General features: G+C 41.7%; 41 protein-coding genes, 1 tRNA gene, 1 pseudogene and 1 other annotated feature. Of the genes and pseudogenes, 31 read left to right on the plus strand and 12 right to left on the minus strand.

Annotated elements, in window-relative coordinates:
- The 4 genes from DP73_RS05345 to DP73_RS05360 form a co-directional block, all read left to right on the plus strand.
- Window positions 1-1,393, plus strand: a 1,393-nt coding sequence (locus DP73_RS05345; RefSeq protein WP_034598042.1) for a Wadjet anti-phage system protein JetA family protein, incomplete at its 5' end; no start/stop codon positions are given.
- Window positions 1,374-1,982, plus strand: a complete 609-nt coding sequence (locus tag DP73_RS05350; protein WP_034598043.1) for a DUF4194 domain-containing protein — start codon at window positions 1,374-1,376, stop codon at window positions 1,980-1,982. The genes DP73_RS05345 and DP73_RS05350, both read left to right, overlap by 20 nt.
- Window positions 1,951-5,415: an SbcC/MukB-like Walker B domain-containing protein gene (locus DP73_RS05355; protein ID WP_052090414.1), complete on the plus strand. Its 3,465-nt coding sequence runs from the start codon at window positions 1,951-1,953 to the stop codon at window positions 5,413-5,415. The genes DP73_RS05350 and DP73_RS05355 overlap by 32 nt, the downstream gene beginning before the upstream one ends.
- Window positions 5,416-5,459: 44 nt before the next feature.
- Window positions 5,460-6,761: a Wadjet anti-phage system protein JetD domain-containing protein gene (locus DP73_RS05360; RefSeq protein ID WP_034598044.1), complete on the plus strand. Its 1,302-nt coding sequence runs from the start codon at window positions 5,460-5,462 to the stop codon at window positions 6,759-6,761.
- Window positions 6,762-6,860: 99 nt separating this feature from the next.
- On the opposite strand, the gene DP73_RS05365 is transcribed toward DP73_RS05360, so the two are convergent.
- Window positions 6,861-6,933 (minus strand) — tRNA-Thr (locus DP73_RS05365).
- Window positions 6,934-7,493: 560 nt separating this feature from the next.
- Between DP73_RS05365 and DP73_RS05375 the strand changes: the two genes are divergently transcribed.
- Window positions 7,494-7,808 (plus strand): hypothetical protein, encoded by a 315-nt coding sequence (locus tag DP73_RS05375; protein WP_052090416.1) that lies wholly within the window; start codon window positions 7,494-7,496, stop codon window positions 7,806-7,808.
- Window positions 7,809-8,052: 244 nt separating this feature from the next.
- On the opposite strand, the pseudogene DP73_RS05380 reads toward DP73_RS05375, so the two are convergent.
- From DP73_RS05380 to ilvB, 3 genes and pseudogenes are all read right to left on the minus strand, one after another.
- Window positions 8,053-8,571, minus strand: a pseudogene (locus DP73_RS05380) (DUF3102 domain-containing protein).
- 180 nt (window positions 8,572-8,751) lie between these two features.
- Window positions 8,752-9,249: an acetolactate synthase small subunit gene (gene ilvN / locus DP73_RS05385; RefSeq protein WP_034598047.1), complete on the minus strand. Its 498-nt coding sequence runs from the start codon at window positions 9,247-9,249 to the stop codon at window positions 8,752-8,754.
- A 14-nt stretch (window positions 9,250-9,263) separates the two neighbouring features.
- Window positions 9,264-10,991, minus strand: a complete 1,728-nt coding sequence (gene ilvB / locus DP73_RS05390) for a biosynthetic-type acetolactate synthase large subunit (RefSeq protein WP_034598049.1) — start codon at window positions 10,989-10,991, stop codon at window positions 9,264-9,266.
- 64 nt (window positions 10,992-11,055) lie between these two features.
- Window positions 11,056-11,341, minus strand: a binding site (T-box leader).
- Between the two features lie 346 nt (window positions 11,342-11,687).
- Between ilvB and DP73_RS05395 the strand changes: the two genes are divergently transcribed.
- The 8 genes from DP73_RS05395 (at window position 11,688) to DP73_RS05430 (ending at window position 20,215) form a co-directional block, all read left to right on the plus strand.
- Window positions 11,688-12,278: a hypothetical protein gene (locus DP73_RS05395; RefSeq protein WP_034598050.1), complete on the plus strand. Its 591-nt coding sequence runs from the start codon at window positions 11,688-11,690 to the stop codon at window positions 12,276-12,278.
- A 182-nt stretch (window positions 12,279-12,460) separates the two neighbouring features.
- Complete coding sequence (locus tag DP73_RS05400; RefSeq protein WP_034598051.1) at window positions 12,461-12,718, plus strand: acyl carrier protein; 258 nt, start codon at window positions 12,461-12,463, stop codon at window positions 12,716-12,718.
- Window positions 12,719-13,006: 288 nt separating this feature from the next.
- A complete protein-coding gene (locus DP73_RS05405; RefSeq protein WP_034598052.1) occupies window positions 13,007-13,780 on the plus strand; it encodes an acyl-CoA dehydratase activase in 774 nt (257 codons plus the stop codon).
- Between the two features lie 177 nt (window positions 13,781-13,957).
- A complete protein-coding gene (locus tag DP73_RS05410) occupies window positions 13,958-15,199 on the plus strand; it encodes a 2-hydroxyacyl-CoA dehydratase family protein (protein ID WP_034598053.1) in 1,242 nt (413 codons plus the stop codon).
- Window positions 15,186-16,322, plus strand: a complete 1,137-nt coding sequence (locus DP73_RS05415; protein ID WP_034598054.1) for a 2-hydroxyacyl-CoA dehydratase family protein — start codon at window positions 15,186-15,188, stop codon at window positions 16,320-16,322. Before DP73_RS05410 ends, DP73_RS05415 begins: the two co-directional genes overlap by 14 nt.
- A 409-nt stretch (window positions 16,323-16,731) precedes the next feature.
- The gene (locus DP73_RS05420; RefSeq protein ID WP_034598055.1) at window positions 16,732-18,177 is read left to right on the plus strand and encodes a DEAD/DEAH box helicase; all 1,446 of its coding nucleotides are present in this window, start codon (window positions 16,732-16,734) and stop codon (window positions 18,175-18,177) included.
- Window positions 18,178-18,359: 182 nt separating this feature from the next.
- Window positions 18,360-19,352, plus strand: a complete 993-nt coding sequence (locus tag DP73_RS05425) for an NADH:flavin oxidoreductase (protein WP_034598056.1) — start codon at window positions 18,360-18,362, stop codon at window positions 19,350-19,352.
- Between the two features lie 14 nt (window positions 19,353-19,366).
- Window positions 19,367-20,215, plus strand: coding sequence for an amidohydrolase family protein (locus DP73_RS05430; RefSeq protein WP_034598060.1), 849 nt, complete (start codon window positions 19,367-19,369; stop codon window positions 20,213-20,215).
- Window positions 20,216-20,705: 490 nt separating this feature from the next.
- Here DP73_RS05430 and DP73_RS05435 read toward each other — a convergent pair whose 3' ends face one another.
- From DP73_RS05435 to DP73_RS05445, 3 genes are all read right to left on the minus strand, one after another.
- Window positions 20,706-22,148: an MATE family efflux transporter gene (locus tag DP73_RS05435; protein ID WP_052090417.1), complete on the minus strand. Its 1,443-nt coding sequence runs from the start codon at window positions 22,146-22,148 to the stop codon at window positions 20,706-20,708.
- A 14-nt stretch (window positions 22,149-22,162) separates the two neighbouring features.
- Window positions 22,163-22,609, minus strand: a complete 447-nt coding sequence (locus DP73_RS05440; protein ID WP_034598063.1) for a MarR family transcriptional regulator — start codon at window positions 22,607-22,609, stop codon at window positions 22,163-22,165.
- A gap of 432 nt (window positions 22,610-23,041) precedes the next feature.
- The gene (locus DP73_RS05445; protein ID WP_034598065.1) at window positions 23,042-23,323 is read right to left on the minus strand and encodes a DUF5316 family protein; all 282 of its coding nucleotides are present in this window, start codon (window positions 23,321-23,323) and stop codon (window positions 23,042-23,044) included.
- 322 nt (window positions 23,324-23,645) lie between these two features.
- On the opposite strand from DP73_RS05445, the gene DP73_RS23360 reads away from it, so the two are divergent.
- On the plus strand, window positions 23,646-23,786 hold the full coding sequence (locus DP73_RS23360; RefSeq protein ID WP_165574388.1) for a hypothetical protein: 141 nt from the start codon (window positions 23,646-23,648) through the stop codon (window positions 23,784-23,786).
- Window positions 23,787-23,831: 45 nt separating this feature from the next.
- Here DP73_RS23360 and DP73_RS05450 read toward each other — a convergent pair whose 3' ends face one another.
- On the minus strand, window positions 23,832-24,284 hold the full coding sequence (locus DP73_RS05450; RefSeq protein WP_034598067.1) for a GyrI-like domain-containing protein: 453 nt from the start codon (window positions 24,282-24,284) through the stop codon (window positions 23,832-23,834).
- A gap of 290 nt (window positions 24,285-24,574) precedes the next feature.
- On the opposite strand from DP73_RS05450, the gene DP73_RS05455 reads away from it, so the two are divergent.
- The 6 genes from DP73_RS05455 (at window position 24,575) to DP73_RS05475 (ending at window position 30,866) form a co-directional block, all read left to right on the plus strand.
- A complete protein-coding gene (locus DP73_RS05455) occupies window positions 24,575-26,182 on the plus strand; it encodes a hypothetical protein (protein WP_034598096.1) in 1,608 nt (535 codons plus the stop codon).
- 318 nt (window positions 26,183-26,500) lie between these two features.
- A complete protein-coding gene (locus DP73_RS23365) occupies window positions 26,501-26,743 on the plus strand; it encodes a hypothetical protein (protein WP_034598068.1) in 243 nt (80 codons plus the stop codon).
- A 62-nt stretch (window positions 26,744-26,805) separates the two neighbouring features.
- Complete coding sequence (locus DP73_RS23370; protein WP_165574389.1) at window positions 26,806-26,967, plus strand: DUF5316 family protein; 162 nt, start codon at window positions 26,806-26,808, stop codon at window positions 26,965-26,967.
- Window positions 26,968-27,132: 165 nt separating this feature from the next.
- Window positions 27,133-28,629, plus strand: a complete 1,497-nt coding sequence (locus DP73_RS05465; protein ID WP_034598070.1) for a hypothetical protein — start codon at window positions 27,133-27,135, stop codon at window positions 28,627-28,629.
- A gap of 151 nt (window positions 28,630-28,780) precedes the next feature.
- On the plus strand, window positions 28,781-29,329 hold the full coding sequence (locus DP73_RS05470; RefSeq protein WP_034598072.1) for a sigma-70 family RNA polymerase sigma factor: 549 nt from the start codon (window positions 28,781-28,783) through the stop codon (window positions 29,327-29,329).
- Entirely contained in the window at window positions 29,322-30,866 is a 1,545-nt protein-coding gene (locus tag DP73_RS05475) for a DUF4179 domain-containing protein (protein ID WP_034598074.1), read from the plus strand. The genes DP73_RS05470 and DP73_RS05475 overlap by 8 nt, the downstream gene beginning before the upstream one ends.
- Window positions 30,867-31,260: 394 nt before the next feature.
- Here DP73_RS05475 and DP73_RS21980 read toward each other — a convergent pair whose 3' ends face one another.
- From DP73_RS21980 to DP73_RS05495, 3 genes are all read right to left on the minus strand, one after another.
- Window positions 31,261-34,671 (minus strand): cell wall-binding repeat-containing protein, encoded by a 3,411-nt coding sequence (locus tag DP73_RS21980; RefSeq protein WP_052090418.1) that lies wholly within the window; start codon window positions 34,669-34,671, stop codon window positions 31,261-31,263.
- Between the two features lie 283 nt (window positions 34,672-34,954).
- Complete coding sequence (locus tag DP73_RS05490) at window positions 34,955-35,842, minus strand: phosphatase PAP2 family protein (protein ID WP_052090420.1); 888 nt, start codon at window positions 35,840-35,842, stop codon at window positions 34,955-34,957.
- A 213-nt stretch (window positions 35,843-36,055) separates the two neighbouring features.
- Window positions 36,056-36,838: a ferritin-like domain-containing protein gene (locus tag DP73_RS05495; RefSeq protein WP_242865706.1), complete on the minus strand. Its 783-nt coding sequence runs from the start codon at window positions 36,836-36,838 to the stop codon at window positions 36,056-36,058.
- A gap of 464 nt (window positions 36,839-37,302) precedes the next feature.
- On the opposite strand from DP73_RS05495, the gene DP73_RS05500 reads away from it, so the two are divergent.
- Together DP73_RS05500 and DP73_RS05505 are read left to right on the plus strand one after the other, a co-directional pair.
- Entirely contained in the window at window positions 37,303-37,995 is a 693-nt protein-coding gene (locus DP73_RS05500; protein ID WP_034598078.1) for a DNA alkylation repair protein, read from the plus strand.
- 669 nt (window positions 37,996-38,664) lie between these two features.
- Entirely contained in the window at window positions 38,665-40,407 is a 1,743-nt protein-coding gene (locus tag DP73_RS05505; protein WP_034598080.1) for a sigma-70 family RNA polymerase sigma factor, read from the plus strand.
- Window positions 40,408-40,411: 4 nt separating this feature from the next.
- Here DP73_RS05505 and DP73_RS05510 read toward each other — a convergent pair whose 3' ends face one another.
- Entirely contained in the window at window positions 40,412-41,662 is a 1,251-nt protein-coding gene (locus DP73_RS05510; RefSeq protein WP_034598100.1) for a hypothetical protein, read from the minus strand.
- 82 nt (window positions 41,663-41,744) lie between these two features.
- Between DP73_RS05510 and DP73_RS05515 the strand changes: the two genes are divergently transcribed.
- The 9 genes from DP73_RS05515 to DP73_RS05555 all read left to right on the plus strand — a co-directional run bounded on the left by DP73_RS05515 (window position 41,745) and on the right by DP73_RS05555 (window position 50,052).
- Window positions 41,745-42,554, plus strand: a complete 810-nt coding sequence (locus DP73_RS05515; protein WP_081962966.1) for a hypothetical protein — start codon at window positions 41,745-41,747, stop codon at window positions 42,552-42,554.
- A gap of 227 nt (window positions 42,555-42,781) precedes the next feature.
- A complete protein-coding gene (locus DP73_RS05520) occupies window positions 42,782-43,075 on the plus strand; it encodes a hypothetical protein (protein ID WP_034598082.1) in 294 nt (97 codons plus the stop codon).
- A gap of 186 nt (window positions 43,076-43,261) precedes the next feature.
- Complete coding sequence (gene sppA / locus DP73_RS05525) at window positions 43,262-44,257, plus strand: signal peptide peptidase SppA (RefSeq protein ID WP_034598084.1); 996 nt, start codon at window positions 43,262-43,264, stop codon at window positions 44,255-44,257.
- Between the two features lie 17 nt (window positions 44,258-44,274).
- Entirely contained in the window at window positions 44,275-44,805 is a 531-nt protein-coding gene (locus DP73_RS05530) for an RDD family protein (protein WP_034598085.1), read from the plus strand.
- Window positions 44,806-45,167: 362 nt separating this feature from the next.
- Window positions 45,168-45,320: a DUF2284 domain-containing protein gene (locus DP73_RS24305; RefSeq protein WP_348982387.1), complete on the plus strand. Its 153-nt coding sequence runs from the start codon at window positions 45,168-45,170 to the stop codon at window positions 45,318-45,320.
- Between the two features lie 198 nt (window positions 45,321-45,518).
- Window positions 45,519-46,040, plus strand: a complete 522-nt coding sequence (locus DP73_RS05540) for a class I SAM-dependent methyltransferase (protein ID WP_242865707.1) — start codon at window positions 45,519-45,521, stop codon at window positions 46,038-46,040.
- 289 nt (window positions 46,041-46,329) lie between these two features.
- Complete coding sequence (locus DP73_RS05545) at window positions 46,330-48,048, plus strand: sensor histidine kinase (protein ID WP_034598090.1); 1,719 nt, start codon at window positions 46,330-46,332, stop codon at window positions 48,046-48,048.
- A gap of 8 nt (window positions 48,049-48,056) precedes the next feature.
- Window positions 48,057-48,854, plus strand: coding sequence for a response regulator (locus tag DP73_RS05550; protein ID WP_034598091.1), 798 nt, complete (start codon window positions 48,057-48,059; stop codon window positions 48,852-48,854).
- 172 nt (window positions 48,855-49,026) lie between these two features.
- Window positions 49,027-50,052 (plus strand): BMP family protein, encoded by a 1,026-nt coding sequence (locus DP73_RS05555; RefSeq protein ID WP_034598092.1) that lies wholly within the window; start codon window positions 49,027-49,029, stop codon window positions 50,050-50,052.
- Window positions 50,053-50,294: the final 242 nt, after the last annotated feature.

Genomic DNA, 50,294 nt, shown 5'->3' on the forward strand with positions numbered 1-50,294 from the left:
GCTCCTTTATGAACAACATAAAAGCAACCGTTTCGGAATCGAATATGACCTGATGCGTGACCTTTTTCAGGAATTGATTGAGACTCAGCAGGAGTTGGGTTACGCCTTCGATTCTGAGGAAGATCAAATTGACACGGGTGCGTCCGCCTTGGTTGAGCCTGATTTGAGCGAAATGGACCTTTTCCGTGCCCAGGCGAATACGATCTTGCGACGCTTGAAGAACCTCGGCTGGTTGGAAGTGGAAACCAGAGATAACTTCAAGCAGTATATCGTTCTGCCCCATTATTCAAGCCGGATTCTCCAAGTGCTGAAGGAACTTTGTGAAGAGCGGACTGTTGAGTTCCAGCGATTCGCCTTTGTGACCTACCAGCTCTTAACCAGTGAGGAAGCCAAGCGGCGTCCTGCATTCGCGATGATCGAAGCGGAAAAAATGACGGAACAGTTTATTGGGGAGCTGACGATTCTGGTCAATAACATGAAGCATCATGCCGAGCAAGTGGCGGCTAAAGCCAGCCTCCAGGAAGTCTTGGATCATCATTTTGACGAGTATAAAACCAAAATTGTCGACCGCAGTTATCATCGCTTGAAAACTTCCGACCACGTCTCCCGTTACCGTCATCAGATCTTGGACTGCGTTCAAACCTGGTTAATGGACTCTGCTTTTTTTCAGGAAGCTATTGAAGATGGGCTGCGCAGTGAATTTTTTACAACCCGTGCCGACGCGGAATTCAAGCTTCGCGCCGCACTTTTAACCATAGAAGAAGTTTATCGGGAATTGGATGAGGTATTTAACCGGATTGACCTGCGTCATAATCAATATTTGCGTGCCTCCTATGACCGGGCTCGGTACTTAAGCCAACATTCCCAAGGGGTGGATCAACGGCTGGCCGGGATCTTAGATTGGCTGTCCGCACGAGGCCGTCAGGGGGATCGGGAAGCGGATAAAATTCTCGGGTCGGAGGGACTGCATTTTCTGACCATTTCTCAACTTTCTGATACTTCCCTGCTTCCTGCCCGTAAAAAACGTGCCCCTTTGCAGCCCGCTGATTATGAAGTCCTGGAAATTCCGGAAGGTCTTAAAAATGAGCTTCGGGAAAAGTCCCTGGCTAAAATGCGCCACAGCATCTCCCGGGATAAGGTTAGATCCTATGTTCTAGAGCGCTTGGGACAAAGGGAAGAGATGGGGATCTCGGAATTGGCCCCCCAGACACTTGAAGAGTTCCTCTATTTAACCTATGTTTACTTATACGGTTATGATGGGGAGACGGGCTATATTCTGGATCGAAGAAATAAGCGCATCTTAGACATCGGAGGCTACCGCTTCTATGATCGTCAGATTCGCCGCGTACAAGTAAGGAAGGGAGGCACGCGCCGTGTTCGAAACTCTCAGTGAACAAGAACGGGAAAAGTTACGTGATCTGATCAATCGTTTGCTTAAGGTGAACTTTTTAATCAAGGAATTGGAACGGGAGCGCTATCAGGCAGCCCGAAAACTCCGTCCTCAGCTTGAAGAATTCTTTAAGTTCTTAAATTGGGATTTCCAACTGGATGACCGGCATGAGTGCGTTTTCGCTTTCTCCAAGGATGGTGCTCACCGGCTGAGATTGACCAGGGATGAAAGCATTGCCCTCTTAGTGCTGCGCCTAATTTATCAGGAAAAACGTCAAGGGGTTATTCTAACCGAGTTTCCTCTCACCACGAAGTATGAAATCCGGGCTAAATATGAAACCTTCCGACTTCCTTTCCCGGGAAAGACCCGTTTCCTGGAACTGATCAGACTCTTTACCCAATATAAGCTTCTCCAGCCCTTGGATGAAGAGGTTAACCTGGATGATTGTCGTTTCAGGCTTTTTCACACCATGCTCTATGCTTTAGATGCGGATTCCATCGAGAGAATCCATGAGCGAATCAAGGCCTATGACCTAGAACTCGATGAAGAGGAGTTATTCGATGAAGTGGATGAAACAGCTGCGGCTCGTTAACTGGCACTATTTCCAGGATGAAATCCTGGAATTTGGCAAGCAAACCCTTATTTCCGGGCGCAACAGTGCCGGGAAATCAACCATCATTGACGCTATGCAGGTGCTTTTTATTGCCGACCTGCGTCAGATTCGCTTTAATCCTGCGGCTCATGAGGAAGCTAAACGCTCCATTATCAACTATCTGAGAGGGAAAATCGGCAGCGACGAAAAATCCTATGTTCGGGAACGGGATTTTACGACTTATATTCTCGCCGAGTTTTATGATGATAAAACCCGGGAGTCCTTTGTTGTGGGAACGGTCTTGGATGTCTATAGCGATAACAAAATAGATGACGAACACTTTATTCTTCCCGACCTGAAATTCTCCCAACTTGAGTTAAAGAACGAAAAAGGGAGATTTCGGAACCGGGAAGAATTCCACAGCTATGCCCTGCGCCTGCGGCCGAAAGGCCAGTTTTACCGGGTCAAGCTGGAATATCAGAAAGCCTTCCGCAGCCGGATGGGACAGCTGGAACCGCGCTTTTACCGCACTTTTTTGCGGGCTTTGTCCTTTAAGCCCATTCAAGATATCCGTGAGTTTGTCTATATGTATATTCTCGATGCTAAAGAGCTTCAACTCCAGGTGATGAAAGAGAACTTTGATCTTCATGAACGCTATCAAAGAGAACTTGAAGCGCTCCTGGAGCGGCAGACCGTTCTCGACCAGATTGCCCGACAGCATGAACAGGGGATCAGGTTGCGGGATATCGTCGTGACTCAGGAGTACGCTATACGCGGTCTTAAACATCTCGTGCTTACGGAAGACCTGGCTTTAGTTAATCAGACTTTGGTGTCAGAAGAACGCCAGTTGGAGGACTTGCAGGCGCAAATTACTCTCTCCGAGGAGCAGCACCGTGAAGCCCGGAGTCGTGCCGAAGAATATCTGCAGAAGTATTCCACCCATGAGCACAAGAAAGAACAGGAACAATTGACAAAGACACTCCGGGAACTTAATCAGGACCTCCAGGAGAAACAGCGTTACCTGCAGATCTTTGAGTCCAAAGTCAAGCGGGAAATTACTTTGCTTGAAAACCTCAAATCTACCATGGATTTGACCACTGATTTCTGGAAAAAAGATGATCAGGATGAATTGCAGAAAGGGATCGATGCCCTGCAGGGAGCGCTTTTAAATTGTCAGACCGCAGAAACTCAAAGCTTATCCTTTGAAGTGGAAAGGATTGAGGAAAGCTTCCGAATAACAGGACAGTTTTTGGCTGGACTCCAAATGCGATTTCATCAGGCTCAGACCCGGCTGGAGGACAAAATAAGGGAGCAGGAAACCCTCCAAACCGGCTTAATTCAAGATATCCGCGGACTGGAGCAAAAGAAGAGACCCTATAAGGAGGAGATCCTGCGCTTAAAAGCCTTGCTCGAAGAGCGTCTGGCCGGACGATCCCCCGTCTGGATCTTCTGTGAAGAGCTGGAGGTCCTCGATGAAGCCTGGCGCAATGCCATCGAAGGCTATCTCCACACCCAAAAGTTTGACCTGCTGGTTGAACCGGAGGTCTTTGCTGAAGCCCTTCACCTCTATGAGCAAGAAAAATGGGCCCATCGCCTAGAGGGTGTCGGGCTAGTGGATACGGACAAGGAAAAACGATACAGGGGGAATCAAGACCGAGGGTCTCTGGCAACCCTGCTTCAAACCGAGAATCCCGTGATCCAAGCTCGGATTGATCATTTATTGGGCAGGGTCATAAAGGCCCAAGATGAACAGGAGCTGCGTCAGTATCCGACGGCCATTACTCAGACCTGTATGTCCTACCATAACTTAGTAGCCCGTCAAATCCCGAAAGCTCGTTATGAGGTGCCCTATATTGGTTCACAGGCCATTGTCCGGCAGCTCGAAATTAAACGGAGTGAGCTGGAAAAGACGGAAGCATTGCTGAGAGAATTGCAGCGGCAACGCGATGTTACTCGCCATTGGGTTGTCAATTTAGCCGACCGTGGAAGCCTCTATGACAACTTTGCCGATGGTCTCGAACTCCCGGCAGAGGTTCGGAATTTAGAATCTACGCTTAAAGAGCTGCAAATTAAGTTGGAAAACCTGGATCTCAGTGAAGTAGACCGGCTTAAAGCAGAATATGATGCCTGGCGCAAGCGAGAAGATGGGCTTTTTGAAGGATTGAAAAAACTCAGTGGCCAGGTTGCCGAACTGAAGGTAAGCATTTCCGAAAACAAAACGAAACACTACCTTATATCCCGGCGCACAGAAGAAGCCCAAGCTCATTGGGATTCCTGGAAAACCAGCTATGGGCCGGAATATTGGGACAAAGCAGAGGAACGCTGGCAAGAGGCCTCTAAACAAGAGCTGGCAGCTGCGACGAAGCTCACCAATTGGGAAAACAGCCAAAAGGGCAATGGAACCCGTCGGGACCAAGAGTTCAAGAAACTCCACGAACTGCGTCAGACCTATAATATTCGCTACACTTACAGTGGAGATTTGGACGCTGAAGATAACACTTCCTATCAAAGCCTTCTCGATGAAGTGGCAGGTGTGAACATCCCGGAATACCAGGAAAAACTAACTGCAGCCATGCAGCAATCGGAAGAAGAATTTAAATCTGACTTCATTGCCAAGATGCGCGAAGCCATAGAAATGGCCCGTTATGAATTTAACCAGCTGAACCTGGCCCTCAAATCATTCCCCTTTCACGAGGATAAATACCACTTTGAAGTCCGGCCCAGCGATAAATATAAACGGTTCTATGAAGTGATTATGGACCCCAATATTATTGAGCGCGGTTCTTTGTTTGATGCTCTGGTCGATGAGAAAGCAGATGCTCTTCATGAACTCTTTGAACGGCTCGTGCGCGGTGAAGCCGGGGATCAAGAAGAATTTACGGATTATCGGCGCTATCTTGATTTTGACATTGCCGTCACCAGCAAAACCGGGCGTTACCTCTTCTCGCAGGTTCTCAAAGAGAAATCCGGCGGAGAAACCCAAACCCCTTTCTATATTGCGGTATTAGCTTCCTTCTATCACCTCTATAACTCCGGGAAAACCCTGCGCTTGGTGGTCTTCGATGAAGCTTTCAATAAAATGGACGAAGAGCGGATTCAAACAAGTTTGCGCTTGATCAAGCAAATGAATCTGCAACTCATAGCCGCGGTACCCGATGAAAAGATGCAGCATATGGCCCCGGAAGTATCGACGACGCTGATCGTCCATCGGGAAGGGCATCACTGCTTCGTAGATATGATCAGTCGTGCCGAGATCTTGGATAATCTCAAGGAAACAGAGGAAAGGGGAGAGACCGGAGAGACCGAAGAAAACATAGAGGATAAAGAACACCTTGGAAACAAGGAAAAAAACGTGGACGAGGATAAGCATGATCAGACCTCTCCCCAAAGCGGTGGTCTTTTCGCTGATGAACCAAGTTTGTTTGACAATTAATCTTGAAATTTCCATGTGTATGTTGGAGAAGAGAGGAGGGCAAAATGGCACAGAAATCCGTTGATCAGTACAAACGAAGGATTCTCTCACTACTGTTAAAGAAATATGAACGCAGTCAGTCCTTCCAGGCCGGAATTCCCGGTAAACAGCGCCCCCAAATGACCATCAAAGGTTCAGAACTGGCCAAGGATTATGACGATGAGATGGATTATCGAAAACGAGAATTGATCCACAATGCTCTCCAAGAACTCTGTCATGAGGGAATCACAGAAGTTACTTGGCCTAAACATAAGGAGAATATTGAGGTAGGAAAAGTCTACCTTAACTTTGAAGGAGTGGAGAGAGCCTATCTGCATACCGGTGAAAAACCTAAAGGTGACAAAATTCGTCAACTTGCAGAGCTCTTAATTCCTCTAGTCCATCATCCCTGGGACTGGGTTCGAACTTGGGGAGAAGAGACTTACAGGAGGCTGGAGGAAAGAAGACCTTCCGGGCTGGACTTAGACGATCATCAGGGATATGGGGACCTGGTTCAGGTTCTTTTGGCACTCCCCGGGCTGGAGGAGAATACTCCCAAACGAGTTCTCAGCCAAAAACTTTTTCAAGACAGCAAGCGCTTTGAACAAGGTGTCGAACGGCGTTTGTTGAGCCTGTTGCGCAAAATTTATCCCGAAGAATTAGAGAAAGATGAGGATTATCTGGATCAAGTGGGGATTGTCGAAAATCCAAAAATGACACTGGTTTTTGGCCCCCTTGAAATAGAAATGCCGACTGAGTTAGTTGGTAACTCAGCAACTGAAGAGGACAGGGCAAAGAGCCTTGGATTTAACTTTAGGGCCTTTCAAGGCGGACTTGGACTATCCGCAGAATCCATCAAAGAGCTCTCCATCCGGGACATTCCTGCCAGAGCAATTCTCCTTGTCGAAAATCTCACGACTTACCATGAAGTGATTCGACATCCAGTCCAGCTTTCTGCGCCGTTGCTTGTCATCTATACAGGAGGTTTCCCCCATAAGTCGACCCAGAGACTCCTTAAGAAAATTTCCACCTTTATCGAGACTCAGAACCCTCTGTCGCTGGAAGGAATTTATCACTGGGGGGATATCGATTACGGGGGGATTCGAATCTTTGAGTATTTGAAAGAGCACTTCTTTCCTTCCTTACGGCCTTACCGAATGGATGTCGTGACTTATTTGGACTATGTAACTACCGGACTCTCCTTTGGGGAAGAACAGTGTCTGAAACTTGAACAGTTGTTGACGTTACCCGGTTATGAGACATGGCATCCTGTAATTACGGAACTTTTGCGGCATAGGAAACGGGTAGAGCAGGAAAGTATCCGTTAGATATTACCTAGGTTAAATTAATCCTTCCTATTATTTATGGCATAAAATGAAGCAGGTCTAGGCCTGCTTTACGTTTTTGGTGGAGTGAATAACGTTAAATGGAGCTGGTGATGGGAATCGAACCCTCAAGCTGATAACGAATCAACTACTCTTCCAATCGAGCTGCACCAGCGTGTATTTTATCAAGAGTATTAAAAAAGTCCTTCCTAATTATAAACAAGGCAATTTAGACGTTCGAAAGCTGCCCCAGTTTTTGACGAGTGGTGTTTTACCGTATTTAGGATCTTTGCTAATACTAGCTATATTTGCTAAAAGCATCCCCGCTATTGCAGCTGTTTTTTATACATCTGCTGGACGGTAGTGGCAAAGTTTATGGGTTGATATCAAGGATAAATTGACTAAACTGATCAATGGCGTGGAATCCAGTAGCTTACATAAAGAATACTTCGTTATATACTATGTAAAATCCTCTAAAAATTCAGATAACTTGTGCAAGTATTCTGAATACATGTTGACGTTCTTAATCATGGCAAACTATTACATTGATATTCTCTTAATATGCGCATATAATAAGAACACTAGTTCGGTATAATGCCAAATACATGTACTGTGAGGCGAGTTATATGAATGATGTATGTGCAGATTGTCATCGAATGTTGCATTGTATGGAGCCTTGTGAAGCCTGGTTAATTGCCCAGAACCAATGTCCAGTGTGTGGAAATAAACTTATTCATGTTGGAGGATGCACCGAATGCATCACTGGAGATTGGGCGAAGTGTGGTTAGTATGAGAATTGTTATGAAGCCGATTGAAGCCATTACAACCCACTCCAAAGAGGGAGTCATACGCCCTGAGAAATATAAGATTATTGAGGGGGAGGAAACTATCGTCGTTCGTATTGATAAAATACTTACCCGCAGTGAGGAAAAGTCTGTAGGCTGTCGGGAGCTCATCTTTAATTGTCAGGGAGTGATAAATGGTTACATTAAAAACTTTGAATTAAAATACAGAGTCCCTGAATGCAAGTGGTTTCTGTATCGGATATAATTTGGATGTCCACCCAGGACGTACAGCAATCGATAAAACAGTTTTTTGAAGGCTTGAGTACATAGATAATTGAAGCAATAGTGAGTATTCGGGAGATCAGTGCGATTCTTTGAAACACGAAATAACACAACAATGAAAACGCCAAAATCAGCCGTTGAGCCTGATTTTGGCGTTTTTTGATCTAGGTGTTCTAGTTACTTGACATAGTCGTAGTTATCGGCCTCAAGTGCGAAGCAAAGGAAAATTATTCCTTGATAATGGGGATGGAGAATTGGGCTAAGGAAAAAGCTAGAAATGTCAAAGAGACTAAGATCTTAATTATTAATCCGCATATTTGTCTTTCTTTCTCCTCAATGGCCTGAGCTTTTTCTGCTTGGGCCTGATCTCTGTCCTCAATCGCCTGATTCTTTTCGTTGACTGTTTGCTGCAGCTCTCGGGTGGACATATTATCAATGGCATTGTCTTCAACGAATTTCTCCCGCTCTTCTTCCGGGACACCTAAGAGGATAAGGGCTTGGGTGTAAGTCAAATTGTGCAGCGCTGCATAATTTGAACTGTTGTTTCCTTCGGAAACGTCGAGGGGTTTGGGGCCGTACTCCTTATAGATTTGCATGAGTCTGGTGGCGGTGCTTTGGGAGTAACTGACCGATTATTTCAGCCACTGGCCCCATTCCCCATGCTTGAGTAAAGCCTTGGCTTCTATCAGACGCCGACCTAAGAGGGGCTGCCATGTGAGGTTCTGACCAACAAAGATGATATCCAAAATTGCTATGGTTTTCTGTTAATCGATTAACTCAAAGGCAATCGTCTTATCATCTATCCGGTCAGCAACAAGCCATCGAATTTAGGTAGATTACCTGCTATTGTCATCAAGTGAATAGAATAGTAAAAAGGCACCGCAACGGATTGCGGTGCCTTTTTACGAGAATGAACTACCCTATAATCACCGCTCAGTGATACTGATAGATTCTATGGCCACACTTCCGCCTCTAACCACTTCAATGGTTTGGAAATCACTGCTCAAGAGAGTAATCAGAGCGTTGTTCTTGCTTTCTGTTTGAACGCATTCCATCAAGACACTTTCTTTATCATAATCGATGATTGAAACACCAAAGACCTCAGCAATTCTGAACAATTCGTCCAGATCCCCTTTAGAGCATTTTCTGACTTTAACAAAGAGCAGTTCTTTCATATGAATGGGACTATCAGTAAAATCGACGACCTTGATGACTTCTACGCAGCGATTTAATTGCTTCTTAATCTGTTCAAAGGTCTCATCGTCACTGATTAATCTTATGGTCATTCTGGAAACAGTTTCATCCTCTGTCATGCCCACCGTCAGACTTTCTAAATTATAGGCTTTGCCTGAAAACAGGCCTGAGATCTTGGCCAGAACCCCGATATCATTTTCTACAAAAAGTGAAAGCCAGCGTTTTTCCATGTTTTTTGCCCTCCTTAATATTCTAAAATCATCTCATACAATGGTTTGCCGCCTTGGACCATAGGCAGAACAAGATCGTCTTTGTCGATGATAAATTCGATGATCGTAGGACCATCCGTGTTTTTTAAGGCCTGATCGAAGGCGGCCCCAATTTCCCCTTCTGTGGTCACCCGGATACCTTCCGCTCCGTAAGCTTTAGCCAAGGCCACAAAATCCGGTGAATAGGGAGGACATTGATCACTTGTACCGCTGCATTTTCTGGGGCATGATTTCCTGCGTCTGGTACAGATACTTGAATAATTCTTTTCGAAAAAGAGGGTTTGAACTTGTCTTACCATGCCTAAAGAACTGTTGTTAAACAGGCAGATAATCACAGGAAGCTCTTCCGCCACAGCAGTAGCCAGCTCTTGAATGTTCATCTGCATTCCCCCGTCACCGGAAATGCAAATCACCGTTTTATGCTCATTACCCAGTTTGGCACCTAGGGCAGCAGGGAAACCATAGCCCATTGTTCCCATACCCCCTGAAGTTAGGAGCTGCATATTCCTATTTAACTCTAAAAACTGAATGGTCCACATTTGGTGTTGTCCCACGTCCGTCACGACGATGGCGTCTTGGCAGGTTTCATTGATATGGTCAATGACCTTTTTAGCTGTCAGCCCGTTGTTACTCTGCATAGTAAGGGGGTGTGCCCCTTGCCAGCTTAAAAGCTGCTTCAGCCATTCCCCTGTCTCATGCTCGTTTACATAGTTAAGCATAGCTGTAATGGCTTCTTTGGCGTCTGCGACAATGGGTATATCCACCTTAATATTCTTGGAGATGGCGGCTGAATCAATATCTATATGCACGATTTTAGCATTGCGGGCAAATTCACTGATTTTACTCGTAACCCTATCACTGAATCTTGTTCCGATGGAAAAGAGCAGATCACATTCCGTAACGGCCATATTGGCGGCATAACTGCCATGCATGCCTACGTTGCCGAGATAGTAGGGATGTTTCGTATCAATACTGCCTTTGCCCATCATGGTGGTGACCACAGGAATCTTGGTCAGTTCCACCAGCTTGGTCAGTTCAGCCTGGGCTCCGGCGATATTGACGCCTCCGCCAATCAGGAAAATTGGTTTTTGGGAAGTATTTAATAAATCTACCGCCTTTTTAAGCTGTCCGATGTGGACTTTTGTACTTGGCTTGTACCCCCGGATATTCACCTTGTCCGGATATTCATCACTGCCTAACTCCACCATAACATTCTTAGGCAAATCAACTAAGACCGGACCGGGTTTCCCGGTTCTGGCAATATAGAAAGCTTCTTTGAGTATTCTGCCTAGATTCTTGCGATCGTTAACAATAACTCCATGTTTACAAATATTTCTGGTGATCCCGACGATATCGGCCTCCTGAAAGGCATCGTCGCCAATCAGACTGGAGGCAACCTGCCCGGACAAGCAAACCAGCGGCACACTGTCATAGTAAGCCGTTGCAATTCCGGTGACCATGTTTGCTGCGCCGGGACCGCCGGTCACCAGGCAGACTCCCACTTTACCTGTCGAACGTGCATAACCGTCTGCCTCATGAACCAGGGCCTGCTCATGGCGCGGCAAGACAACTTTAATGTCATCTTGGTGATAGAGTTCGTCGAAAATATCCGTTACCAGCCCGCCCGGATAGCCAAAGAGTGTATCTACTCCTTCTTCCTGTAACGCTTTTACCAATAAACTGGTGCCTCTGATTTGTTGCATAGTCTTGTCTCCTCCTTAAAATTTATAAAAGGAAATAAAAAACCCTAAGCTAAATTTTACTTTAGCTTAGGGCGAATCTACTTCCGTGTTACCACCTAAATTCAGAGGAAAAACCTCTGCACTCTGTCAGTACGGAAAACATGTATGGTCCTGAATAAAATCAGCACGACTACTGTGATCGATACCGCTTTCCTTGTAACGGTGGAAACTCCGTTGAAGTCTACTGAAGATTTCTCTCGTTCGGTTCACTGCTCAAAGGCTACTTCCATACTTCCTCCATGAAGATTCGCACCAACCATCTTCTCTCTTAAATATCGGGAGTATGTACTTCTCCTTATCATCGCATTGCAATTTGCTTTTGTTTGGTCAGTATATCAAGGATCTTAGCCGGTGTCAATATCAGGATAATGATTTGCAAAACAGTTATATAACACAATTTTACGCTATTTATTCATAACCCGGTTCATAAGGCGCATAGAACACATTTCCCCGCACATTGTGCAGCTGTCCTGATGATATTATCACTAAGCTAGGGGAGAAGTGGCGGCCATGCGGCCGCTGTTTGGCATTTTAGATGACTTTCAATGGGGTGAGGAATTATGCCCCCCTCGGTATTAAAAATAATATATAAGAAGGAAATAGGAGGTAAGATGTGGAATGGAAGTTGATATATTAATCTGGTAAGAGGTAAATTAAATGAATATGCTTTTAAGGGAATTTAAATTATTCATAGGTTCATCAATCTTTGTTTGGGTTTATCTAATAATCCTTTTACTTGGGGGAGTAACAAGAATTGCTGAGGCAGCATGTGGAATTTTGCTTGTGAGTATTTTTTTATTCCCATTAATAATTATCTGGGGAATAATAGTACCGGTAGGGAATATTTACTTTCACTTAAAGAAAAAGAAGGCCGTACATAAAGGCAGAATTGTAGTTTTCTTTACTTTATCTTGGGTATTATTTAATTTTGCCTATAATGGTATCATAACTGGCTACCAAACTTATGAAGAAATATATGTTTTTGGAGGAGTCGAGGGGCATAAAAGTCTTGAAGATAAACTCAAAACTTATATTAATAAGAATTATGAGAATGTAGATAACATATATTATTCAACTAAATCTGCTCTATTTGTTCCACAGAATGAGAGCCAAATGACTGGAGATAATGTACCCATGGTTATTGCGAATTTCCGGATAGGAGACCAGGGTACTGGATATGTAACTGTTGAATATGTAAATTATAAATGGCAAGAACCTGATGAAAAATATTATTCATTTAATAAATAGGTAGGAAGGTCAGATCATTCGAGGTCTGGCTTGAATTGTTGGAGTATTACACCATCGCCTGAAATTTGTCTGATTAACTTTGCGCTATACAATAAACCAGGCGTCCATGTGATATAATTCTTGGTGCATGAATTCAGCCAACACAACATTAATAAGCGTTGAGGGAAGGTGTGTGACGAAAAATGGAAGACCGAGTACTATTCATTTTAAATCATATTTTGCAAAAGAAAAAAAGAAAGATAACTCTGGAGAGCCGTTTGCGGGAAGACTTATTTGTGGATTCTATAGATATGTCGATGATTATTGGAGATCTGGAGGATGATTTCGAGATAACCATTACGGATGAAGAGTTTGCAAATTTGGTTACCGTCAATGATATTGTGGAACACCTGAAAGCTAGAGGTTTATCTGATTACGAATTGATTATAGATTCGGTATAATTGGAGAAATCTTTCTGAGACAAGTTCAAGCGTCCACCTTTCACATTAAATAGTGAAAGGTGGACGTTTTTTTAAATTCCTCCCTTCCCGTTCGTTGGAGTTCCATGCTATTTGGTAAAAGAAGGATTTAAGCGGCTTTATGGAGAAGACGGTTATATAGAAATTCAATGTAGCTCTTTATGAAAATTTAGGTGGTTAAGTCTGGCCCTGGACTGAGATGGATTGGATCATTTGCATAGTCCATAGTAATTGCTATTATACATTACTAAGAAGGAAGGGGGGCTGTAATTGATAACTGCAGGTGTGGACATTGGATCTACCTCATCTAAAGTTGTAGTTTTGGAAGATGGCAAAAAGATTTTAAGTAAAGTTATAATACCTGTCGGTGCAGGAAGCAGCGGGCCGGCGAGAGCCTTTGAACAGTCTATTCGGGAGGTGAATTTGAGTCGGGAGGATATAAAAAGGGTGATTGCAACGGGATATGGCAGAACTCATTTCCCGGGTGCGGACCAACAGATTACGGAAATAACCTGTCACGCCCGTGGAGTTTATGAACTTCTTCCGGGTGTAAGGACGATTATTGACATCGGTGGTCAGGACGCTAAAGCAATCAGGGTTGGACAAGGGGGAATTGTCTCTAACTTTATTATGAATGATAAATGTGCAGCGGGTACCGGAAGGTTTTTGGAGGTCATGTCACGGATTTTAGAAATTAATATTGAGGATTTAGCAGATTTAGCTGCCTTAGCAGAAAACCCAGCCTCAATCAGTAACACTTGTACAGTGTTTGCAGAGTCTGAGGTTATTTCTCAGCTTTCCGGCGGTACCTCTCGTGAGGATGTTGCAGCGGGTATTGTCAATTCTGTGGTAGGCCGTGTTGCCGGACTTGTAAAACGTTTAGGCGTGCAAAGTGAGGTTGTTATGACCGGCGGAGTGTGCCTGAACTGGATGATTATTAGGATGATGGAGAAAGAGCTTGCTATACCCGTCATGGCTTCTCCCATGGCACAATTGACCGGTGCCCTTGGGGCTGCTCTGTTCGCTTTCGAAAGTGCCAGATAACCCCTCAGGAATAGGATAGGGCTTTACAGTACTAAAATATTGCCAATATTCAATATATTATAACAAAAATGGGCCGGTAGTGGAGGGGGCTTAAACAGTTGATCCAGATGACCAACAGGGTGGAACTAATACTTGCCTGGGAATTGAATGATTCAGATGAAAAAGGGGTGACTTTAAGTGCCTGAAAAACTTACGTCAAGAAATTTACTAAATCAATTGCAAACTCGTCATTATACAAACGCCTACACAGCCAAAATGAAGGGACAATTAGTTGGCTGGGCAACGTCAATTTTTCCTCAGGAATTCTGTGAGACTATGGATTTAACGGTAGTTTATCCCGAGAATCATGCCGCTGCCGTTGCTGCTAAGAGAGGAGCCTTACCACTGTTAGAGCAGGCTGAAAGCGAAGGGTACAGCGTGGATTTGTGTTCCTACGCCCGGATTAATCTGGCCTATATGAAATCTCAAGCAGCAGAAGTCCCTATCCCACTGCCTGACTTCATTTTATGCTGCAATAATATTTGCAACACCCTTATAAAGTGGTATGAAAACATCGCCACAGAACTTAATATTCCTATGATTCTTATTGATGTTCCATTCAACCATGGATATGAACCAACCCCGGCAGCCATCGATTACATTAAGTCAGAGTTTGAGGAGTGTATCCGGCAGCTTGAAACAATCACCGGCCGCCAATTTAATTTCGAACGTTTTCAGGAGGTTATGAAATTATCCAACGAGAACTCACGGGCCTGGAAACGGGCCCTGGATTTAAATCAAGCAGTTCCGGCCCCCTTGAATGGTTTTGAACTATTTAACTATATGTCCCAAATGGTCTGTGCCAGGGGTCGCAAAGAAACCGGGGAATTGTTCAAGCTCTTGATTGAGGAATTAGAGGAAAAAATCAGCTTGGGCAAGTCTTGCTATGAGGATGGAGAAAAATGCAGGGTGATGTGGGACGGCATCGCTTGCTGGCCTCATATTAAGCATAACTATAAGGCTTTGGCAAAGAGCGGGATCAATATTGTTTGCAGCAGCTATCCGGAGGCCTGGGTTTTGCTCTATGAGCCGGGAAACATGGATGAATTAGCCCGGGTCTATTCCATGATCGGCAACAACACTTGCATGGAATACCAAGCCGATCGAAGAGAGGGAGAGGTTAGGAACTTTAAGCTTGACGGCATATTGTTCCATGTGAATCGAAGCTGCAAGGTAATGGCCTTTATGCAATATGAGCAGCAACGCTTGGTTGCAGCTCGAACCGGTGTTTCCATCATGAATTTTGACGGAGACCAGGCCGATCCTCGTAATTTCGCTGCGGCTCAGTTTGAAACCCGTCTTGAAGCTTTAATGGAAATTGTATCTCAAAATAAGTCAGCTAAGAAAAGCAAAGAGGTGATGAATAATGACCCAGCTTAAGGAGCTATTGTCAACCCTGGAACATGTGGCTAAACATCCGGCTCAAGTTATTAATAAATGTCTTGAAGATAAGCGGCTGATGATCGGCTGTACCCCGGAATATTGTCCGGAGGAAATTGTCTACGCTGCTGGAATGCTGCCGGTGGGTCTATGGGGTGGGGCAACGAGCATCAGAAACGCCAATCAATATTTTCCCGCCTTTGCTTGTTCTTTAGTTCAGACCACCTTAGAGCTTGGGATGCGCGGAGTATACGACCAACTTGCAGGAGTGATTATCCCCGCCCACTGCGATCATCTAAAGTGTTTCGGACAGGATTGGAAGGTTGCTGTACCCCAAGTCAGGTTTATACCCCTTGCTCATCCAATTAACCGCAAATTGGAGGCAGCTGTTGAATACTTAAAAAGTGAGTATTCCCGAATTAAGAGTGTCCTTGAAGAAATTGGCGGCAAGCCAATTTCTCATCAGGATTTAAGTGAGGCAATCGAGGTCTATAACCTTCATCGGAAAACTTTAAGGGAATTTACGTTGATTGCTCGGGATTATTGCACTACAATTACCCCTAGCGTCCGACACAATGTTATCAAGAGTGGTTACTTCATGGATAAGCTGGAACATACTCAACTTGTCAATTCTCTGATTGGAGAGTTAAAAAAAGCTCCTCCCGAAGAGTGGAAAGGGCAGAAGGTTGTTTTAACAGGGATTATGGCCGAACCTAAGGAGATCCTGGACATGTTCGAAGAATATGGCTTGGCCGTCGCAGCAGATGATCTGGCTCAAGAAAGCCGGCAATTCAGAACGGATGTACCTGAGGGAAAGGATCCACTGGAACGATTAGCACGTCATTGGAGCTGTATGGAAGGCTGCTCATTACTTTATGACCCCCAAAAGAACCGTCGCTTTATGCTGAAAACAATGGCTGAAGAGAGCAGGGCAGATGGCGTTGTGGCCTGCATTATGAAGTTCTGTGAAATGGAAGAGTTCGATTATCCCATTTACAAGAAAACCTTGGAGGAAGCTGAAATCCCTTTGCTTTATCTGGAATTAGATCTGGCAACACCTTCTTTAGAGCAAGTAAGAACCAGAATCCAAAGCTTTGCGGAAATGATTTCTCTGAAACCATAAGGAGGCCATTCTGTGCCATGTCGATGTTAGGGGAGTTGGTCGGGTAGAGGTTAGAGGGAGTAAAAGTCGTTTTTGTTAAGTGACTTTACTTCCTTTTCATATCCTTTAAGCCAAAGCCTACGAGGAGTAAACTATATTAGTCTTTTTATGATAAGGTGGATATTCGTGCGTACAGACATCTACAGCCGTTTTCTGAGATGTAATGTGCGCTTTTTGTTATTTGTTGACGCTAATTCAATTGTTCTTGGCTTCCAATACATTCACTGCTCTAGAACTGGTGAAAAGCTAAGTACAAATTTGCTTAAATATGGATTTGCATTATAATTTAGTTTAGGTTTTCCCCAAGTATTTGGTAATCTTATACTCTGAAAACCTGAATCAGGAATTGTAATGAAAGAGAGACCTCTAAATGAACAAGGGTAATTTTAACGACTTTCAATTAAGTAGTGAATTATTAAAAGCAATTAGCTTACTAAATTTCATCAGTCCCAGCAAAGTCCAGGAGCAAGTGATCCCAGCAGTCTTGGCCCAAAAGGATATCATCGTCAAGTCCCAGACCGGAAGCGGAAAGACGGCGGCCTTTGCTATCCCTATTTGTGAATTAGTGGATTGGGAACAGAATAAACCGCAGGCATTAGTGCTTACCCCCACCAGAGAACTCGCAGTTCAGGTCAAAGAAGATTTGTTTCATATCGGCAGATTTAGAAGAATAAAAGTAGCAGCAGTTTTTGGTAAGTACCCTTTTCATCTTCAAGAAAAGGAACTTAAACAAAAAACCCATGTTGTGGTTGGAACCCCGGGTCGCTTGATCGATCATCTCGAAAGAGGGACCTTGGATATATCGAATATAAAATACCTGGTCATTGATGAAGCCGATGAAATGCTGAATATGGGCTTTATCGAGCAAATCGAAAGGATCATTGCCAACTTGTCTCATGAACGGGTGACCGTTTTATTGTCAGCGACAATGCCCCAAGACATCAATGTGTTATGCAGTAAAATTATGAGAAATCCCATCCGCGTGGAAATCGAAGAACCGAATCCGGCAGCGGATCGGATCGCGCAGGAAAGATATCTTGTCGATCAGACAGACAAGATGAAGCTTCTTCGAGATCTAACGATGGTTGAAAACCCGGACAGTTGTATGATCTTTTGCAATACTAAGCAAACTGTCGATGAAGTATACACTGAACTCGTGAATCTGGGCTATTCTTGTGATAAACTTCATGGTGGAATGGAACAACGAGATCGATTGAATGTCATGAAGGATTTTAAACAAGGATATTTCAGATATCTATGTGCGACAGATGTTGCCGCAAGAGGTCTGGATATCGAGGACATTACCTTGGTCATCAATTATGACATCCCCTACGACCGAGAAAGCTATGTTCATCGGATCGGAAGAACAGGCCGAGTCAACAAACTGGGTAAAGCCATAACCTTTGTTACCAAAAATGAAGATAAGTTTTTAAAGGAAATCCACGATTACATCGGCAAAGAGATTCTTCTAAAGGAAAGACCGGAAGAAGCAAGGGTGCATGAGTCGAAACAGGATTTTATGGCGAAAAACAATACCTTGCCAGAAATTAAGGAAACAAAAGGCGTGCAGTTGAGCACCGAAATTATGAAGATCCATGTGAATGCCGGGAAGAAAACAAAGATGAGACCCGTCGACATTGTGGGCACGCTTTGCAGTATTGAGGGCATAACCCCGGCAGATATCGGAATCATCAATATCCTGGATGTATCAACCTTTGTTGAAATCTTAAACAATAAGGGTGAGTTGGTGTTGCAGAATCTGCAGAACACTCCGATTAAGGGCCGGCTTCGGAAGGTAAGTAAAGCAGACCGGTAAACTCAAGAACTAGGTGCTTTAACAACGGTTCATACTGAATTAATAAACACTAATCATTTACATTAATTCCCGTTGCAGTCGGGAATATTAAAAAATGTATCAATCGTATTCTCGAATACGAGATCAGATAAGACAGGCTTTTTCAATGGGATAACGTTTGAAACTTGAGGAGGGTTCCTTTTATGGCGCATTTACTAGATACATTGCAAGCGGGCTCGTTGACCCTGCATAATCGTCTGATTATGCCTCCCATGGCCACTGCCAAGTCCGAAGAGGACGGTGGTGTAAGCAAGGCGGTTCTCGACTATTATCAAGAAAAATCGAAGGGCGGCTGTTTCTCACTTATCATTGTTGAACATAGTTTCGTAAGTCCAAAAGGTAAAGCGAGCAAGAATCAACTCTCTGTCTCTAATGATCATCTGGTGGAAGGATTACGTAGTTTAGCCCAGGTTATTCACAGCAATGGTTCAAAAGCTGTAATGCAAATTAATCACGCAGGTAGTGCCACCTCTCAGGAAGTCATCGGAGAGATTCCGGTCGCTCCCTCTCCTGTTCCTCATCCTTGGAATGGAAATACCCCTAAAGAGCTTAGCAAACAGGAAATTACCGATATCGTCCAAGCCTTTCAGGATGCTGCCCGTCGTGTCAAGGAAGCAGGCTTTGACGGGGTGGAGATCCATTCTGCCCACGGCTACCTACTTAACCAATTTTTCTCCCCCTTGAGCAACCAGCGAACTGATGAGTACGGTGGAACGATTCATAATCGCCTTCGCCTCCATCTGCAGGTTATCGCAGCAGTCAAAGCTGTTGTGGGCAACGATTTTCCACTACTCTTACGGTTAGGGTCTTGCGATTATAAAGAAGGCGGCATCACGATTGAAGATAGCCAGATAGCAGCTAAAGAATTCGAGAAAGCAGGCATCACCATTCTCGATATTTCCGGGAGTTTCTTAGGTTATAAATCTCCGGGGAGTTCTGAGCAAGGCTATTTCTCCCCTCTGACAGAAGCAATTAAAAAGGTTGTATCCATCCCTGTCATTCTAACTGGCGGCATTACTGAACCCCAAGCGGCTGAGAAATTGCTGGGAGCAGAAAAAGCTGACCTCATCGGCGTCGGTCGCGCGGTATTACAGGATTCTCAATGGGCGAAAAAGGCAATTGAAACATTGCGATGAGGGGGAATGGTACTTTGAAAATCATTGATGCGCATTTGCATTTTTCGTGTCGCCCTGGATTTAATGAAATGGCGAAAAATATATCTCAAGTGGAATTTAGTGCTCAAGGGCTAAGACAAGAGTTTGAACAAGCCGGTGTTGTAGCTGGAATCATCATGTCAACCCCCAGTCGGGAGCCCAACCAACCTTCGGGGAGTCCGGAAGAATTTGTTTTGGCAGATGGGACTGTAGAAGGGTTACTTTCTTGTGTAGGCGTCAATCCTGAAAGGCTTAAGGAAGATCATAAAGAACTTGATTATATTGAAGGAGAACTTAAAAAAGAGGGAGTGACAGGGATTAAACTCTATCCCGGTTATTTTCCATATTACGTGTATGATTCGATTTATGATCCCATCTATGAGCTAGCTCGCAAATACCAAGTTCCTGTGGCGATTCATTGTGGGGATACACAATCCCCAAAAGGGCTTTTAAAATATTCCCATCCGTTAACGATTGATGAGTTAGCTGTAAAACAAGAGGACGTTACCTTTGTGATCTGTCATATGGGCGTCCCGTGGATGATTGATGCAGCAGAGGTTACCGCCAAGAATCATAATGTTTACACAGACTTATCCGGACTCATCGCAGGGAATAAAGAGCAGGTGATGAAAATCAAAGATAAAAGGCTTTACGTGGAGTATATACAACAAGCCTTAGTCATTTCGAATTGCTATAATAAAGTTCTATTTGGATCAGATTGGCCACTTGTACCTATTAAACCTTATATAGAATTTATCAAGCATGTTATACCGGAAGAGTATCACGAAGCTGTATTTTATCGAAATGTGCTTACGGTTTACCCCAAACTTAATGAAATTTTGTAAGAGAATGCTGCTACGTTTAATTGCGTGGAGCCGAACAGCTTGCCTCCTCAAATTCGGATTCGAATCCGAATTGAACTACAGCCAGGCGGTGCTTCTATTAGGGATCCAAAAGGAGGAACGGGCGCAATTCATCAGCTTATCGCTTCTCCTTTAACGATAAAAGCTTGACCCTTGGGGCGGATTTGGTCAAAGTTAAGTTGTCCGATTCGCAAGCAACATCTTGATTTACTAAAGCAAATGCCAATAGATCGTTCAATCTTTGAAATCTTGGCTCAACAACCAGAGTTAAAAAGGAAGGTGACAGTATGGGAAGGTCTAAATAGTAGATGGAATATTCGTGCGCACATACAGTCAATATCTGAGATGTATGTGCGCTTTTGATATCGGGATGGATCTTCCCCGGTCGTTCACTACAAATTGAATACCCTCCTGCGCAGATTTAATGCAGGAGGGTATTTTCATTTAGACGACCCGTGCCTTCAGACAATGTCTAGCTTCGTCCAGTTATGGGAGATGGTCTATTATCCGTGCCCCCGAAATGATTCATGGCAGCATGATCCATCGTCTTGTCTTCGCGGGATGCTTGATCATGTTGCATTTTAGTAATGTGTTTCATTTCTAAATAAATTAGGATAGCAGTTAATAGTGTTGCTAATCCATCTGCAATAGGGGCTGTTCTCCAGATGCCATCGATTCCCCAGAATTTTGGCAAGAATATTAAGAGAGGGATAAACAGTAAAACCTGTCTGGACAGACTGAGTATAATGGAGGGGGTTGCTTTTCCCACGGCTTGAAAGTAACTGGAACCAATGATCTGAAAACCAATCAAGGGGCACAACGCAAAATATACAAGCATGGCCTCAGCCGCCATTTTCGTAAGTGCCACATCGTTGTTACTGAACAGTCCTACGATTTGTGTTGGCCATAGATAGATAGCTAAAAAGCCAAGGATAGAAATCCCTGTGCCTGCAATGGCTGCCTTCTGCAAAGCCTCTTTTACTCGGGCATATTGCTTCGCTCCATAATTATAACCAATAATGGGTTGAGCTCCCTGACTAACACCTACGACAGGCATCAATAGTAACATAGAGACGCTCATAATGATTCCTACGGCAGACAAAGCCAAATCTCCGCCATAGGCGAACAGACTTTTGTTAAGTATCAGATTTTGAAGGCTGTTCGCAAGCTGCATAGCAAAAGGTGCGAATCCTATGGCCACAATACTGGTTAGTATAGCGATCTGAGGTTTCATATTTCTCAACCTGATTTTTACGATGCTTCGTCCTGAAAAGAAATAGCTTAATACCAAGAACGTCGTAACCATCTGACCTGATATTGTTGCTAAAGCTGATCCTTTAATACCTAAGCTCAATTTAAAGATAAAGATATAGTTTAGCACCACGTTGATAAACGTGCCTGTCAGTTGTGTAATCATGGCCAATCTGGGATTGCCTTCTGCTCTTATGAAGTTGTTCATGCCCATACCGAGTGAGCCTAAAACGGAACCCAACATGATAATGTGCGTGAAATCTCTGGCATAGGGTAAGACTTCCGGACTGGCACCAAATAGAATCAGAATGGGATCTGAAAAAAGAAGATAGATGACCGATATAATTAGGGGTAAGATAATTAACATCGTTAAGGCGTTGCCGATGATTTTTTCCGCTTCTTCCTTTTTCTGTTCTCCCAGACGTATAGAGATCAACGCTGTAGCCCCAATTCCTATCAGCATCGAAAAAGCCATCAAAATAAGCATTATTGGAAAGGCTACTGTTGTCGCCGCAATAGCCAGTGACCCAATTCCCCGGCCAACAAATATTCGGTCAATAATATTATAAAGTGCGTTCACCAGCATACCGACGATTGCTGGAAGGGAGAATTTCCAAAGCAAACTGCCAACGTTCTGCTTCCCCATGGCTAATTCATTGTTCATAATTAATCCACCTTCTATAATTTGTTCATAAATTTCACAACGTTCTTTAGGTTATCTGCAAATTGCTCCATTTCATCGGAATCTACATTCTGAAATAGTTCATGCATACTCTGAAGGTGATTGGCAATAACAATTTCTATTTGTGCCTTTCCGGAATCGGTCAGCGTTACCAAGGACTTTCGACGGTCATTGGCAAAATCGCAACGTAAAACAAAACCGGACTCTGTCAATTGGTCTATTAAAGTGGTTACACTGCCTTTCTCCATGTATAACATCTTAGCAATTTCTGTGGAGGTCAAATTTTTAAACCGATGTAACATCATAATAATTTTGACATGATTTTTCTTCATGCCAGTTTTACTTTCATTATTTTTCCTAAAGGAATAAAGAAATTTTTCGTGAAACATATCCATAAAACTAAAGAGTAGATCATGTAATTCCCTAGTCTCAGAATAATTCAATGCCTACACCACCTATCTGGTTAGAAATCTAACTGTTAGAATACTAACATAGTTTACTCCGAACATTTATCATCGTCAAGTATAAATAGTAGAAATTAGGGTAAAAAAAACACCCGTGCCAAATTAAATAAGCCAAATTCGTCAGTACTGACGAGTTTGACTTACACCCCGGCATAGGATGATCTGGTGCCCAGGCTGCTTTATAAATGGACTCCCCTTGACATAGTTTTTCAAATATTTGGTGATTAGCAGACGCTCCCTGATTTTGCTCTGGAAAGTGAAGACTTAACAATCGCCATTGAGATAGCTTATAAATTATCACTATTGATAATAACCACCGGTATTACTTAAATCACAAAACTAATCCAGTCAATTAATAAGACCTAGCCTGTGGCTGATCTAACAATAAATCAAACTCTATTTCCCTTAAAGTCAAATGAAATAAGTAGTTGCAAGCCCTGCCAGAAAACAGGGCAAACCAAATAGGAAAAACATAGAACCAGTTTTAGTTCGCCGAGTAAAATCTGTGGAATCTGAATAATTTGCTCTAACCCTTTCTCCACTTACAAAAGTCCCAGACAAAAGACCACTAATAATAATTGGAATAATGCCAAGTAACAAAAGTGAGTACGTAACTATTTTAGGACTATTCATGAAAAAGTATATGATTAGTAAAAGAGCTCCCACGATTGATCCCGCTAGAAATGAACGCATATTCTCACCCCCTAAATATTCATTAGTAACCTAATGCTACCCGCATCATATAACGCTCTGGGGATTCCCGAAGCGTCTCAACAACATTCATCTTCGCAGGTTTTTTGTTTCCCTAATTCTTTATTAAGGTATACTTTCTTAAAAACCAGCTCTATATGTATATGTCATAAAACTTACCTTTACAGGGACATAAAACTATATTCTTCGTTAATATCCAAATTCCTTTCTGAGCTGCCGTTTATTGATAGTTCATTTGATTTCATCCTATAGAATCTGTAACTTTCTTTACAAATGTCCCCTTACAATAATGGAATTTAAAAGAGTGCTTAAGACAAATGGTGTATTACTTGCAATTGAAATGGTACTGAAGGATTCAATTTCTGACTATACCTATGACATGGCAGATTACACCGTCGATCTCTGCGTTCCTGCTAATGACGGTAATTTCTTTGATTTGAGATAATTAGTAGTGTAGTACTTGAAATTCATGGTGGCCTCCTTTGAGGATTTATTTTATCGGGACACAAATTTCACAATAATGATTATTAACCATTTTGACTGCATACCTTTCAAGGACAGGTCTTGTTTCATCGAATTGATAGTCTTGCTTCAATAGTTCCGGAAAAATTAGAAGCCACGCTTTTTGAACTGCTTCCGCGGTATGACTGATCATAAAAACAGCGTAGCTGCCCCCAATGATATTTGCTTGACTAACATGTTGAGTATTAACACAATAATCATCGGAAACAACGATACATGTATCATAACGACAGTTTTCAGGTTTTGTTGTCTCAGGATTGTCATGAGCAATTCCTAATATTATTGATTTATCATCAAGTAGATCGTTAGACTTAGCCCAGTTTTTTAATTTTTCCATCGTTTGTACACCGGTTCCATAAGGCCCGATATGCCTTATATATGCAATTTTATACGGCGGAATTGTTTCAGTCTTCATATTCATGGCGTAATTTCCTTTCTCATTAAACAATGTGATTTTTTTCAACAATACAATGCCTTAAAAAATAATTCAAAACAATTTTTAAAACTGTAGTTTTTAACACCTATGAATTATAAAGTTTGGCTGAGAAACAAATTAGGCCGCCTCGCTTTAATGAGGCGGCCTGAACCCTATGTATAGTTATTCGCAAGCTTTCTCATTTTGTCTGGAAGATTATGCTATAATTGTTTAACAGGTTGTCATCAATGGCATTGTCCGTAAAGACTGAGATGACAAAGGAAAGGAACAAAACTATGAAAAATGCAAAGGGAAACATCATTACAGGGATTATTTGGGTTGCACTTATCTTAATCTCCTATTATTTTCTGCTTGTGCCTATTAACATCCAATCAGTGGGTTTTTGGGCATATTTTTGCATAATGCTTCTTTTGGGTGCCGGATTATTTCTTTTGCCCCAAGTAGCAGTTAACGGAAAAAAGATTACCTTAAAGAAGGAGCCGCAAGTATGGTCATATCTCCTCAGGGCGTCAATCCTTATAATAGCAGCCGTCGGAATAATGGCAATTTACTCTATGCCATTATTCCATGCTCACCGATATGCAACTTTAATTGAAAAGCACGAAGGGAATTTTGCAGAAGATGTTGCAGAAATAGCCTTTAATCAAGTTCCAACCGTTGATAGAGATACCGCCCAGAGACTGGGAGACAGAAAAATGGGTGAGATCGTTGAATTGGTCTCCCAGTTTAGTGTTGCTTCGGATTATACACAAATCAATTACCAGGGAAAGCCGGTTAGAGTGTCTCCTTTGGAATATGCAGGGTTCTTTAAATGGCTCAATAATAAGCAAGCCGGACTTCCAAATTATATTATGGTCGATATGATTAACGGAAAAGTAACTCTAGAAAAACCGAAACAGGCTATCATGTATTCAGAAAGCGAACGATTTGGAAGAAATTTAGAACGTTACTTAAGATTTAATTATATGAACGATATTTTCGGGAACTTTAGCTTTGAAGTTGATGAAGATGGTACACCATATTGGATTGTAGCAGTGCTTGAAAAGAAAATTGGTCTTTTCGGCGGTACTGATGTAAAAGAAGTGATTATGTTAAATGCTTCAACAGGAGAGCATCAAAAAATAGGCATAGAAGAGGTTCCAACCTGGGTGGATACAGTCTTTGAGTCTGAACTTGTGATAGAACAAGTTAATTACAATGGTAAATATCAAGGCGGTTTTTGGAATTCAATCGTTGGACAACGAGGTGTGCTTGCTTCAACAGATGGATACAACTATCTAGCCATTAATGATGATGTGTATTTGTATACAGGAATAACCTCTGTAGTGCGTGATGAATCAAATATTGGGTTTATCCTAGTCAATCTACGAACAAAAGATATGACATTTTACAGTATACCGTCAGCCGAAGAATATTCCGCTATGGAGAGCGCTCAAGGTGCAGTACAAGAGAAAGGGTACGTCTCGACATTTCCTCTTCTTTTAAATATCAACGGCAAGCCAACCTATTTCATGTCTTTAAAAGATAACGCAGGGCTTATTAAGATGTATGCGTTAGTAGATGCTGAGGATTATCAAAAGGTAATCATAGGTGTTACTGTAGAAGAAACCTTTGCAATGTTTACGAATAAGGGTACAGCCACAAGCGAAAAAGTTTCAGAACTCAAAGAACAGTTTGAAGTAATAGCGAAGATTACAGATATTCAAAATCTCGTTATCGAAGGAAATACTTATTACTATATCCTGTTAGAAGGACAGGAGGATGTCTTTACTGCAAATATCACCCAATCAGAAAGATTACCCTTCCTAAAAATCGGTGATACGATCAGTGTAAAATATGTAGAAGAAAAAGAAACAGTCAATAGTATCGTGAAGCTGCTTTAGTAATCAAATTTAGATGAGTCAGGGGGACCGCTCCCACTTGAAGTGGGAGTCTTAAAAACTTGATAAAATGCGGTGATTATTGACAAGAATTCAAAAGCACAAGCAAACGATCCGTATGAACGGGTTGGATGCTTGTGCTTATTCAAATATATAAGGGAGAAGTTGAATTGCTCAAAGAATTCCAGGTGAAGGAAATTTTTTGATAGCCTTTTTAAACATAAATCACATTCTCTTGAAGGGGATAGCCGTGCTAAATACTTTATTGTAGAAATTTTACATAATTTATATAATGAGTTAAAAGTGTGAGCGGGTGAGAGTATGAAGAAAATTTCCCTTAATAAGATTTTTAGAATACTAATGATTATCTTAAGCATTTTAGTCTTATTTATTATTAGTAATTTGGCACTTATGTACTATGTGTTGGTCATACAGGATGCTCCGCCTCCGCCAACTGAATCGAATATAAAAGAAATGAAGGAGCTTTTAGTTTTCTGGATAGTTTTGGTTGTAGAAAATAGTTTTTTGATCCTATTCACTAAAAATAAAGAGTTTGTAGAATAGAGCGGGCTTGCCGGAAGCCTCTACCTCTAATGTAGTGTAAGTGGGGGAGGTTCACTCCTATTATGATAGCTGGTTTTATGTCTGGAGCCTATGTTAGCCGTGATAGAGTCAGAGGTAATTATACTGATCCTAAAGATTTTCATGAACGTTCAAGGAGGTCAACCAATTTATTTGTATTCGGGTTACCTTGCGTATTGTCGATAGTGATTTCCTTATTGTTATGATCACGAAGAAATAACAGCCCCTGCCAAGAGAACAGTTAAGCGAGTAGATTCTCCTTGACAACTCCAGACTATTGCAGTAGTATAAACCAAAACTATTGCAATAGTCTGGAGTTGTTTTCTTGAACAATATCGAAATTAATTCTGGATTGTGAGGGAGATGACAGTTTGAAAAGGAAGATACAATTAGTTCTTATGCTTGGCTTGCTTTGTGCCTTGTTATGGTCATCGTTAGGGTTCAGCAAGCCTGGATTTAGTGCAGGTAAGAGTGATCCAGAGAATACTGATGAAGGCTTACCGATGGCAGGGCTGCATTTGCACAATGATTTTAATAACGAAAATAATTGGCCTACGATCAGCGGAATATCAACAAATTATGTCAAGTTGGAAGATATAAACTCTAGCATGGTCCCTGAGATAAAGATGGATCTAAACATTGATTCTTTGGAGGATTTGATTGTCAGAGAAACAAAGGACGGGTTACTCTGTGGTTATAAAGTAAATCTTGCAACGAGTTTGGTTAATGAAAATAATTCTAAAAGCTGGCCTAAAATATTGAAGCTGGATCTTGAAGGCAACGTTGTCTGGGACAAAGTTTACATGTATCCGACAATCTCGGGAGAGATCAATAATCTGCAGGTTTTTCCTGATGGAAGTTATATCTTTTCAGTTCAGACATCCCCCCGTTACAGTGATCAGGGCATGATTTGCGAAAAAAGTATCCTTGTAAAATGTGATAAGAATGGAGAAGAACTTTGGCAACGGGAGTTTGACGATGATCTAGGGGATATGCTGCGGTATCTTTTTATCACAGAGAAGGAAGAAATCCTGGCGGTAGGAAAGTGGTTGGGTGAAAACGGGAAACAGACGAAGGCCGGAGCATTCGATATTGTCGTTACGAAACTGGCTAAAGATGGTCAAGTCATACAGCAAAAAGGGTTTGGGGGCAGCGGCTTTGAAAATCTTGACGGTGCAAAATATGACAAGGATCTGGGAATGATCATCAATGGCCACACGACATCGCAAAATGGAGATTTCGGACTGCCTGAAGGACAAAAGTTTGCTGATTTTGTTGCAAGGATCGCTATAAACCTTTCCTTGCAATGGGTAGTCAAGACTAACGAAAACGAACACTTTGTCTACAATCAACTTGGCCTTGCTGACGGTTATGTCTATGTTCTTGGCGACAAGGGGAGCAGCGTCGTTGAAGGTACTCTTGTCAGCGGATTTCTAATAAAGCTTGATGAAAATGGAAACAGAGTATGGTTGAAATCCGACCTTCATAAGGGGTTGTGGGGGCGTGTCTTATCCTTGCTTCCAAATAACAATATTATTATTGCGGCAGGACAACAAAATCAAGGCAGTATCTTGGTTGTTGATTATAATGGTCAGGAAGAGAAAAGAATGGAAGTTATAAAATATGCGGCAGGCAAGATCAGGCCCACGTCGGACGGCGGTTATATAGTTACTGCTGTCAGGGAAATAAAATGTATACCTCAACCTGCGTATGTCTCTTCTATTTGGTATGATACTGAGCTTGTAGTGATCAAATATAAGCATGATAACACTATTGAATGGCGAAAAACTTATGATAAGTACAAAGATGAAAAGGGTTTGGATTTTGTGTTTCCTTTAGCTAATGGTAAGGTTATTGTCGAAGGTTAACCACTATGCCCCACACCGGATCAGCAAGGTGTGGGGCATAGCGGTTATAACAAGATTATTTCTTTGATTTAAAACTTTTTAGGGCTCAGTGAAGTCCAATAAGCGAAGTCTAAAATCGATCAAACGAGGAATCCAGACAGAGAGGTGAGCAATGGAAGCGCAAACTATTGTCGCAGCAATAAAAGGAGATGATGAGGCTTTTTACGAGCTTATAAATCTTCATAAGCAACAGCTATATCGGATCGCTTTTCGGTATTTGAAGAGTGAACATGATGCCCTGGAGGCTATTCAAGAAATGACCTATCGTGCTTACCGCAGCATACATAAACTTAAGGAGCCTAAATATTTTCAGACCTGGCTTATTCGCATTCTTATTAATACCTGTAACGACGAGTTAAAGCGGCTTAGAGTCCAACTTCCTCTGACTGGTGAGGTTATTCAATATAAACTGACAGCCTTAGATGACTCAACTGAACCGGGAGGAAGGGTAGATTTGCAACGTCTGGATATTCTAGAAGCCCTCGATCGTCTCGATCTCAGATATCGTCAGGTTATTGAACTGAAGTACTTTGAGGATTTAACGATTCAGCAAATTGCTGCTGTTTTAGAACGACCTGAAGGGACGATCAAGACCTGGTTATTCCAGTCCTATAAACTGCTTAAAGAATACCTTCAAGTAAGGGGGGACAGTCATGTTTGAACGAAAAGAACCAGATGAGAGCCATAAAGGGAAAAAAAGGACTTTAAGCCATTCAGAAACGTTGGAAGAATTCGTTAAGATGGATGAGTTAGATACAATTGACGACTTGGGAGAATTAATGAAGGAGTTTAAAGCTTTTCACGAACTTGATGGTGTTAATCAGGTTCATAATCAACTGATTCAAGCTAAGCCTCGGGTTGCTGACATGCCTAGCCCCCATGAACTCGATGAGCATATTCAAAAAGGTTTAACTAAGGGAATAAAAGCCCAAAAGGTATGGCGTTTCCGCAAATGGACTACTCTAGTGGCAGGTTTTCTGCTGGTCGCCTTTATTACGACGGCTCGGGTTTCTCCCGCTGTTGCGGCTGTATTACATCAAATACCAGGTCTGGGTTATATTGTTGAACTTATAAACTATGATAAAGGACTTCAATCCGCAGTGGAGAATGATTTTATCTTACCCATGGGGGTCTCAGATGAACATGAAAATATCGTGTTTACCGTCGATGGAATCATTATCGATGAGGCAAGCCTGGTCATATTCTACACCGTGGAAAACAAAAGGGGAGAAGGTACCTTTGATTTTTTCAATGTTAAGCTCTTGGATGAAATGGGTGAGCCTCTGAAGGAGATTACTATCTGCCACAGTAGCGCTGGTGAGCCTGATAAGGATGGGGATGGCAAGATTCAGTCCCGAATTAATGTCAACTTTAATGACAATACTGTGATTCCAAATCGACTGTCCTTAAAAGTGAAGCTTTGTGAAATATTTCAAGATCATCCCTTCGATCCTTCCTCTCAACTTCCTTCAACTTGGGAACTCACAATCCCTGTGGAGAAAGATAAGTTTGTTGGTATGAAGACGGTCTATGAAGTCAACCAGAGTGTAGTTATTGAAGGGCAAAGACTTACCTTTGAAAAGGTTACTGTGTACCCAACGCGCATGGCCCTAAATGTATTCTATGATCCAGGGAATAGCAAAAAGATTTTTGCCTTTGATGATCTGACTCTCGTCAATGAAGAGGGGGAAGAGTGGGGGAGTATCATAAACGGAGTGAGTGGCAGCTATCCAGATGAGAACAGGGAAATTCTCTTTTTCCAGAGTAATTATTTTTCCCAATCCAAAAAACTCTTTTTGAGAGGAAAAAGCATCCGAGCTATGGATAAGGAGAGTTTAAGAATTACTCTGGATCCAGAAAAAGAAAAAATTCTTGTTGGCCCTCCAAACCTTGTGCTTGATCAGGTCATTAAGAATCCCTCAGAAAAGAAAAAAGAACTAATTTTCTCCCTGAAAACTAATCCTTTGTACGATGAAAAACGTGGATTTTCTGTATTTCCCTTTGAATTCATGGATGCGCGAGGAAATTCATTCGAGATTATAGGGCAGAGTACAGCCACCAGCTCTGACAAACCAGGGTATGATAAAACCTTATGGCTAACACTCCCGGATAACCAATCTTACCAATCTCCGATCACATTTCAAATTCAGGATTATCCAAGTCGGATTACGGGCGAGTTTGATATTAGAATTAAATAGTATAGCGGAAGTTTTGTTTTCCATGTAAATTGTACATTTCAATTTTTACATTTTATTTTTACTACTCCAATTGTTTTTGGGGTAATTGGCATAGTGAATCTATTCATAAATAGAGAAAATCAAGGAATGATTGGTATTTTAAACAAATTACACCCATTCTTGATAATTGTTGCTCTTGCTCTACCTATTTTGCTTGATGGTTCACTAACTGAATTGACAACAATTATAGGGAGCGTATTGTGTATCGGGTTGATTATTAGTAATACTCTTTTATATGTGAATGATTTTCTTGAGTTTAGAAATATGAAAGCTTAACTGCAGAATCGATATTGGTCTGTGAAACCCTATCGTTTGGAATGCAGGCAAAAACACAATAAGAACAAATCCGGCCGCCTCATAATCGAGGCGGCCAGCGGATGATATTCGCTTTTACATTATCGAATTGGATTCTATCTTCTGTTCCGGAAAGCACAACAATGTTCGATGCTCTAACATTATGGAGGCTTAGATTTCCGTCCTTTTGTAGATCAATAAAGATCGTTCCTTGGACAGTAACGTTATTTAGGCTGTCATTGTTGCCTTGGATATATAGACTGTAATCCAGGTTTGTGTTTTGCAGGGTTAAATTGTCTCCCGTTATGACAAGCATTTTATTAAATTGTCCGGGATTATTGCTGTCGGTTCCTCCCAAAGTACGATTATCGGCGGTTAGCAATTCATGGGAAGATAATTGAGTAATAACGTTGTTCGTTACTACAGCCTGCCCTCCCAAGACGGAGAGATTTTGGGGAAAGTTTAATTTAGCATATTCCAGTATTGCGTTATCCATCGTTTTATTCGTAAGAATAATAGGGGCAAAATCTCGAGCCGCCAAAGGGACACCGGTTAATGCATCAACGAGAGTTTCGCCGTTTGCAACATAAACTGAGTGATATTTAAGGTCATTGGCAAAATTCTTTAAAACCTCTAAATTTGTATCATATTTGGTAGTGCCGGCATATCGTTCTTGATGACCGGGGAGACTGTTTTTTACATTTTCAGAAACAACAGCCGTTCCGCCGATAACATAGCTATCAGTTATCAAATTCTGAATACCATCAAGATATTCTGTGACTTTAGGAGGAAGCTGATTTTTTGTTGTTGCGAGAACGGGCATTTTCTGGGCAGAAGCGATAGATCCAATGGAAAGGGCATCTGCGGGACTAACCCAGCCGGCTACCACAACAATCTTAGTGAAGTCAGCCCCTAAAGACTGCATTTTATTAGCAATATTTACAGAGGTTTCATACTGATCATACCCTCCAAGCTCGATAGGTGTAATCCCCATGGACTTCAGCTCACTGATCACGGCCGGTTTAATGACTGCCGTTCCGCTGGTGATATAAGCTTTAGAAGGTTTGAGGCGAGTAATTTCCGCCTTAGTATAGGGATTTAAGCTGTTATTTTCATCGGTCAGAAGTATGGGAGCGTTAAGCAAAGAAGCAAGGGGACCCGCGGCCATTGCATCGATGAGATTGGGCCGCATCCCCGCAGAAAGAATGATCGAATCTGAAGTTTCTTTCCAGCCGGATTGGGCGATTTTGGCAGCTGTTTCATACTGGTCGTATCCGTCGAAACGGGTTTCCCGATGAACGGCGGGGGTCGTTGGCAGCTGAATTGTCTGGGCAACAGGAATAATTTGAATAAAGTATTGGTTATCTAAATAATTTGGAAAATCATTTTGGGAAACAGCTATTATATTTCTGTCTTGATAAGCCATATAAGATACTTCTCTGCTCAGAAAGGATAACGTATCAACTTTGGTAAAACTGCCGGTGCCCGTCATATTATTGTCATATACACTGATTGCTCTGGGAAAAGGATTATTAGTCAATTGAGTATTGGCAGTATAAAAACGATGATATATTGGATCAAAGGCTGTATCGGTAAAGGGAGAGTCCAAGCGGGTAAGATAATTTAAGTCCTTATCAAAGACATTGCCAATACCATTAAGCAGATATTGACCGTCGGGGGAAAGACGGAAATCATCCGTGAGAAGCAGTATCTCTGAATCTTGTTTGTTGCGGGACATTAAGTCATGAGAAGAGCCAAAAACCCCGTTGTTCATGCTATAGACATAAACGTTAATAATACTTCTGGTATAAAGATCTTCTTCTACCATATATAATTTGTCGTTCGAAATTAAAAGCTGGGGAAAGCCCTGCGAATCAAGCATACGCTCGCCGGGATAATATATATGCGAGTTAAGAACGCTCAGGTTACTTTGGTAAACCTCACTGAACTGAGTATTATGGTCAACCATTTGTCCCGTGCTGCGGGAGAAGCTGGTTATCTCAATGCCTTGTATTGTATAAGCAGCAATGTAGAAAAAGTCGCCGCTTACCGCAATATCATCAGGAACTATACTAAGGGGAATTTCCTTTGTCAGCTTAAAATGATCAGGATCAATGATGGCTACTGTTCCGGATGAATCTTGCCTGAGGGAGGGTTGATTGTCCCGCTGCATAAGGGTTACATAAAGCTCGTTGTTATCGAAAGCCATTTTTTCCGGAGGCAGCGCTAATTGGATGAAAGAAATCATTTTAGTTTTATAATTAACGGCATAAATCCTTCGGTTGGTATTATCAGTTAAATAAATTACAGGTCTATTAGGATCAATTAAGGAATCCGTCGGTTTAAAATTAACAGGGATGACCGGACTAAGTGGATCCGGCTGATAGGGTACAGGAGAGTTGCTGACATCGGAGGATTCAACAGCCATGCTACCATGGCTGCCCCCGGTTGTCAGGGCAATCAGCTTGCCGTTTTGATAAAAAACCTGATGAACATAGCCATGGGCTGTAAATGCTGCATTTTGCTTAAAAGTACGGAAACTATAAGGATTATCATAGTCATAATTATAAGCTTTAACCATGGTGGGGTCTTTTCTGTCAGCGACATAAAAATCATTGGACGCTGAATTAAAGGCCATAGAAAATAAATTATTGGGCAAAGAGGTAACCTGGTTAAGGTTGGCATCCAGAACAACGGAATCAGTCGTAAATATATATTCACCATCGGCAGAGACAAACAGTTCTTTAGGCAAGTTAGTGACGCCGAAAACCATGCGAGATAAATTATTGCTTCTGACCCCATCATCAGAAACATCGTAGCTGGACACTACGACAGATTTAGTTCCAATAAATGAATAGAGTCGATTCAATTTTGGGTTGAATACAAGCTGACTATTTGGCTCGATTTCCGCGCCTGAAGCTGTCTTTTGTTTGGTTCGACGGGAATAGGTCTGCAGGCTATGATCTGTTGTGTTGTAAGGGAGAATATAGATGGAATCTTTGTCGACGATCATATCCTTTGGCACAAAGTCCAGAGGTATCTCATCAGTTACAGTAAATGTCGAAGTGTTTATTATCACAATCGACCCGGTTGCGGAAACATCAATTAGTGGATCAATGTTTGATTTTTGTAAGAGAACATAAAGTTCACCGTTTTCAACCGCCAGCTTGACCGGGATTCCATCAAAATTGAGCGACGATATTTGTTTGGTCTCGAAATTAGCTGAGTAAACCCTTTTGTTTCGATCAGAATCTATTAAATATACAATCGGTTTGGTTGGATTTATTAACGCCTTGGAAAAAGGAAAGGGCAGATCTAATATCGGTGTTAAAGCAATGCTTGAATTTTCAACAGCATTCGCAGCGGGGATAGAGACTAAAGAAAGTTGGAGGATGACCAGAATGAATGCTAATCCAGAAGCTATTTTTTTCATAATTAAGTTGTTATGACCTTTAAGAATTGGATTTTTCAAAGATGTTCTCCTTTCTCTAGTCAAGATGATGATGACAGATTTAAGGATAACTTTACTATGTTTTTAATTCAACTGGTAAAGGATGTAAGAAACAGCATCAATCTTTAAAAATGTTACTTTCATGGATTTAACATAGAAAAAACCGTAGAGAAATGTCCCTACGGTCGCAGTTTGATTACGATCACTGTCAGTCTTTAGATGTGGATTGGTCGTTGATAAAAAGCTTCAGGAATAGAGTAGTAGGTCTTGGGAGAATAGATAATAGGCTTGAGAAGTAAAGAGACTAAATTTGGCTGTTAACTTTATCGGCAGTATCATAGGGTTTTACGGCGAACATTTTATTAAACAGCAAGGGAGCTGCAATGGTTATCCAAAATCCTATGATAAGATAGCGTATGTAATCTGATGCAAGGGATTCGCTCAGTACTTCCTTGACAATAATCTTAAGGGCAATCAGTACGGTCATACCAAGAATAAACTTAATAACCTGCTGCCAGATCAGGCCCTTTGCTTCATAATGTATGTACCGGGAATCCAGCAGGTATCCGATGATAAAGCTGGAGAAGGTTCCGGCGATTTTGTAATAGTCATAGGTTTGTACAAAAATCATACCCAGCAGCATTGGTATAAATAGGATTAGCAGCAGTGTCTTCCGGTTTGTCCTCTCCGCATAGCTGAATACAAAATTGGCCGCATATACCCAGGCAAAACCCGCAATTGCCCCCATCGCTACATCCAGAAGTGTATGGACTCCCAGATAGAGCCTGGACATAGCCATAAGGATCACCAGTATGATCCCTGCAGCATAGATCCATCTTCTTCGGAATGCCGATGCTGCAGCTGTGCTTAAGGCCGATATGCCCTGAGTATGACCGCTTGGAAAGGAATAGCCTGTGGCTGTTTCTGGTCTTATAGGGATAATGCTTTTATCCAGTACAAAAGGTCTGGGTATTTTAAAAGCCTCTTTCAAAGAAAAATTGAATATCCAGGATGTCAGGTAGGCAAAGCCCATCACGTAACCGGACTTTTTATTTACACACCACAATATAAGGCATAAAACCCCAATAGCAAAATAGTCCTCACCCAATATGGTAATCGATGTAAACACCTGGTCTAGCACAGGATTTCTGATAGATTGAATCCACTTAAGCATTTCCAGTAAATATTCCATTGATTCATACCCCCCTCATTTGCACGATTGTTCCTTTTCTTACTATAAAGTAAATTTCCAAAAAAATACACCCCCAAACGGGTGGGGTATCCCGTCGCAGGGTGGCATTAACAAACAAGCCGGAGCGTCTTAATTTTAATGACACCTCCGACTTTAATCATCTAATCTGCTATTTTATGTTTATGCTAATCACTGAAGCTCAGCATTCTTTGTTTATTGAAGTTTTGGATTAAGGGGGCGTGAGCGAGAGATATCATCATTCCTGTCCAATAAATGATTCATTCCTCTTACCAAAGAGTCATCTTCCAACACACTCCATAGGTGGTATCCTAAGTCTTCACGCTTAAGTAAAACCTCTTCTAAAACCTGTACTGTGCCAAAATCCTTAAGTTCATGAGCTCGTTCAATGGTTTTACGCAGCATGAGTTGGATTTTTAATTCATGCTCAAGGTCGTTGCGTAAAAAGTCACGCATAGTATATCGGCCTTCAACTTCGTGTTTGATATAGGATATTTCATGCTGTGTCACAGGATGTGCGGTAGGAACTACCCCTAATCTTGCTACGCGCTCTCCGACTTTATCGATATGGTTTTGAGTAACATCAATATGTTCGTCTAACAAATGATGCAAACTGAGAAAAGATTCTGCTCCTTCTGTTAACCAATGATGCTTTGTGTACTGGTGTAACGCAACATTTAAAGAGCATAAATGGTCGTCAAGCATTAGTCCCATTTCTAAGCGAACATCAGCGTTCAGACTAATTCCGGAACCCTCAGATCTTACGGTTCTAGGCTCCTGTCGTAAAATCATGTTTTGTGGTTGACTTGTTGTGTGCCCTGGCATAGTTGTGTCAAATCCAGATTTTGATAATTTAAATCCTTCTTGAAACTGACTTACGTTTTGTTGAACCATTTTAAAGTCCTCGTTCATAATCTCTTGATTGGTTACATTTTGCATAGTTCCACCTCTATTAGTTAGTATGACATTTTTAACCATGCTTAACTTCTCCAATTACAGACTAAATATGTACAAAAGATCCTAGTAATCATTAACATGAATCCTGGGGGACTCATACTTGGAGTGGGTCAGTATAATACTTGCCTTCCCGACAATAATGACAATCCAATAAAATTCTAAAAGTTCAAATGAGCTGCCCTTCGGCAAAAAGTTTCAAGATGGAGAAAATAACGTGGGGTTAGCAATTGGTTCCCTTGCATTCTGCGGTATTTCTGCTATGGTGCATCATGCCGTGAACGGATGATACAGCAGTCACATGGGAAAAACAAGCGGGCGAACAGATTATTAGAGCAATAGGAGTTACCTTTACTTTTACTTACTTAATTCCTATGCTTTCAGAAATCTTCCCCGGAATTTATTATGAAAGACATATGTAAAATAAAGATAAGAGGATGTATAATGTGGGGGAATTACAGCATTCAGTAGATTAGAGGTAAAAGGATATGAGGGATATAGAATCAGAGGTACGGCATAGGCTTTTCGAGTTGCAGGATCTTAAATACAAAGAGTTTGCCTGCAAACTTATGCCGACGGTGAACCCAGAAACCGTAATCGGTGTTCGCACACCGGATCTGCGGAAGCTTGCCCGGGAATTTTCCAAAAGGACGGAAGCTGCGGAGTTTCTTAAAATCCTTCCCCACAGGTATTATGAAGAAAATAACCTGCACGGCTTTCTTATTGAAACTATCCGGGATTATGATGCCGCGGTTAACGCGGTTGATGAGTTACTGCCCTACATAGACAACTGGGCAACCTGTGACCTGATTTCACCGAAGATATTTAAAAAGCATCTGCCAGAACTCTACGAAAAAATCAAAATCTGGTTGATATCCGGCCGGACCTATACAGTGCGCTTCGGGATCGGAATGCTGATGAGCTTCTATCTCGATGACGCTTTCCGTCCGGAGATCTTAGAGCTTGTGGTGGCTATCCGGTCGGAGGAATACTATGTCAACATGATGATCGCCTGGTATTTTGCAACGGCATTAGCCAAGCAGTACGAAGCAACTGTGCCGTATATCCAGGAGCAGCGTTTAGAGAAGTGGACGCACAACAAAGCTATCCAGAAAGCGGTTGAGAGCTACCGGATCGGCGACGAGGAAAAGGCGTACCTGCGGGGGCTGAAAGTAAAATAGGGCCAGGTAAATAGAAGGGCCGCCTCATTTTGTGAGGCGGCCTGAACTCTGTGAATAGTCAGAGATAAGTTTCATCTTTTTGTCTGGAAGATTATGCTATAATGCATGTAACAGGTTGTCGATGTATCTCATGATTGCATTTGCGACACTCATTGCTATGATCATTAAGAAGAAATAACCGCCCCTACCCGGATGGCGGTTATTTCTTATAATCTCTAATTCGGGCTAACCGTTTGGTTAGACAATCTGCCGGGCTGGCGTGATTGCAACACGTCAGTCCTTTTCTTATATTATACCCATGAATTGTAAAATATGCAACCGGCTCATATACGGATAGGCTACAAAGAAGGAACGATTACTTACTTCAGTATCGGTCAGCAATGCATGGAAGATGAAGGAGCCGTTACAGGTTTTGTAATAAAGTGGTGTGTAATATTAGGATGCAGCTTTGAAGTCTTAATGTAAAAGATAGTATAGTAATAGGAATTTTACTATTTTAGTGGGATTTTCTTAAAAAAGTCCTTTGTTATATACAAACAGAAACTATATTAAAATGACTAGACTAGGTTCGTAAATATTTTTTAAAACTGTGGAACTTTTTAACCCCATTATGAATCCTAAATATTGAAATGCATTTCGAATTGAAATTGTTGAGGTGAGGATCAAAGCGTGAACAAAGATCTGATTGGGAGGGCTCGGCAGGGTGACCTTGACGCTTGGGAAGTAGTAATCCGGGAAATCTATCCCCAAGCTTCCAAGCAGGCTTTCTGCCTGCTGAGAGATAAAGATCTGGCCCAGGATGCCGTACAAAACACTATGCTTAAGGTTTTTAATAACCTGTCAGGCTTAAAAGATGAGGTTGCTTTTACCGGTTGGTGGCGGCGAATATTAACCAACGAAGTATACCTGTTGCTGCGTTTCAGCAGCAGGATAATGCCGGGGATATCACCGGAACTTCTAACTACCGGGGAACTGTCTGTCGAGGATGCAGTCACGCTGAAGTTGGAAATGGGGCAGGCGATTAAAAGGCTTCCTATGGAACAACAGCAAATCCTGCTTGATATTGATCTACGAGGATTGAACTTACAGGAAGCTGCGGAAGAATACAATCTACCTCTAGGAACGGTCAAGTCCCGATTATTCCGGGCCCGGGCCCGTCTGCAGGAGACACTGAAAGATTATCGAAAAAAGCTAAAGGAGCGAGTAGACATGACGTTAGAGTCATCAGATATAAAGGATCGAATTTGTGACTATTTGGAAGGAACCATGGAGGCAGCGGCCAGAAATGCTTTTGAACAAGAACTGGCGCAAAACCCTGCATGGCAAGAGGAGATGAAAAAGCAGAAGGACTTTTTGACATTCTTACATTCATTGACCGGTAAAATAACCCTTTCCGTAGCCGAAATTAAGGATAAGGTGCAAGCGGTGATAGAGAAAACAGAGGATTACGAGGAAATCGTGGACGCTACTTTCTTTGAGCAGGGAAAACCGACCACCATGACCTCCCATATCTGGTTCAAAAAGCCTGATTGCTATCGGACAGACGGGGACAGTGGGGCAACCGGGCCCATAACGGTAATTATGAAAGACGGAGTTATGCTGAGTTGGTTTGCCGATAAACGCCAAGTCAGTAAACTTATCTTAAGCCAGGAATACAGAGAACGTGGCAACTTTAATTTTCCGGACAGCCTTAAGGCCATGGCCGAGAATAAATCCAGCCGGATCTTAGGTACGGAATACCTGCAAGGTCGACCGGTTCTTCATGTGCAATTCAGTGAAAAAGTCCCCGGGCTGGGGGAAATGAATACTCATCACTGGATGGACAAAGAAACCTGGATGCCAATACGAACGGAATATTATAATGTCAAAGGAGATCTGGTAAACCGCCGGGAAGTGAGGGAGCTTCGCCTCAATCAGGGACTGCCTGATTCCCTGTTTGAACTGGATCTTCCTGAAGGGGTAACTATTGAGGAGGAGAACACCCAAGTTCTCAATCTTCCTCAGGATATAACTCTGACTGAGGCAGCAGAGCGCTTTGACCAAGCACCATATATTTTGCCTGGTCAGAATTATAAGATCAAACACCAATGGATTGAAGTAAAAGAGGGTAAAGGTGCTCTGGTCAGTATGTATTCTGTCCTCGGTGAGCAGAACCCTTTGTTGATAGTCACCCAAGGGCCGATGCCGCATACCAATCTACCTCCAAATGCTAGCACAGAACCCGTAGAAATTGATTTTGACGGCAGGAAAGCAACTGGAGGACTCACCAAGATCGATTTAGCGGGTGTGAAATACATGCTCGATTGGCAGGACAATGGCTACTATTATTCCTGCGGCGGGCAGCTGGAAAAGGATGAATTGCTCAAAATCCCCGGAAAATTGACGCAGCAATTTCCGCGCCTAGGTGAGTAGCGTATCAATTATTCGCATTCCCCATGAGCATTTCGGTAAGATCCTTAACTAACTTCCCTTGTTCGTCACAGATCTTTACTCTGACCATAGCATTCTCTATAGTGAAATAAAGAATATATTTGCTGCTGAAATCACCTTTTACTAAAGGGACTGTGGGATCAGGTATACTTTTTCTGGCAATGTTAACAGGCCCAAAGAGATTCTCATCTTCGAGGATAACTTTAGGTTCTTGTTCATAACTACATATATTTAGCTTACCCCTAAGGTTCTCATCATAACTGGCATAGACTAATGAATAATCCTGATTGTAGGTAGTTGAGGAGATAGCAGGCACAGCTCCTAGAGGATCTGTGTTAAATGGAATAGTATCCAATTTAAGCATATTCGGGTTATCGGATCTATTTCTTCTAATCATAAAAATATTTAAGGTTTGATTATTAGCTGAGCTAGGGGAGTCATTGTTCAAACTCATACCTATAAAACCGTATCCATCCTCGATAGCTTGTGCCTGAACAACCTTGGTTACAAGTGGTTTATTATAGCTGGTTAAGCTCATACCATCAAAAGCCATGGAGTAGAGGTCAATCCCATTACTAGTAAGTGAGGTATAGGTAAGGGTACGGTCAAGGTGGTTGGCATTGATTATTTGATAGGGTTTTCTTAAGAAGGTCATATCCTGGTTGGCCGGGTTATCTGTTTCGAAAAAAGGAAAGGCCGCTTGCTCAAAATTCTTTACATATAATAAACTATCATTGGCTCTAGAGTAATAGAGATTACCTTTGAAATCCATACTATTAGCTTCATTAAAACCATCGATGGGTAAGAGCTCCTGTTTAGGATACAAATTCTGCTTATCATCCCTGGAAATAGTAGTTTTAACCACGCCATCTCTGTAAGCTGTGATTATACTCTTTTCTGAGAAGGGACTAGCAAACAAGATAACATCCTCAAGGTATTGGTGAGTCGGAAATTCTGCTAAGAGTGTACTCTTACCGGTAGCAACATCTAAATAGGATAAATAAGAATAACTAATATCATCCTTGAGATTTGTGGCTAAAACTAAAACAGCGTTTTCAGCTAATATAAAATTATCTAACCAAACAATATTTTTAATTTGGCCGAACTTTGAAGAAGTAAATTCAAGAAAAGGTTCCCGAAAGTTAGGCTTAGGAAGTGCCCTGTAGGTGGAAAGTTGAGTGAAAACAGTAGCCAATAATACGACAAATGTAAAGAAGAACATAAAATATTTCTTCATATCCTGGACCAATACCCCCCTCCATAATATGGTATAATAATTAATTATATCACAAATTAGCTGGTCTAAAGGAGCGGAGCGAATGTCTATAACTGATAAATTAAACGAACAGTTTCAAGCTATTCATAAGGTTATTTGGATTATTTTGCTGCCCGTAGTTTTAGATATTGGCGAACTAAGTCTTTTTGAAAGGATTTTGAAGAGTGAATACCAGCCTATCTCCAGACTGTTCAACTTAAAGATAGGGTTTATTTCAGCCCCACCTAGTATTAGATATATCTTGGAAGATTTCCCGTCTCTGATCTTTCAGTATAATTATTCAAGCCCTTTTCAAGGAATTATCAATCAAGTCAACCTGACTAACATGTTACTTCTTTTATCGATTGTTCTGGTCACAAGCTTTTTGAATAGTGGTTATATGTCCGTTATTGGCCAAGCTGGGTATAAAAGGGTAACTGTCAAAGACTTTTTCAGAGATGGTAATAAATTATGGTTTAGGTTTTTTATCCTGGCTCTCTTGGAGGTTATCCCCTTTCTCTTGATCTTAATTAAAAGGGAATTTGGTTATTTTAGTTTGGGATATGTCGCTTTAGTTTACGTGAAGTACTCAATGGTTGTCGATCAAGTAAGTATAAGGAATAATTTTAAACTTGGAATTAGTTTCTTGTTTAAAAACTTAGGTTTAACTATCAAGCTAGCCTTTTCTTTTGGGATTTTGTTTTCTCTTGTGGGGATAAGTATTCACCCTTTAGCAGCTATGGGCTTCTATGGCATTGTAATCGGGGCAATTATCACTGCTTATTTTGGAGCTGTTATTAATAAAGCTGTGCTGGAAATCTATCGAGAGGTATCGGAAAAACAAATGGAAAAAAAAGAGATCGACGAGCTTTAAAAGCTCATCAATGAGAATAAGGAAGGTAACAATGATCTTCTTTGATGCGGGTTGTTGTATCAGTGGGAACAGGTTCAGAGTGGCAAGCTGAACCTGAGGGGGAGGAGTTTATCGCAGTGTCAATCGAGAGGAGGCAAAGCATGAAAAGATCGAGGCGAAATATATTACCCTTAAAACCCACTTATGGTATAATAAAAAGGCTTGAACATATATAAGGCGGTGAACTTATGAATGAAAATCAGGTGGGTGTAATACTTGAAGAAGTTCGGGATATGTTCAAAACCCTGGCTGAGGGACAGCGAATTATTGAAAATAGGTTGGGAAAAGTAGAAGAAGGACAAAAAGTATTAGAAGAAGGACAGAAGGTACTAGAAAATGGGCAGAAATCATTAGAATCTGATATGAAGAAAGTAAAATCAGATTTACAAATAATTAAGTCATTCGTTATTGCTGCAGATAATAGTTTTAACGACTATGAGAGCAGAATTAAGGCTTTAGAGAAAAAAACTGCAAATCTATAAATATAAGACAAAGCACTCGCGCAATTCGCAGGTGCTTTTTAGTTGCCTCGCAGTGTTTTCGATTTCTTTGCCTACATTGTCAATTTGATTTGCAATTCTTCGGAAGGGAATCTAAAATCTACTATGTCATTCCGGAAATTCTGAGTCTTCTCGCTGCACCATGATAAATAAACTAGGAGGAAAGTTATGAATAAAAAACGCTGGGTTTCTATAGCTGTTATTATTGTATTGTTGGTAGTGTATATCCGTACAGATATTGTTTCTACAGGAGAAAAAACTGGAACAACAGGAAAATTGGGAGATCCACTATCAATGTTATCTTCAAAATCACCATTTAGTACTGAGATTTATCAAGAAGGACTAGGCCAAACCATTGCTATTCTTAACGTAGACGGGACAATTGAGTCGGGCAATGCATTGTCAACCGGTACCAATACCTTTGATCATCAGGTGTTTTTACAGGAAGTCGAAAACGCCTTTAAAAATCCGGAAATAAAAGCAATCATTCTGGCAGTGGATTCACCTGGCGGTGGCGTGTATGAGAGTGATCAAATTTATCAGAAACTAAAGAGTTTAAAAGACATATACCAAAAACCTTTGGTTGTATCTATGGGTTCAATGGCAGCTTCAGGAGGGTACTATATTTCTATGCCGGCGGATAAGATTCTTGCGAATCGCTTTACGATGACTGGATCAATCGGCGTCATTATGTCTACATATAATTACAGCCAGCTGGCAGATAAATGGGGTATTGAGGAACTGGTTTTCAAAAGTGGTAAAAATAAAGACATACTGAATCCGATGCGTGACACGACGCAGGAAGAAATGCAGATCATGCAGGGGATCATTGATGAGTATTATGGTTATTTTGTAGATGTTGTGGCCACAGGAAGGAAAATGGACCGTCAGGCAGTCATCAGTATTGCTGATGGAAGGGTTTATACAGCGTCGCAGGCCAAGTCGCTGGGCTTAATAGACCAAATAGGGGATTTGGACGGAGCTATTACCGAAGCTGCAAAAATGATTAACGAAACGAACCCCAAAGTTATTAAATATAAAAAAGACGATCTGTTCAATTTGAATACACTATTGTCCCTTCCGTCGTCGAGACTTGACTTTTCGCGGATCAAAGAGGATTTGCAGAACAGTGCGGTACCTACAGCTATGTACCTATACCGCTAAAGGATGGTGATTAATCAATGGATATCATTAATGAGCACAGCGGCAATCAGTTAATGGAAAGTGGAAACGTTATAACTCTGAGAGTCGTGGGATTTTGGACCAGATTTTTTGCCTTTATCCTTGATCTGTTGGTCATTGCTATGAGCAGTCAGATATTTTTCAGCCTTGTATGGCCGTCAGGTCTGGAAACCACAACAGTCAACTCATTTATTCTCATAAATTCACTCTTCCCCGGTATCTGGGGAAGCCTATATTTTGTTTTGATGACTATGTATTTTGGACAAACGCTGGGAAAAATGATCATGGGAATTAAAGTCGTAAGGAAGGATGGACATCCTCTTAGCTGGCTTACAGTCATCATGCGGGAAGTTGCCGGAAGAATACTGGCACAGTTGCTCGGTACCTACCTGGGTTATCTGGTTTGTGCGTTTCATCCCCGGAAGCAGGGATTGTCTGATATTCTAGGCGATACCTATGTGGTTTATGCTGGTGCTAATAAGTTGGGTAGATTGGTTCAGATCCCAACTGACCAAGCAGCAGCAAAATGATTTATCACCATCTATCTGAATTGCTACTAACTAGAACGTTGCCTCAGCGATGTAAGAAATATTCATAGTAAGCACCTTGAAAAAATAGAACTATTTCACCGAAAACTCCTACACACAAAAACGAGAAATAGTAGGTAGCCTTTGTCATATCTTTGCCAAATAGCTCTTTAAAAGCTTGAATAAACAATTGTTCGAATTTGAATAAATTTAAGATCCAACCAATAAAAAGAAAAGTAATAATTGCCATGTTATCTGACCTACCTCATATTAGATTTCACATTCATAAAATACTAGTTGTCATATATACTTGATTCAATCATGTAACACAGTATCAATTTGATAAAACCCAATACTACAATTGTATTCTTAATAGGCTCTTAGAGGGGAGAGGTGGATTATATGCAACAGAGAGCTATGGCATCCTGGTAATGCAACTGGCCCCCTCAGTTGGTATTCGTTACAACAATGGACCCGACAAAGTAACTTATTTTAGTATGGTATTTTTTTCTGAATAGGTGCCTTACAAGAAGTGTGTAAAGAGCTATTAATCCCTAAAAGCAACATTATTTATGTACTATAACCTATTATCTTCCGGCTATTCTTATTAGAACCTAAAATCCATCGTTAGCGAAACGCTGTCCGCAAAAGAGTTTTTGGAGTGGCTTGGACTTAAGCACCGTCCAACGTTCGGCAACAATTAACTCAACAACACTTTGAAACTGCTTCAGTATGCCAGTCCCTTTGATTGTGACCTTGTTGACTTAAGTCAACCTATGCTCGACAGGGCACATACTAGGATTGCGGCGGCCAATTCGGGTGAAATCAGAACTTTTCAATGTGATTTCCGCATGCTCGATTTACCGGACCAAAGGTACGATATTATCCTGGCTGCTGCTGTCTTGCATCACCTGCGAGATGATCAAGACTGGAAAAATGTGTTCCATAAGATTTATAGATTGACAGCACCAGGCGGAAGTGTTTGGATTACGGATTTAGTTTCCCATGAAACCAAGCAAGTTCAAAAGATGATGTGGGATAGATATGGAGCATATTTGTGCTCAATTGGCGGAGAGGAGTATAAAAACAACGTATTTTCCTATATTGACAAAGAGGATTCGCCTCGTTCCGTCACATATCAATTGGACTTGCTTCGAAAAGTCGGATTTGACCATATTGAACTGCTACACAAGAATTCATGTTTTGCAGCTTTTGGAGCTATTAAAAGAGTAAAATAAGCCGTTAGATTATTATTTTAACCGTTAGTGAAATAACGACCTTAACTTAAAATTTGCCTTTGGTACTCGTTTTCCCGGTTTCCATAAAAATATGACGTCGCCAAAATACTTTGGGGGCGTCATATTTTTATAGAAACTACCCTAGTCGCTAAAGGAAAATGTCGCTTAGATAATAAGTCCTAAATAGTTGCTGCACTTTAACAAGGGCGGAAGGGTAATCCCATGCCTTGTCGAATTTATTTATTAAATAGCTTCGCGCAAAGAATCCCAGATTGAAGGGAAATTGCAAATGAAAAAAAGAAGTTTAATTCTGCAGTTATTCATTATGCTGTTTATCATTCTCCAATGCCTCATTGCCTTTTTGGCCTATTCGACTTATAAATATGCGGAATCAGTGATTCTCAAAGAAGTGATTCAGCTGAACACTAATATGCTTCAGCAGATTGCCATCAGGATCAATCAAGAATTAAAGGATGTTGAAGTTCTGGCCAGCCGCATTGCCTATGATACAAGTATTATTGAATCACTGAAAAAAAGCTCTGACGGAGAGAGGGCCAACGAGGAACAGCTTCTGAAAATTGAAGGAATTATGTCAGGTTACATCTGGTCTTATCGAAGTACGGCGATGCTCATCGACGCCCATTTGATCGATAAGCGCGGCAATACCTATTCCACCTCCTATTCCATGTCCTCCAATCAGGAGGCTGACTTAGCAGCCTTAGACAAAGTTCTGGAAAATGGACAGGGTAGTGAAATTTTTCCTATCAAGTCTTATTTTACTGCCATAGGGGGAAATAATTATTATTTCCAGGTAGCCAGAAAAGTTGAAGACTATATTTCCAAACAAGACTATGGGGTGCTCTTGTTAAACGTCAATGAAAAACTACTGGGTGATAATTATATTCGCTTGACCAATGAAGAAAAAGATTTCTTTATCATTGACCAGGATGGGCTGATTATTTCTCACCAGGATAAAGATAAAATCACTGAAAAGCTGAATAGCTTTGTGGAAGCCAATAGCAAAAACAAGCTGAATAACTATTATTTGCAAGATGATAAGCTCTTTATTTCTCAACCGATCAGCGGTTGCGGCTGGTACCTTGTGGAGTCGGTTTCTTTAGCAAGTGCCTTGCTGCCTCTGAAAAAAATTGAGCTGTTTTTAATTGCCTTTGGGATTTTATGCACTTTACTGACGGGTGTGGTACTATGCGTTGTGGCAAGAAAGATTGCGGAACCCTTAAGTTTACTCAGAAACAAAATGACTGAATTCAACGATGGTAATCTTTCCATTCAAATTCAGGATAGTACTTATAAGGAGTTTTCGGAAATCTCCATTTCCTTTAATGAACTGATTCAGCGGGTGAATTTTTTGCTTAAAGAAAACATCAACAATGAACGACAAAAACGTTTGCTGGAGCTTGATTTTTTGCGAGCTCAAATTAACCCCCATTTTATCTATAACACCTTAAGCTCTATTCGCTTTTATGTGGAAATGGGGAAAAACAAAGAAGCTGAGGAGATGCTTTATCATTTTTCTAAGCTGTTGCGCAGGGTACTGTCCCGCGGGGATGAATTCGTCCTGTTAAGGGATGAGGTTAAGCATTTGGAGGACTATGTAGTTCTGCAAAAGATGAGATATGCCAACGCCTTTCTCGTAGAATTTTTACTGGCAGAAAACACCTTAAATGCTCAAATTCCCTCCTTTATCCTGCAGCCAATTATTGAAAATGCTATTTTTTACGGTTTGCAGGTCAATCGATTGATTGTGATTAAGGTGGAAGCTGAATTAGCAGATGATGATTTATATATCAAGATTTCCGACAACGGAATCGGCATGAGCCAAGAGAAAATTACCGAGATCTTTAATAAAGAGGTTCAAATGAGCAGAGTAGGAATTTTAAATGTGCATGAACGAATTAGAATTCTTTACGGAGGCGCCTACGGTCTGACCATTGAACAGAATGAACCGGAAGGAACTATAGTGATTCTTAAATTACACTATGCTTAGGAGGAACTATGTTAAGAATTGTCATTGCAGATGATGAACTGCCCATTCGGGAGTGGCTGAACTATTGTCTGAAAGATAAAAATACCAAGTTAGAGATTGTTGGAATCGCCTCTGATGGTTTGCAGGCCCAAGAGCTGGCTGTGAAAGAGAAGCCTGATGTAGTGATCATGGATATCAGGATGCCGAAAATGGATGGAATTACGGCGATGAAAAATATTAAGAAAGTACTGCCTCAGACGGAATTTGTTATCTTGACAAATTACGCTGATTTTTCCTACGCCAAACAAGCAATTACCTGTGGTGCTAAGGAATACATCCTAAAGTCTGAATTACGAAGCTCGGAATTAATTGAAATACTGGTAAAAATTGAAGAGGATCGTTATACCCAATATGACAGACCAAGAATTGCGGATCAGTTGGAACGTGCGGCCCAAAAAACTTTGACAGAGTATTCTGGTGAGCATATTGATACCAGCAACCAATTTATTGAAAAGGCCTTAATGTATATTCATGAACATTTTGATAAAGCCATTTCCCTGGCGGATGTTGCCGGCCAGGTGTATCGGTCTCCAGAGTATTTCAGCCGCTTGTTTAAAGAGGTAACCGGCGAAAACTTTAGTATTTACCTGATTAATTATCGCTTGACCCAAGCGCGAAAACTATTAGTCAATACAGATTTTAAAATTACAGATATTGCCTATAGGGTAGGGTACCAGAATCCAAGTTATTTCTCCAGACTTTACAAGAAGTATATGGGAATTACCCCAGAGGATGAGCGGAGAAAAAACAGCCTTAAAGCAAAATAGTGCTAAATGTTAAGAAAGTGACATGGGCTGGTGTACTGCAGCAAGATAGTGCTAGAAACTCGACATGACCGTTACTATCAGAGCGGCTTATTTTTGTTACAATTAGGCTAAGATTTGAAGGGCTGATCCTGATCCGATGGCAACAACTAGTTTATATTGGGGGGTAAGAGAAATGATTAAGAAAAGATCCAAATTGACAGCAGCTGTCTTGGCAGTCTTAATGCTGTTTTTACTGACAGCATGTGGCACCACCAAAGTAGTAGATTCAGGTAAAAAAGGTGCAAGCGATTACAAAATGGTTCTGATATTACCCGGTCCTATTAACGATCAAAGCTGGAATGCCACAAACTACGCCGGGCTGGTTAAGTCCAATGCAACTCTGGGCACAAAAATGGAATACGTGGAAAACGTACAGGCGGCTGATTATGAGTCTACCTTTAGAAATTATGCTGAGCGTGGTTATAACCTGATTATGGCAGCAGGTACTCAATTTGATGAAGCGGCCAATAAGGTTGCGGAGAGCTATCCAAAAACAACCTTTTGTGTTGTCAATGGTATGGTTAGCAAAGGTTCAAATGTCGCCCCGATCTTCCCCAAAGAATATGAGGCCAGTTATATAGCTGCCTTAATGGCTGGAGAAGTCAGCCAAAAGGGTCAATTTGCCACCATCGGCGGTTTCCCCAATAAGGCTATGGAACATTTGCTGGATGTCTATGAAAAGGTCGCTGTGGATCTAGCTAAACAGCGCGGAATTTCAGGTGCCAAAGCAGTTCGTGCCTATGCCAATAGCTGGGATGATGTAGCTTTAGGCAAACAAATGGCCTCGACAATGATTGATAATGGTGCCGATGTGATGTTTGTTTATGCCAATCAGGTTGGCTTAGGCTCTATCCAGGCTACCAAAGAAAAAGGGGTTAAGTTCATCGGTTTCTCGGGAGATCAGACAACCATTGATCCCAATACGGTTGTCAGTTCTGTGGTGTTTGATTTTGAAACCTTTTATGTCTGGGCTATTCAAAAATACCTGGATGGAAGTTTAGATGGCAATAAGGTCCATGAAGCAGGAATCGCTGAGAATATCTTTAAGCCGGTCTATACAGCTAACATTAGTAAAGATGTTCAAGAAAAAGTAGCTGCAGGCATGGAAAAAGCTAAAAAAGGTGAAGTTGATTTTAACGCAATGTTTGTTAATAAATAGACCCTTATGCTGCTATGCGGCACCTCTGATGAATGAAAATGGGCACTCTTTCGGGTCAAGCGGGTCGGGCAGTTTCGCCACATCTGCTCACCGCAGCATTCCGAGGCTCGCCCACTCGGCTGCGCGGGAGCTACGCCAAACCTCCGGGTATTACTGCATGTGAACCGCTGGCTCCGCTGTCTCGCGCAACCTTTGTGGGCTTTACCGCCTCTCCATGCAATGGGTTCGCTCCTGTGGACGAA

Source organism: Desulfosporosinus sp. HMP52, from assembly GCF_000765145.1.
Taxonomy (GTDB): Bacteria; Bacillota; Desulfitobacteriia; order Desulfitobacteriales; family Desulfitobacteriaceae; genus Desulfosporosinus.

Coding starts and splice junctions, on each gene's coding strand:
- DP73_RS05395 (WP_034598050.1), top strand. CDS start 11,688: ATGAATATGCTTTTAAGGGAATTTAAATTATTCATAGGTTCATCAATC.
- sppA (WP_034598084.1), top strand. CDS start 43,262: ATGAATAAAAAACGCTGGGTTTCTATAGCTGTTATTATTGTATTGTTG.
- DP73_RS05375 (WP_052090416.1), top strand. CDS start 7,494: ATGTTGGAGGATGCACCGAATGCATCACTGGAGATTGGGCGAAGTGTG.
- DP73_RS23365 (WP_034598068.1), top strand. CDS start 26,501: ATGAAGAAAATTTCCCTTAATAAGATTTTTAGAATACTAATGATTATC.
- DP73_RS05545 (WP_034598090.1), top strand. CDS start 46,330: ATGAAAAAAAGAAGTTTAATTCTGCAGTTATTCATTATGCTGTTTATC.
- DP73_RS05500 (WP_034598078.1), top strand. CDS start 37,303: ATGAGGGATATAGAATCAGAGGTACGGCATAGGCTTTTCGAGTTGCAG.
- DP73_RS05530 (WP_034598085.1), top strand. CDS start 44,275: ATGGATATCATTAATGAGCACAGCGGCAATCAGTTAATGGAAAGTGGA.
- DP73_RS05400 (WP_034598051.1), top strand. CDS start 12,461: ATGGAAGACCGAGTACTATTCATTTTAAATCATATTTTGCAAAAGAAA.
- DP73_RS05435 (WP_052090417.1), bottom strand. CDS start 22,148: ATGAACAATGAATTAGCCATGGGGAAGCAGAACGTTGGCAGTTTGCTT.
- DP73_RS05420 (WP_034598055.1), top strand. CDS start 16,732: ATGAACAAGGGTAATTTTAACGACTTTCAATTAAGTAGTGAATTATTA.
- DP73_RS05550 (WP_034598091.1), top strand. CDS start 48,057: ATGTTAAGAATTGTCATTGCAGATGATGAACTGCCCATTCGGGAGTGG.
- DP73_RS05360 (WP_034598044.1), top strand. CDS start 5,460: ATGGCACAGAAATCCGTTGATCAGTACAAACGAAGGATTCTCTCACTA.
- DP73_RS05515 (WP_081962966.1), top strand. CDS start 41,745: ATGTCTATAACTGATAAATTAAACGAACAGTTTCAAGCTATTCATAAG.
- DP73_RS05520 (WP_034598082.1), top strand. CDS start 42,782: ATGAATGAAAATCAGGTGGGTGTAATACTTGAAGAAGTTCGGGATATG.
- ilvN (WP_034598047.1), bottom strand. CDS start 9,249: ATGGAAAAACGCTGGCTTTCACTTTTTGTAGAAAATGATATCGGGGTT.
- DP73_RS05510 (WP_034598100.1), bottom strand. CDS start 41,662: ATGAAGAAATATTTTATGTTCTTCTTTACATTTGTCGTATTATTGGCT.
- DP73_RS05490 (WP_052090420.1), bottom strand. CDS start 35,842: ATGGAATATTTACTGGAAATGCTTAAGTGGATTCAATCTATCAGAAAT.
- ilvB (WP_034598049.1), bottom strand. CDS start 10,991: ATGCAACAAATCAGAGGCACCAGTTTATTGGTAAAAGCGTTACAGGAA.
- DP73_RS05425 (WP_034598056.1), top strand. CDS start 18,360: ATGGCGCATTTACTAGATACATTGCAAGCGGGCTCGTTGACCCTGCAT.
- DP73_RS05475 (WP_034598074.1), top strand. CDS start 29,322: ATGTTTGAACGAAAAGAACCAGATGAGAGCCATAAAGGGAAAAAAAGG.
- DP73_RS05445 (WP_034598065.1), bottom strand. CDS start 23,323: ATGCGTTCATTTCTAGCGGGATCAATCGTGGGAGCTCTTTTACTAATC.
- DP73_RS05455 (WP_034598096.1), top strand. CDS start 24,575: ATGAAAAATGCAAAGGGAAACATCATTACAGGGATTATTTGGGTTGCA.
- DP73_RS05470 (WP_034598072.1), top strand. CDS start 28,781: ATGGAAGCGCAAACTATTGTCGCAGCAATAAAAGGAGATGATGAGGCT.
- DP73_RS05415 (WP_034598054.1), top strand. CDS start 15,186: ATGACCCAGCTTAAGGAGCTATTGTCAACCCTGGAACATGTGGCTAAA.
- DP73_RS05495 (WP_242865706.1), bottom strand. CDS start 36,838: ATGGTTAAAAATGTCATACTAACTAATAGAGGTGGAACTATGCAAAAT.
- DP73_RS23370 (WP_165574389.1), top strand. CDS start 26,806: ATGATAGCTGGTTTTATGTCTGGAGCCTATGTTAGCCGTGATAGAGTC.
- DP73_RS05555 (WP_034598092.1), top strand. CDS start 49,027: ATGATTAAGAAAAGATCCAAATTGACAGCAGCTGTCTTGGCAGTCTTA.
- DP73_RS05450 (WP_034598067.1), bottom strand. CDS start 24,284: ATGAATATGAAGACTGAAACAATTCCGCCGTATAAAATTGCATATATA.
- DP73_RS05355 (WP_052090414.1), top strand. CDS start 1,951: ATGAAGTGGATGAAACAGCTGCGGCTCGTTAACTGGCACTATTTCCAG.